Origin of the sequence: Allopseudospirillum japonicum (genome assembly GCF_900108915.1) — a bacterium.
Taxonomy (GTDB): domain Bacteria; phylum Pseudomonadota; class Gammaproteobacteria; order Pseudomonadales; family Halomonadaceae; genus Pseudospirillum; species Pseudospirillum japonicum.
This window is the reverse complement of sequence record NZ_FNYH01000001.1, coordinates 403,701-461,371: the sequence shown is the minus strand read 5'-3', so window position 1 is coordinate 461,371 and position 57,671 is coordinate 403,701. Positions and strand designations below refer to the sequence as shown.

49 protein-coding genes, 1 tRNA gene, 1 other RNA gene and 1 pseudogene (2 of these 52 cut by a window edge) are annotated in these 57,671 nt (G+C 45.5%); 34 read left to right on the top strand and 18 right to left on the bottom strand.

Translation table 11 applies throughout. The annotated features are described in order from the left end of the window. On the bottom strand, nt 1-444 hold the beginning of the coding sequence (gene pmbA, locus BMX05_RS02100; RefSeq protein ID WP_093308288.1) for a metalloprotease PmbA. 936 nt of this gene lie to the left of the window's left edge; only the first 444 of its 1,380 coding nucleotides appear in the window; its start codon is at nt 442-444; its stop codon lies off the left edge, out of view. Nucleotides 445-555: 111 nt separating this feature from the next. On the opposite strand from pmbA, the gene yjgA reads away from it, so the two are divergent. Then, the gene (yjgA, locus tag BMX05_RS02095) at nt 556-1,074 is read left to right on the top strand and encodes a ribosome biogenesis factor YjgA (protein WP_093308287.1); all 519 of its coding nucleotides are present in this window, start codon (nt 556-558) and stop codon (nt 1,072-1,074) included. Here yjgA and BMX05_RS12650 read toward each other — a convergent pair. Continuing rightward, on the bottom strand, nt 1,071-2,132 hold the full coding sequence (locus BMX05_RS12650) for an RNA-guided endonuclease InsQ/TnpB family protein (protein WP_093308286.1): 1,062 nt from the start codon (nt 2,130-2,132) through the stop codon (nt 1,071-1,073). The genes yjgA and BMX05_RS12650 overlap by 4 nt on opposite strands. A gap of 11 nt (nt 2,133-2,143) precedes the next feature. On the opposite strand from BMX05_RS12650, the pseudogene BMX05_RS12645 reads away from it, so the two are divergent. Then, a pseudogene (locus tag BMX05_RS12645) lies at nt 2,144-2,251 on the top strand (IS200/IS605 family transposase); the annotation flags it as partial. Nucleotides 2,252-2,336: 85 nt separating this feature from the next. Here BMX05_RS12645 and tldD read toward each other — a convergent pair. The 3 genes from tldD to BMX05_RS02075 form a co-directional block, all read right to left on the bottom strand. Beyond that, the gene (gene tldD, locus BMX05_RS02085) at nt 2,337-3,779 is read right to left on the bottom strand and encodes a metalloprotease TldD (RefSeq protein WP_093308285.1); all 1,443 of its coding nucleotides are present in this window, start codon (nt 3,777-3,779) and stop codon (nt 2,337-2,339) included. 82 nt (nt 3,780-3,861) lie between these two features. Continuing rightward, a complete protein-coding gene (locus BMX05_RS02080; protein WP_093308284.1) occupies nt 3,862-4,695 on the bottom strand; it encodes a sulfurtransferase in 834 nt (277 codons plus the stop codon). 49 nt (nt 4,696-4,744) lie between these two features. Then, nucleotides 4,745-5,122 carry a hypothetical protein gene (locus BMX05_RS02075; RefSeq protein ID WP_093308283.1) on the bottom strand — a complete coding sequence of 126 codons (378 nt, stop codon included), beginning with the start codon at nt 5,120-5,122 and terminating at the stop codon, nt 4,745-4,747. Between the two features lie 135 nt (nt 5,123-5,257). Here BMX05_RS02075 and mgtE point away from each other — a divergent pair, with 135 nt between their 5' ends. The 5 genes from mgtE (at nt 5,258) to BMX05_RS02050 (ending at nt 10,229) form a co-directional block, all read left to right on the top strand. Next, the gene (gene mgtE / locus BMX05_RS02070; protein WP_093308282.1) at nt 5,258-6,625 is read left to right on the top strand and encodes a magnesium transporter; all 1,368 of its coding nucleotides are present in this window, start codon (nt 5,258-5,260) and stop codon (nt 6,623-6,625) included. 144 nt (nt 6,626-6,769) lie between these two features. Then, complete coding sequence (locus tag BMX05_RS02065; protein WP_093308281.1) at nt 6,770-7,702, top strand: DHH family phosphoesterase; 933 nt, start codon at nt 6,770-6,772, stop codon at nt 7,700-7,702. A 33-nt stretch (nt 7,703-7,735) separates the two neighbouring features. Continuing rightward, complete coding sequence (gene mltF, locus BMX05_RS02060; RefSeq protein ID WP_093308280.1) at nt 7,736-9,217, top strand: membrane-bound lytic murein transglycosylase MltF; 1,482 nt, start codon at nt 7,736-7,738, stop codon at nt 9,215-9,217. A gap of 18 nt (nt 9,218-9,235) precedes the next feature. Continuing rightward, nucleotides 9,236-9,706: a DUF327 family protein gene (locus BMX05_RS02055; RefSeq protein WP_093308279.1), complete on the top strand. Its 471-nt coding sequence runs from the start codon at nt 9,236-9,238 to the stop codon at nt 9,704-9,706. A gap of 25 nt (nt 9,707-9,731) precedes the next feature. Beyond that, entirely contained in the window at nt 9,732-10,229 is a 498-nt protein-coding gene (locus tag BMX05_RS02050) for a GNAT family N-acetyltransferase (protein WP_093308278.1), read from the top strand. Here the strand turns inward: BMX05_RS02050 and BMX05_RS02045 are convergent. Genes BMX05_RS02045 through BMX05_RS02035 form a run of 3 tightly spaced genes read right to left on the bottom strand, consistent with a single transcriptional unit; the run spans nt 10,226 to nt 17,106 of the window. Then, a complete protein-coding gene (locus tag BMX05_RS02045) occupies nt 10,226-11,323 on the bottom strand; it encodes an HD domain-containing phosphohydrolase (RefSeq protein WP_093308277.1) in 1,098 nt (365 codons plus the stop codon). The two genes, BMX05_RS02050 and BMX05_RS02045, sit on opposite strands and share 4 nt — an antisense overlap. Before the next feature lie 52 nt (nt 11,324-11,375). Then, complete coding sequence (locus BMX05_RS02040; protein ID WP_093308276.1) at nt 11,376-13,919, bottom strand: ATP-binding protein; 2,544 nt, start codon at nt 13,917-13,919, stop codon at nt 11,376-11,378. 10 nt (nt 13,920-13,929) lie between these two features. Then, the gene (locus BMX05_RS02035) at nt 13,930-17,106 is read right to left on the bottom strand and encodes a PAS domain S-box protein (RefSeq protein ID WP_093308275.1); all 3,177 of its coding nucleotides are present in this window, start codon (nt 17,104-17,106) and stop codon (nt 13,930-13,932) included. Between the two features lie 181 nt (nt 17,107-17,287). Between BMX05_RS02035 and serB the strand changes: the two genes are divergently transcribed. Both serB and orn read left to right on the top strand, forming a co-directional pair. Then, nucleotides 17,288-18,544: a phosphoserine phosphatase SerB gene (serB, locus tag BMX05_RS02030; RefSeq protein ID WP_093308274.1), complete on the top strand. Its 1,257-nt coding sequence runs from the start codon at nt 17,288-17,290 to the stop codon at nt 18,542-18,544. Between the two features lie 17 nt (nt 18,545-18,561). Then, entirely contained in the window at nt 18,562-19,113 is a 552-nt protein-coding gene (gene orn, locus BMX05_RS02025) for an oligoribonuclease (RefSeq protein WP_093308273.1), read from the top strand. Here orn and queG read toward each other — a convergent pair. Further along, nucleotides 19,101-20,201, bottom strand: a complete 1,101-nt coding sequence (queG, locus tag BMX05_RS02020; RefSeq protein WP_093308272.1) for a tRNA epoxyqueuosine(34) reductase QueG — start codon at nt 20,199-20,201, stop codon at nt 19,101-19,103. The genes orn and queG overlap by 13 nt on opposite strands. A gap of 126 nt (nt 20,202-20,327) precedes the next feature. Between queG and BMX05_RS02015 the strand changes: the two genes are divergently transcribed. The 11 genes from BMX05_RS02015 to BMX05_RS01965 all read left to right on the top strand — a co-directional run bounded on the left by BMX05_RS02015 (nt 20,328) and on the right by BMX05_RS01965 (nt 33,842). Further along, on the top strand, nt 20,328-21,986 hold the full coding sequence (locus BMX05_RS02015; protein ID WP_177166744.1) for an NAD(P)H-hydrate dehydratase: 1,659 nt from the start codon (nt 20,328-20,330) through the stop codon (nt 21,984-21,986). Nucleotides 21,987-22,145: 159 nt separating this feature from the next. After that, nucleotides 22,146-22,700 (top strand): tRNA (adenosine(37)-N6)-threonylcarbamoyltransferase complex ATPase subunit type 1 TsaE, encoded by a 555-nt coding sequence (gene tsaE / locus BMX05_RS02010; protein WP_093308270.1) that lies wholly within the window; start codon nt 22,146-22,148, stop codon nt 22,698-22,700. A gap of 12 nt (nt 22,701-22,712) precedes the next feature. Next, entirely contained in the window at nt 22,713-24,134 is a 1,422-nt protein-coding gene (locus BMX05_RS02005) for an N-acetylmuramoyl-L-alanine amidase (protein WP_093308269.1), read from the top strand. A 17-nt stretch (nt 24,135-24,151) separates the two neighbouring features. Next, complete coding sequence (gene mutL / locus BMX05_RS02000; RefSeq protein ID WP_093308268.1) at nt 24,152-26,074, top strand: DNA mismatch repair endonuclease MutL; 1,923 nt, start codon at nt 24,152-24,154, stop codon at nt 26,072-26,074. Between the two features lie 47 nt (nt 26,075-26,121). Beyond that, nucleotides 26,122-27,066, top strand: a complete 945-nt coding sequence (gene miaA / locus BMX05_RS01995; protein ID WP_093308267.1) for a tRNA (adenosine(37)-N6)-dimethylallyltransferase MiaA — start codon at nt 26,122-26,124, stop codon at nt 27,064-27,066. Between the two features lie 180 nt (nt 27,067-27,246). Beyond that, nucleotides 27,247-27,492, top strand: coding sequence for an RNA chaperone Hfq (gene hfq / locus BMX05_RS01990; protein ID WP_093308266.1), 246 nt, complete (start codon nt 27,247-27,249; stop codon nt 27,490-27,492). Between the two features lie 92 nt (nt 27,493-27,584). After that, entirely contained in the window at nt 27,585-28,886 is a 1,302-nt protein-coding gene (hflX, locus tag BMX05_RS01985; RefSeq protein ID WP_093308265.1) for a ribosome rescue GTPase HflX, read from the top strand. Nucleotides 28,887-28,994: 108 nt separating this feature from the next. Beyond that, nucleotides 28,995-30,185 (top strand): FtsH protease activity modulator HflK, encoded by a 1,191-nt coding sequence (gene hflK, locus BMX05_RS01980; RefSeq protein ID WP_093308264.1) that lies wholly within the window; start codon nt 28,995-28,997, stop codon nt 30,183-30,185. A gap of 3 nt (nt 30,186-30,188) precedes the next feature. Beyond that, nucleotides 30,189-31,070 (top strand): protease modulator HflC, encoded by an 882-nt coding sequence (gene hflC, locus BMX05_RS01975; RefSeq protein ID WP_093308263.1) that lies wholly within the window; start codon nt 30,189-30,191, stop codon nt 31,068-31,070. Nucleotides 31,071-31,268: 198 nt separating this feature from the next. Beyond that, nucleotides 31,269-32,477 (top strand): ATP phosphoribosyltransferase regulatory subunit, encoded by a 1,209-nt coding sequence (locus tag BMX05_RS01970; RefSeq protein WP_093308262.1) that lies wholly within the window; start codon nt 31,269-31,271, stop codon nt 32,475-32,477. 72 nt (nt 32,478-32,549) lie between these two features. Then, on the top strand, nt 32,550-33,842 hold the full coding sequence (locus BMX05_RS01965) for an adenylosuccinate synthase (protein ID WP_093308261.1): 1,293 nt from the start codon (nt 32,550-32,552) through the stop codon (nt 33,840-33,842). 66 nt (nt 33,843-33,908) lie between these two features. Here BMX05_RS01965 and BMX05_RS01960 read toward each other — a convergent pair whose 3' ends face one another. Next, a complete protein-coding gene (locus tag BMX05_RS01960) occupies nt 33,909-34,265 on the bottom strand; it encodes a hypothetical protein (RefSeq protein WP_093308260.1) in 357 nt (118 codons plus the stop codon). 498 nt (nt 34,266-34,763) lie between these two features. On the opposite strand from BMX05_RS01960, the gene BMX05_RS01955 reads away from it, so the two are divergent. Next, nucleotides 34,764-36,398, top strand: coding sequence for a methyl-accepting chemotaxis protein (locus tag BMX05_RS01955; RefSeq protein ID WP_093308259.1), 1,635 nt, complete (start codon nt 34,764-34,766; stop codon nt 36,396-36,398). Between the two features lie 44 nt (nt 36,399-36,442). On the opposite strand, the gene parC is transcribed toward BMX05_RS01955, so the two are convergent. Continuing rightward, nucleotides 36,443-38,710, bottom strand: coding sequence for a DNA topoisomerase IV subunit A (parC, locus tag BMX05_RS01950; protein ID WP_093308258.1), 2,268 nt, complete (start codon nt 38,708-38,710; stop codon nt 36,443-36,445). Nucleotides 38,711-38,815: 105 nt separating this feature from the next. On the opposite strand from parC, the gene BMX05_RS01945 reads away from it, so the two are divergent. Continuing rightward, on the top strand, nt 38,816-39,289 hold the full coding sequence (locus tag BMX05_RS01945) for a nuclease-related domain-containing protein (RefSeq protein ID WP_093308257.1): 474 nt from the start codon (nt 38,816-38,818) through the stop codon (nt 39,287-39,289). Continuing rightward, nucleotides 39,276-39,599 (top strand): hypothetical protein, encoded by a 324-nt coding sequence (locus BMX05_RS01940; protein ID WP_093308256.1) that lies wholly within the window; start codon nt 39,276-39,278, stop codon nt 39,597-39,599. The genes BMX05_RS01945 and BMX05_RS01940 overlap by 14 nt, the downstream gene beginning before the upstream one ends. On the opposite strand, the gene parE is transcribed toward BMX05_RS01940, so the two are convergent. The 5 genes from parE to motA form a co-directional block, all read right to left on the bottom strand. Next, nucleotides 39,600-41,480: a DNA topoisomerase IV subunit B gene (gene parE, locus BMX05_RS01935; RefSeq protein ID WP_093308255.1), complete on the bottom strand. Its 1,881-nt coding sequence runs from the start codon at nt 41,478-41,480 to the stop codon at nt 39,600-39,602. 78 nt (nt 41,481-41,558) lie between these two features. Then, nucleotides 41,559-42,164 (bottom strand): YqiA/YcfP family alpha/beta fold hydrolase, encoded by a 606-nt coding sequence (locus BMX05_RS01930; RefSeq protein WP_093308254.1) that lies wholly within the window; start codon nt 42,162-42,164, stop codon nt 41,559-41,561. A 20-nt stretch (nt 42,165-42,184) separates the two neighbouring features. Next, nucleotides 42,185-43,816, bottom strand: a complete 1,632-nt coding sequence (gene pgi / locus BMX05_RS01925; protein WP_093308253.1) for a glucose-6-phosphate isomerase — start codon at nt 43,814-43,816, stop codon at nt 42,185-42,187. 7 nt (nt 43,817-43,823) lie between these two features. Then, nucleotides 43,824-44,900 (bottom strand): flagellar motor protein MotB, encoded by a 1,077-nt coding sequence (gene motB / locus BMX05_RS01920; protein WP_093308252.1) that lies wholly within the window; start codon nt 44,898-44,900, stop codon nt 43,824-43,826. A gap of 19 nt (nt 44,901-44,919) precedes the next feature. After that, nucleotides 44,920-45,771, bottom strand: a complete 852-nt coding sequence (gene motA, locus BMX05_RS01915; RefSeq protein WP_093308361.1) for a flagellar motor stator protein MotA — start codon at nt 45,769-45,771, stop codon at nt 44,920-44,922. A gap of 163 nt (nt 45,772-45,934) precedes the next feature. On the opposite strand from motA, the gene BMX05_RS01910 reads away from it, so the two are divergent. The 6 genes from BMX05_RS01910 to rnd all read left to right on the top strand — a co-directional run bounded on the left by BMX05_RS01910 (nt 45,935) and on the right by rnd (nt 50,269). Next, nucleotides 45,935-46,011: transfer RNA gene (locus BMX05_RS01910), tRNA-Met, on the top strand. Between the two features lie 145 nt (nt 46,012-46,156). Further along, nucleotides 46,157-46,253, top strand: an RNA gene (gene ffs / locus BMX05_RS01905) — signal recognition particle sRNA small type. Between the two features lie 121 nt (nt 46,254-46,374). Then, nucleotides 46,375-48,066, top strand: a complete 1,692-nt coding sequence (dnaX, locus tag BMX05_RS01900) for a DNA polymerase III subunit gamma/tau (protein WP_093308251.1) — start codon at nt 46,375-46,377, stop codon at nt 48,064-48,066. Between the two features lie 29 nt (nt 48,067-48,095). Beyond that, nucleotides 48,096-48,425, top strand: a complete 330-nt coding sequence (locus BMX05_RS01895) for a YbaB/EbfC family nucleoid-associated protein (protein ID WP_093308250.1) — start codon at nt 48,096-48,098, stop codon at nt 48,423-48,425. Between the two features lie 57 nt (nt 48,426-48,482). Continuing rightward, nucleotides 48,483-49,097 carry a recombination mediator RecR gene (recR, locus tag BMX05_RS01890; RefSeq protein WP_093308249.1) on the top strand — a complete coding sequence of 205 codons (615 nt, stop codon included), beginning with the start codon at nt 48,483-48,485 and terminating at the stop codon, nt 49,095-49,097. Then, nucleotides 49,094-50,269 carry a ribonuclease D gene (gene rnd, locus BMX05_RS01885; RefSeq protein ID WP_093308248.1) on the top strand — a complete coding sequence of 392 codons (1,176 nt, stop codon included), beginning with the start codon at nt 49,094-49,096 and terminating at the stop codon, nt 50,267-50,269. The genes recR and rnd overlap by 4 nt, the downstream gene beginning before the upstream one ends. Here the strand turns inward: rnd and BMX05_RS01880 are convergent. Beyond that, a complete protein-coding gene (locus BMX05_RS01880; protein WP_093308247.1) occupies nt 50,266-51,165 on the bottom strand; it encodes an NAD(P)-dependent oxidoreductase in 900 nt (299 codons plus the stop codon). The two genes, rnd and BMX05_RS01880, sit on opposite strands and share 4 nt — an antisense overlap. Nucleotides 51,166-51,264: 99 nt before the next feature. Further along, complete coding sequence (gene gltA, locus BMX05_RS01875; RefSeq protein WP_093308246.1) at nt 51,265-52,551, bottom strand: citrate synthase; 1,287 nt, start codon at nt 52,549-52,551, stop codon at nt 51,265-51,267. Nucleotides 52,552-52,946: 395 nt separating this feature from the next. Here gltA and sdhC point away from each other — a divergent pair, with 395 nt between their 5' ends. From sdhC to BMX05_RS01850, 5 genes are all read left to right on the top strand, one after another. Further along, on the top strand, nt 52,947-53,324 hold the full coding sequence (gene sdhC / locus BMX05_RS01870) for a succinate dehydrogenase, cytochrome b556 subunit (RefSeq protein ID WP_093308245.1): 378 nt from the start codon (nt 52,947-52,949) through the stop codon (nt 53,322-53,324). Beyond that, a complete protein-coding gene (sdhD, locus tag BMX05_RS01865; RefSeq protein ID WP_093308244.1) occupies nt 53,318-53,665 on the top strand; it encodes a succinate dehydrogenase, hydrophobic membrane anchor protein in 348 nt (115 codons plus the stop codon). Before sdhC ends, sdhD begins: the two co-directional genes overlap by 7 nt. 3 nt (nt 53,666-53,668) lie before the next feature. Next, complete coding sequence (gene sdhA, locus BMX05_RS01860) at nt 53,669-55,441, top strand: succinate dehydrogenase flavoprotein subunit (protein WP_093308243.1); 1,773 nt, start codon at nt 53,669-53,671, stop codon at nt 55,439-55,441. Between the two features lie 33 nt (nt 55,442-55,474). Beyond that, nucleotides 55,475-56,179 carry a succinate dehydrogenase iron-sulfur subunit gene (locus BMX05_RS01855; RefSeq protein WP_093308242.1) on the top strand — a complete coding sequence of 235 codons (705 nt, stop codon included), beginning with the start codon at nt 55,475-55,477 and terminating at the stop codon, nt 56,177-56,179. Between the two features lie 378 nt (nt 56,180-56,557). Then, a protein-coding gene (locus BMX05_RS01850) for a 2-oxoglutarate dehydrogenase E1 component (RefSeq protein WP_093308241.1) crosses the window boundary here: on the top strand, nt 56,558-57,671 show its 5' portion. Its footprint extends 1,733 nt past the window's final position; 1,114 of the gene's 2,847 nt are visible here — the first part of the coding sequence; its start codon is at nt 56,558-56,560; the stop codon falls past the right edge of the window.

The following is a 57,671-nucleotide window of genomic DNA, read 5'->3' as shown; positions in this document are numbered from 1 at the left end:
GGCATGTTGGCGGCCAGCTGCTTCGCAACGCTTTGCGTATTCAATCGCTTGGTCGGCAGAAAGGTCCCAAGGGTGATCCAGTTGTAAATCGACAAAATCGGTTGCCATCAAGTGCGCATCGGCTAAGCCTAAGTCTGGATCTTCCTCTGTATAACGTGCGATATGGCAGGCAGCATCCACGCTAGTTTTGATTGAATCTAGTGCAAGATCGCTACAAGAAGCTGAGCCTTGGCGTTGGCCAAAATAGACTTGAATACTGATGCCTTGATCACGGGCAAATTCTAAAGTCTCGACTTCTTCAAGACGTACGGAAACATTTTGTTCTTGGGTGATACCTAAGCTAATTTCGGCCGCATCTGCGCCTTGGGCTTTTGCATAGGCAAGTGCTTGTTGCGCACTTTCTTGGAGCATTTGTGGAGAAGCGATAGGCTGGGTTGCGGACATGATAAGCACTCCTAAGAGGTCAAGCGAAAAATAAAATCTAGCTAAGCTCAGTTAAGCAGGTGATAAGCTGTGGTAGCATAAGCCTTTGTGTTTGATTATTTGGGTTGTCTTATGTCTCACGATTTTGTTGATGAAGCTGAATTCTTCAGTAAATCCCAGCGCAAGCGTGAAATGCATGCGTTGCAGGAAATTGGCCAGCAAATGTTGGCGCTTAATTCACAGCAACAGGCGCAATTGCCTATTTCGGATGATATGCGTGCCGCCTTGATAGAGGCGCGTAGAATTCATTCGAATGAGGCCCAGCGTCGCCATTTGCAGTATATCGGTAAGCTCATGCGTGCTGAAGATGTTGAACAAATTCAACGCACTTTACAGGCTTTTGATCCTACAAGCCGTTTACACCAACAGCATTTTCATCAACTAGAACAATGGCGCGATCGTTTGTTGACTGATACAGAACAAGCTTTTGAACAGTGGCTTGCATTGCATCCACAGACTGACCGGCAAACACTGCGCCAACTGATTCGTAATGCACATAAGGAAGCCGACCAAGGTAAGCCACCTGCAAGTGCACGCAAGCTATTTCGTTATTTACGTGAACTCAGTCCTTTGACATCCTCCCCGCCCTAAAGGACGGGGATTCCCTCTGCAGGACGCTCATGCCCGAGCGCAAGCATGTTCTTGGCCGCGTTGATATCGCGGTCGTGCGTGACACCACACGCACGGCAAGTCCATTCTCTTATTCCAAGACCTGGGATACCTTGCGGCCTCTCATCGGGCAAAGCGCCACAATGCGAGCAGGTTTGGGTGGTGTACGATTCGTTAACCTCTTTAAAAACAATGCCTGCGTGATCGCATTTGTATTCCAGCATAGTTTTCAGCAGGGCCCAGCCTACATCCTGCACAGACTTGGCCATGGTGGTTTGGGTTAATGAGGAAGCTTTTACATTGCCCACGTATATTTCACCGGCACGATTCACCAGTTGGCGGCTGAACTTGTGCAAGGCGTCTTTGCGTCGGTTGGCAATCTTGGCGTGAATATTTTTGACCTGTTTTTTCTTTCCGGCCCGTTGCGCTGTAGCGAGTTTCGGCTCTAAATCACGATAGAAGTGGCATGCTTCCAGCTTGGTGCCATCGGAGCAGGTCGCAGTGGTTTTCAGGCCAAGGTCGATACCGATTTTGTCTTGACCTGCGGGTATCTCTGCCTCGACTTCAACCACCACATTGAAGTACCAACGGCCACGGGCATCTTCGTTAAACGAACCTGTTCGGAAGCTGTATTGCCCTAAACCGTAGCTATCCCAGACTTTAAAGTAGTGACCGTTATGGTACACCTGTCCATTCTTCCACTTCGCCATGCCGGTATTAATCGGAATCCAGCCCAGTGAACGACGCACACCGCCAGATTTGCGCCAGTTTAAGCGATTCTTCTTAAACTGCTTACGGCGGGCAGCGTATTCAGCACCCACTTTCTGAACCGTATGGCTGTGCAACCCTAATTCTTTATGCGCACCTTGGGTGTATTTCTGGATATCATAGGCGGACAGGAAGCCCCCCCGTTCCTTGATGGAACGGTGACTCAGTTCATTGATATAGTTCCAAACGAAATTAACCGACCGTGCCATCTGGTTCAGCAACGGGCAGTGCTTGTCTCGGACGCGAACTTTTAAGGTCTTGGTGTATTTCATGCCTTCAAGTATACATAAAGAATGTGCTATGGAGTTCAAGTGACTACGCCGGTAGCCTTGGGGGTGTGCCTATGTCAGTGATACGCCAATATATTGAACAACAAACCCAACCCCATTAAGGGAAGCTGACGCCTCCCTGCGCTACCCTTCGCTCAAAGTACGGGGCTTGTCGCGCATTTTGGTCATTTAAGATATTGAATACACCTAGTGGCCCTGAGTACCACCAACAATTAAATGATCTACTTTGATGCTAGGCTGGCCGACGCCTACAGGCACGCCTTGGCCTTCTTTACCACATACACCAATACCAGGATCAAGGGCTAAATCTTGGCCAACCATACTAATATTTTGCATAACTTCAGGACCATTGCCTGTCAGGGTGGCACCTTTGACAGGCTGGGTAATACGTCCATCTTCGATTAAGTAAGCCTCGCTGGCGGAGAAAACAAAACGCCCCGAAGTAATATCAACTTGGCCGCCGGCAAAGTTGGCGGCGTAAATCCCTTTTTTGATTGAAGCGATCATCTCATCACGGCTATGTTCACCAGGGAGCATGTAAGTATTGGTCATTCGTGGCATCGGCATGTGGGCGTAAGATTCGCGGCGGCCGTTGCCAGTAGGTTGCATTCCCATCAGGCGTGCATTCATTTTATCTTGCATGTAGCCGACCAATTTCCCAGAGTCAATTAACACTGTATGTTGGCTTGGAGTCCCTTCATCATCAATGGTGAGTGAGCCACGACGCTCTTTTAAGGTGCCATCATCGACTACAGTACATAAAGAGGAAGCGACTTGTTCACCAAGACGACCACTAAATGTGGAACTCCCTTTACGGTTAAAGTCACCTTCTAAGCCATGACCGACCGCTTCATGTAATAAGATGCCAGGCCAACCAGATCCTAAGACGACAGGCATTTCTCCTGCAGGTGTGGCGATGGCTTCTAAATTCACCAAAGCCGAACGTACCGCTTCTTGCGCGTATTCGGCGATTTGTTGATCGCTAAAATAAGCTAAGCTAAAGCGGCCGCCGCCGCCAGCTTGTCCACTTTCGCGACGGCCTTGATTTTCAACAACCACTGAAATACCGAAACGCACTAGAGGGCGAATATCTGTCGCCAAGGTACCATCGGAACCTACCACCAGCACTTCTTCATACTGGGTAGATAAGCTCGCAGAAACCTGAGTAACCCGTGTGTCTGCTGAACGAGCGCATTGGTCGGCATGCCGTAATAAAGCGACCTTTTCTACAGGCGATAAAGTGTCTAATGGATTAATCCCAGGGTATAAGGGGGTGTTCACTTGGGGAGTGCCTAAAGCCGCGCGCGTGTGCTGGCCTTGACGACTGATCGAGGCGGCAGCTTGAATAGCTTGCTCAATGGCCTGAATCTGAATCTGATCGGAATAAGCTAATCCTGTTTTCTCACCACTGACAGCACGCACGCCAACACCACGATCAAGGTTGAAACTTGCATTACGCACACAGGAGTTTTCCAACACCCAAGCTTCACTTTGATTTTGTTGAAAATAAAGATCGGCATATTCAACGCCTGGGGTCATCAAGCGGTCTAACCACTGCGTGAGTTGACTGGTTTGGATACCCGCCGGATCCAGTAAGGTCGCTTGTACGCATGAGGTATTTGCTTGCATAGGGTGCTCCTAGGATGATAAAGAGGCAAACACAGGGCATTCACGTAAAAGTTGTGAATGCCCCTGATGTGACAAGAGTAAATTAAGGGCATTCAATGGGTAAACGCGGATGATTGCCCCATTCTTTCCAAGAACCGTCATAAGCACGGATGTTAAAACCTAATAAATAACCGACTAGCCAAGTAAAACCGGATCTATGATGGGTTTGACAATGGGTAACAATTTCTTTGTCTGCCTGAATCCCCAAAGGGGCAAGTTCACATAAAATTTCAGCAAATCCACGGATTTGCAATGCCTGATCTTGATCCATTGCTCGAGTCCATTCATAGTTAACCGCGCCGGGAATATGGCCAGCACGTGCAGCATTAACTTTAAGTCCTTGATATTCTTCAGGGGAACGGGCATCCCAAATCACTAAATCAGGATCATTTAAACGTTGGCGTAACTCTTCTTGGGTCATAATAAGTTCGGGACGCAAAATTTGTGCTTGATAGTCAGAAATTTGCGGTTGGCGTGTTTGGGTTTCTGTGGGTAAATGAGCCGCTTTCCAAGCACAAGTACCGCCGTTGACGTAAGACCAGCGGGTGTGTCCAATGACTTCTAAAGTCCATAATAAACGGCCTGCCCAGCCACCCCCTTCATCATCGCACGCGATGACATGGGTGTCGCGTGTGAGTCCAAGTTGTGAGAAAAGTCTGGATAAGGCTTCCACACTGGGAAGTTTTTGCGGTGCGTCGCCTGTTCCTGCTAATAAAGCTTGTGGATCTAGATAAATCGCGTTGGGAATATGGCCTTGCGTATAAGATTCAGGGCGACAAGGGACATCAAGAATAAGTATTTGAGGATGATCTAAGTGCTCATAAAGTGTCTGTACAGAAATAAGATGCGGTAACATATTGGCTTCAGATGAATGCATAAGGTGCGTCCTCGATCAAATTAGGCAAGCTGCATTAAAGCATTTTAATTTAACATTGACGAATCATAGCGTTATTCACAATCCAGATCACAAGTCCGGTGAAAATACCGCCAATCACCAACATCATTAACCATTGTAGGATGGAAAAAGGGCCAGCGGGTTTTTGATACCAAGGACGTGCTTTAAAAGGGCGTTCTGGATGTAAGGCGTGGCGTGCTTCTCCTTGTTTGCTGGTTTCAAGGTCTAAGGCGGCTTCAATCAGGAGTTTGACATCAGGTGCCGCACGTTCCAATAAATACTCAGCGGCATCAAGCCAATTAGGATGACGTTTACCAGCTCTTAAAGTGCGCAGGGCAGAGGCAGAAGAGCTAAAGCTAGGCTTATAAGCCTTGGAAGAAGTTTTATCATTAGCAGTACGAGTAACCACGGGGCATATCCTTAGCAAAGCACTTGCGTTATAAACGCGCAATTAAATAGGCCAAAAGCTTGCTAGGCTAGCATACAGGATATTTATTTTAAGCGCCGAGCGTGTGCATATTCTGATTAATAAGCGAGGTCGGGGATGGCAAATCCACCTGATACTAAACAAATCACCCTCACAAAACTAGCACGTTTTAACCAAGCTTTTGAAAGCGGCGCTTGGACGCAAGTCAGGCGGATGTTGAATTCAGGCTTGCCGCCAGTTGATGTGGCCCACTTGTTGGAATCAACACCACCTAAAGAGCGTGAGTTGCTGTGGAGTTTGGTCGATGCGGAGCAACAAGGGGAAGTGCTCCAGTATTTAAGCTATGACGTGCAAACAGAATTTTTAACACGCATGGATGCGCAGGAACTGCTGGCAGCGACGGAAGGTCTGGATACAGACGATATTGCCGATATGTTGCAGCGCCTGCCAAATGCTGTGATTCATGAAGTCCTGCAATCGATGGATACGCAAGATAGGCACAGAGTGGAATCTGTGCTCTCGTATCCAGAAGATACCGCCGGCGGCTTGATGAATACAGATACTATCACCATACGTGCGGATATTACCTTGGATGTGGTCCTGCGTTATTTGCGCCGGCATGAGCGTATCCCAGATTCAACCGATGCCTTGTTGGTGGTCTCACGGCGCGATGAATTTATTGGGCGCTTACAATTAAATACACTGTTAGTGTCGGATCCAAATATTACTGTGCGCGAGGTGATGGAAACCGAATGTGTGGTGATTCCTGCAAGCCTACCAGAAAATGAAGTTGCCAATTTATTCCAAAAATTTGACTTGATTTCCGCACCCGTTGTCAGTGCAGAGGGGCGCTTACTTGGGCGTATCACGATTGACGACGTGGTTGATGTCATTCGTGAAAATGCGGACCATGCGGTGATGAGTATGGCCGGTTTGGAAGATGAAGAAGATACTTTCGCACCTGTAATGCGCACCACAAGGCGGCGCGCGGTCTGGCTTGGTGTCAATTTATTGACTGCTTTTTTAGCTTCAGCGGTAATTGGTTTGTTTGATGCGACCATTGAAAAGGTCGTCGCATTGGCAGTATTAATGCCTATTGTGGCGAGCATGGGAGGAATTGCAGGGAGTCAAGCACTCACCGTGGTGATTCGTGGGATGGCGTTAGGTCATGTTTCCAGTTCCAATGCGCAATGGCTGTTAAATCGCGAACTGATTGTAGGGGCTTTAAATGGCGTTTTATGGGCCTTTGTTGTGGCCTTAGTCGCTATGCTGTGGTTTGGTGATTGGGTGCTTGGTGTGGTGATAGGTGCGGCCATTATTATCAATCTGGTGGTTGCCGCCTTATCTGGTACTTTATTGCCTATGTTATTGAAAAAACTCAACATAGATCCAGCCCTTGCTGGCAGTGTGATTCTCACTACAGTGACAGATGTTGTCGGCTTTATGGCCTTTTTAGGGCTAGCAACCGTGTTTTATTTAAGCTAATACCTAGGTTTGGCTGGGGTAAGCAACACAGGCAAACATCCATTTTGGCATCAAAATATGCTATGTTTGCCGCAACTCATCTAGGGTGCTGCTCGGCATCCGGCCTGTTTTTTACCTTTGATTGATCTTAAGAGGGAAGCTTTCATGTCTGAGCCTTTATACCGCCTAGTTACACGTAGCGATTTTGATGGTCTTGTCTGCGCTGTTTTGCTAAAGCACCTCAACTTGATTAATGACATCTTGTTTGTGCACCCAAAAGATATGCAAGATGGCAAAATTGAAATTAGCAGCCGAGATATCACGACTAACTTGCCTTATGTGGCAGGTTGTCATTTAGCGTTTGATCACCATCTAAGTGAAACCTTGCGTAATGAAGAAGGTGTAAAAAATCACATTATTGATGCGGATGCGCCTTCAGCCGCACGTGTCGTATGGCAATACTATGGTGGTCACCAAGCCTTTCCTACAGCTTGGGATGAAATGATGGAAGCGGTCGATAAAGGGGATTCGGCCAACTTTAACCGTGAAGAAGTCCTGCATCCGACCGGTTGGGTTTTATTAAACTACCTAATGGATGCACGGACTGGTTTAGGTCGTTTCCGTGAATTCCGTATTTCTAACTATCAACTGATGATGGAGCTAATTGACTACTGTGCACACCATTCCATTGACGATATTTTGGCCTTGCCTGATGTCAAAGAAAGGGTAGAGCTTTATTTTGATCATGAAGAAAAAGCTAAAGCACAGTTACAAGCCTGTTCCAAAGTATATGGCAATCTTGTGGTCCTTGATTTACGAGATCAAAACACCATATGGGCTACTAACCGTTTTATGATTTATGCCTTATACCCACAATGCAATATCTCGATTCACCAAATGTGGGGCTTGCGTCAACAAAATACGGTTTTTGCCATTGGTAAATCGATTTTATCGCGTACCTCAAACACAAATGTGGGCGAACTTTGCTTAGGTTATGGTGGTGGTGGTCACTTTAACGCAGGGACATGCCAGGTAGACAATGACAAGGCAGATCAAGTGCTCGCTGAACTGATTGAACGTATTAACCAAGATGGTTAATCAATAAGTCATAAAGGTCATTAAAGAATTTGCATGGTATCTTGGATTCTCTGGTTAAAACGTTTGTTTAATCCACGCCATCCCTTAGGGTTTTTGATAGGAGCTATGGTGGGGCTGGCGGCTGTAGGAAGTTGTAGCCCACAGCTGCAAAAAAGCCAACTAGAACAAATCCAAGAAACAGGTGTATTGCGCGTGCTCATGCGTAATACATCTGTGACTTATTATGAAGGTCGCGATGGTCCGGCAGGCTTTGAATACGATCTGTTAAAAGCCTTTGCGCAGCAGCAAGGGCTTACTTTAGAAGTCATCACCAGCCCAAGTATTGAAGATATCGAAACCCGTTTGAGTAAAGGGCAAGCAGATTTAGCTGCTGCGGGAGTCGCCATTACGCCAAAACGTCTACATACTTTTGCACTAACACACCCTGTGATTAAAGTGCAGCCACAGGTTGTTTATCGACGTGGTGCTTCTGTTCCGAAAGATGTTGCTGATTTAGCTGGGCAAAATCTTGCAGTCGTTGCTGGAACAAAACACGCAGATTTATTAAGAAAATGGCAAGAAACTTATAAAAATCTTACATGGAAAGAAACCCGCGAGCTTGAAGCTAGCGACTTATTACAAAGAATCCAAGCCGGCGAACTAGATTATGCCATTATTAATATCCATGAATGGGTGGCCAATCGCTGGTTTTTCCCCCAAGTAGCGGCGGCTTTTACATTACAAGAGCCTATGTCCTTGGTCTGGATGAGCCTTCCCCATGCAGAAACGAGCCTCATTGATGCACTGAATACATTCTTGGCGCAACAGCGGCAAAATGGCCATTTAAATACCTTATATGAGCATTATTTTGGCCATGAACGCTATTTTGGTTATGTCGGCGCGCAATATTTTTTAAAACATGTGGAAGGGCGTTTGCCTGAATATCTTCATCTTTTCCAAGCGGCGGCACAAAAGTATGATTTTGATTGGTTGCTGTTGGCCGCGGTGGCTTATCAAGAATCGCACTGGCGTCCCGATGCAGTTTCACCCACCTTGGTGAAAGGACTCATGATGCTAACGCATGCAACAGCTCGGCAAATGGGGGTAGAAGATAGGCGTGATCCTAAACAAAGTATTTTTGGTGGTGCAGGTTATTTACGTCATTTAATTGAGCGCTTACCTGAACGTATTGCTGAACCAGACCGAACGTATATGGCACTGGCTGCTTATAATATAGGTTTGGGGCATTTGGAAGACGCGCGCATTCTCACCCAGTCCCAAGGTAAAAATCCAGATCTTTGGCAGGATGTTAGCGAGCACTTGCCTTTATTACAATACCGTCAGTGGTATTCACAAACGCGCTATGGTTACGCACGTGGTGGTGCACCTGTGATTTATGTGCGTAATATTCGTCGTTACCATGAGATTTTACAGTGGTATTATCGTACACAGGAAAATCTGTTGGATCAGCTACAGCAACGTAGTGTTGATATTCAGGCAGATCAAGCCTTTAGTATAGTGCCACCGATTTTATAAGCTCTGTGAGGATCTCAGGTGCAAATTAACGATAAACTCAAATCTTTACGTAATGAACGTAAAAGTGGACGTATAGGCCAGCGTCATGCAGAACATGCCGAAGATATAGAAGAAAGTGTTTCTTTTAGTGATCACCTGACGCAACAAGTCAATACACATCAGGCTGTGCCTTTGCGGGTTGAATTGGGGCGCATGCAAGAGGCTTTGAGTAAAGCGGGGGACGAGTTAGAACGTAACCCTACCTTGGGAAATCTAGAAGTATTTCGTGCCTTGCTGGCTTCGATTGTGAAAAAAGTCACCCAACAAGGCTTTGCGATTGATAATTTGGGACCAGGCTGGCAAGCGCAAGATAGACACCAAATTATCCGGACCTTGGATGAAGACGCAACGCACCTGCTGGATTTAGTCCTTCAAGAACAAAAAGATCGCGTTGCTATCACACGGCGCGTCGTGCAGATTAAAGGCTTGGTGGTAGATTTACTTTCTTAACTTGTCGTCAAAAGGAAAAACACGCTTGTTAATACGTTATGCACGCTATGATGATTTAGAATCCATTGTGGCTATTTACAACCAAAGTATTCCCGAAGGTTTGGCAACCGCAGATACTCAGCCTGTTAGTGTGGATGCACGTCGTGATTGGTTCCATCGTCACACTCCTGAGCGCCGCCCTCTGCTTGTCGCTCAAGAAGATTCTTATGCACCCTTAGCGGGCTGGATCAGTTTCGAAGATTTTTATGGGCGTCCTGCTTATGCCAAAACCACAGAGCTCAGTCTGTACATTGCATCCGAGGCAAGAGGCCAAGGCATAGGTCGCCAATTGTTAAAAGATGCCTTACAACGAGCCCCCTTATTAGGGGTGAGCAAACTAGTCGCTTATATTTTTAGTCACAACACACCAAGTTTAGGTCTTTTTACGAGCGAGGGTTTTAGGCTTTGGGGGCAGTTACCTCACGTTGCTCAGTTAGGTGAGCGTCAATGTGATCTGTCCATTTTAGGACGAGATGCCCCCTAGGAGACTAGGGTAATAAAAGCCTCGCCCGTATCTGCATATTGGGCGCGTATTTGTTGCATGCTTTCAAGATGATCAAGAAACAAAGCGACTAAATGAGGATCAAAATGGCGGCCTGCCTCATCTTTGAGAAGCTGCACGGCTTTTGCTTCAGGCCAGGCTTTTTTATAAGGACGCTCGGACATCAAAGCATCAAATACATCACAAATAGCACTGATTCTGCCCTCGAGTGGGATATCCTCGCCTGCGAGCTGATGTGGATAACCGGAGCCATCCCACTTTTCATGGTGTGTAATGGCAATGCGTGCAGCCATTTGTAGTAAGGGCGCTGGATGGTCTTTAAGAATATCATGACCAATTTGTGCATGTTGGCGCATGATCTTAAATTCATCTTCTGTCAGTCGTCCAGGTTTAAGCAAGATAGCATCAGGGATACCAATTTTACCCAAATCGTGTAACGGGCTAGCAAATAAAATCATTTCGCAAAAATCGTCATCACATTGTGCCAGCTTGGCTAGTTGCTGACACATTTTACTCATGCGAATGACATGCATCCCAGTTTCGTTGTCCCGATACTCACCGGCGCGTGCCAAGCGACGTACAATCTCCAATTGTGTCTCTTTAACCTCATGGGTTCGTTCAGTGACGAGACTTTCTAAATGCTGGCTATATAAGCGATTTTGGTTATAGTGTGCGCGTGCATTTAAATGATTACGGATGCGTAGTTCGACTTCCCAATGTGCGAAAGGCTTGGTGAGAAAATCACGTGCACCTGCAGACAAGGCCTGCTGGCGCGTTTGTTCGTCTGTTTGTGCTGTTAAGACAATCACAGGCGGCATGGCACCTGGATCTTGTTCATAATGAGCACTGAGCTGTTCTAGTACTTGAATGCCACTTAAATGCGGCATACGAATATCAAGTAAAATCAAATCGATAGAGGTTGTAGAGCGAATTAAAGGCATGACTTCGCGTGGATCGGATAAACTAGTAACAACATCATACCCAGCTTCGTAAAGTACATCTTCCAATAAAGCAAGGTTCGCGGGATTGTCATCCACAATGAGAATTGGCGCTTGGCTTAAATCGGGCGTAGGCATGAAAACATCCTGCAACAAGGAAGACAAAAGACCTTAGCTTAAAAAAGCTCTCTTAGGCTTGCAAGTCTTTCACTAAAATACTCGTTAAAGGGAGACACACTTGGATGCAAGTCCCCTGGTGCACTTCACTTTGCACTTGAATACGGCCCTGCATTGCACGGACCAAGCGCTGTGTAATACTTAAGCCAATGCCTGTCCCTTCAATTTGGGTATGTTCTTGACCTAAACGTTGAAAAGGCTCAAACATTTTATTGATCTGTGTTGGGGACATCCCTATTCCTGTATCTTGGACACGTATAATTAAATCTTGTGTATCAAGCTGTACCTGAATATGAACCTCACCATTAACTTGGTTATATTTGATGGCATTGGAAAGAAGGTTTAATAAGATTTGCTTCAACCTTACAGGATCTAAATAAAATAAGGGTATTTCTGACGCTGGAGTAAAATGTACCTTGACTTGGAAGCGAGCCTGTAACACCTGTGTTAATTCGATGACTTGAATAATGAGCTCAGATAAATGAACAGCCTCAGGTTTTAAGCTTAAGTGACCTGCTTCAATTTGAGCAAGATTAAGGACCTCATCAATAAGCGTTAGCAAATGTTGACCTGAATTTAAAATATATTCGACTTGTTTCAGTTGGCGTGAGCTTAAAGGTTCGCGTCGTGAGTCTTTTAAAAGTTGTGCAAAACCTAAAATAGCATTCATTGGTGTCCGCAATTCATGACTCATACTGGATAAAAACTCTGTTTTAGCACGGTTTGCTTGCTCAGCCGCATCACGCGCTACACGCAAAGATTCCGCATATCTTTGTTGGGCACTAATATCACGAATAAAAGCAAAAGAACCGTTAAACTCATCTGCATCATTAAGAATCGGAGTAGCGAGTACAGAGCAATAAATACAAGTATGGCCTACTTCAAGCTGTAATTGATAATGCCCATGCCCTTTATGTTGTACAGTCTCTAGCCATAAGTTAATTTCAGGTGGTATTTGATCGACATTTGGATATAGAGCTTGTGAGAGTTTAAGCCCTAACAAATATTTTTTCTCTTGATGAACAAGGTGGCAGAAGGCCGTATTGACCTCTTGAAGGATACCTTGTTTATCCAAGACAAGATACGCTTCGTCTGTATTCTCAAGAATATAAGCGAGCCCTTGAGCTGCTTGTTCTTTTGCTGCTTGCAAGGCAAACTCTAAAGAAATATCACGAATAATTAAGACGTATTCTATCCCTCTTTGCGTACGTAATTCAGTTAAGCTTAAATCAATAGGCAAATGCTGGTTTTCTGCAGTAATAGCATAAAGTTGACAGAATTCTATTTCAAATAGCTTGTTTTTGATAAAATCAAAGCTTACAGGGTGTTGTGAGCTGGTAATCAGCTGCTGAATATTAAGCTCTAGTAAAGTTTCCCGATAAGTGCTAAAGAGCTGGTATCCCATCGCATTACTGGATAAAATTTTGCCTTGCTGATTCGTAATAATAATAGCTTCTGAAATATTTAGAATAATAGAGCTAAGGTAATTTTTTTGTTCTTCTAACGCCAAAGTTCGCTCTTTTACTTGCTTTTCTAAGCTAGACTTAAATTGGTTAAGTGCTTTTTCTGTATGGCATCGCCTTTGATTTTCAATAATTAGTTTTTGGTTGACAGACTGGTAGTTTAAATTCAGTTTGTAAATTCGTGTCCATAAATAAAGGCCAAAAGCTAAGCAAATAAAAACCAAACTGATCCCTATGTAAGAGATTTTATTCATCCAAGTATGTGCTTCTGCTCGTGGGTGAAAATCAATAAATATTGCTTCGTTTTGAGTCTGCCCTAAAAGAATTTGATTATTCTGTATCGGTAAGTTTTTTAACTGTGCCTGATGTGGAAACCTTTTTACTTTGGCTTCTTGTAATAAAAAATTGCTTTTGATTAAAGGAAGGAAGTTCTGATCTAGCCTTTTAGCAAGGATTAATATCTTATCTTCATATATACCTGTAATTTCACTTTCAGAGTCAAATGCTAAATCAAGTGGTAAATCTGGTTGGAAAGTAAAACCAGCAGCAAGATAAAGTACTTGGTCGATTTCTACTAAACCAGCATAATATTTTTTATTGCTAATATAGAGGGGGTGTAAACTATGTTTTAATATTTGCTGTAACTCAGAACTATTTTGTAAAGCGCTTTGCCAACGTGTTTGTGTAGGTACATCTGACCAAAGATGATTCCAGATCAAATTTTCGCCCTGATAATAAAAATGCATCCATTGAGGCGACTTCTGCATCTGAGCAACAAGAACTAAATCCATAGCAAAATTTTTATGTAGATAGCTACCTATGTTAGCATCTGCCCAAGTTGGATCTGGTGTTATTAAAAGTTTTCTAATAGCTTCACTCCAGTAAGCTAAATCTTTCGCTTGGCGACCTAGTTGCTGCTTTTCATAGTTGTAAGCATTCCAGATCAGTGCTTGGGTGTAAAGGTGTTTATTAAGCGTCTGTTGCTTATCTGTGCTATAAATAAAAATTGCAGTTAGAGTAAGCAAGATGCCAATAAAGCTGACCAGCATCCATGCAGTATTTGGATGCCCAAGCATTCTAGATTTGCTAGTCATAAAAACCTATTTAGGTTAAAAGTTCATGGATGATGTTTTGTAAGCGTTGTAAATCGATAGGCTTAGTTAAGTAATCATGGAAGCCTAACTTTTGTGCTTTATGAATACTGGCTTCCATGACATCAGCACTTAAGGCAATTACAGGAATATGTCGGGTTTCTTCGTACATTTGTAAGGCACGAAATGCAGCAAATCCGTCCATCTCAGGTAGATTGAGATCCATCATAATTAACTTAGGTTGATGATGTTGTGCAAGTTGAATGCCTTCCTGTGCATGAGAAGCTGTTATTAATTGAATCTGCGGATATTCCTGTAATATTTCTTGCATTAAAGAAATATTTTGCGGATTATCTTCTATGTATAATAAGCTGACCTTATTTAATAAGGTGTTAGGGGTCAGTGTATTGGCTTGTGTTGTGTTTAATGCGGCCTCTTGAGGATTGCGTGCTTGTTGCTCTGCACAAGGTAAGTCAAACCAAAAATCAGCCCCTTGATTAGGCACGCTTGCTACACCAATTCGCCCACCCATAAGTTCTACTAGATGGCGCGTAATGCTTAAGCCGATTCCAGTCCCTTCAATGCCGCTGGTTTCTTTACCCAAGCGTTGAAAGGGTTGAAATAAAAGGGCTTGTTGCTCTTGAGTTAAACCTGGACCTGTATCTTTAACGTGAATACGCACCCAAGTTCCAGTGTCTTCAATAATATTATAATCAAGAAATACTTGGCCTTTTTCTTGGTTATATTTAATAGCGTTGGAAACCAAGTTGATTAAAATTTGCTTAATGCGTACATAATCCGCTTTAACAAAAATATTTTTATTGGCTTGAGGTTGTAGTGAAATTTTAATTTGACGTGCCTGTGCAAGAGGCTGAGTCAAGCTAAGAACTTCCTGTATATTTGCGTATAAGTCAATGTTTTCTAGTGATAAGCTTAAACGCCCTGTTTCTATCCGAGCTAAATCTAGAATTTCATTAATAAGCTCTAGTAAGTGTTTGCCTGCGCGAATAATTTGCTGTATTTGCTTACGTTGGCGTTCGCTCAAGGGTTCTCGGCGACTATTTTCCATTAATTGAGCAAAACCTAAAATTGCATTCATTGGCGTGCGCAATTCATGGCTCATACTTGATAAAAATTCACTCTTTGCTTGATTAGCCGATTCAGCAGCTTCTTGTGCAACTTTTAGTTCTGTAATATCTGTTTGTACACTGACCCAACCTAAATGATCAATCATACGATTGGCAACCTGAATCCAGCGTTTGCCTTCAATAGGATAAATAAAGCTGGACATAGGTTTTTTAGCCTCTGCTAAACGCCATTCAATCCAGTGTTCTTCCTGACCTAAGGCAGCAGTAAATTGGCCTTGCTGGACGCCAGTGCGGATAATATTTTCAAAAGAATTTCCTGTATACATAGCAGAAGCGGCGAAAGGGTAAATTTCTCGGTATCTTTGATTGCATAATACAAGAATATTATCTTGATTATATAATGCGAATCCATCGGGGATGTTTTCAATCGCGGTTTCTAGTTGCGTTTGTAGTGATTTGGCTTGCATTTGGGTGGTTTTAATTTGCGTAATATCTTGTACGACACCCACTAGAATGCCTATAGGATTTGCTTGCGTATCTTTTAGAGCATCTCCTCTTTGTAATATCCAGCGTGTTTGTGTTTGCCCTTGTTCATCTTGATAAGAAACACGATATTCAATATCCAGTGGTTCTCCCTCAAGACATAAAGCAAGTGCTTTTTGTACACTCGCATGATCTTTTGGATCAATAAGCTGAAAAATTTCGTCTGGCTGGGTAATGCATTCAGGCCATTGACCAACAACATTAAATAAGTTAAGCATTTGCTGGTTGCAGCATAAATAATTTTTTTCTAGATTCCATTCCCACACCCCAAGCTTAGCCAATGAATGTGTCAACTCAAGGCGTTGGTGGCTTTCTGCTAATTCTTGTTCTACTTTTTTGCGTCGACTAATATCATGGCCGACACCGACCAACCCAAGTAATTGGCCTTCAGAATCAATTAAAGGGGATTTGGTAAGTTGTAAGACATAATCTTGATCTGGCGTGCGCAAAGTCTTTTCATAGGTGAGGGTGCGGCGCTGTGTTAATACCTGCTGTTCTTTTTCTAAAGCATTCGTTAATATATAACTATGATGCCCTTCGGTAATGGATGTTCTTGTATTGGGATCCATACTGATTTGCATAATTTTTTGTGCTGCAGAATTAGCAAATAAGTAGTTGCCTTGGGTATCTTTAGCAAAAATAGGGTCGGAGGAAGATTCTAAAATGGTATTAAATAATACTTTTTGTTGCTCAAGTGCTTGCTTGATTTTATTAAACTCAGAAAGATCATGTAAAATACCGGTAAAAGTGCGTCGACCATCAGGAAAGATATTTTCTCCTACAGATAAACGTACTGGAAAAACACGACCATCTTTGTGGCAGGCTTCGACTTCTCGACCGATACCAATAATATGCCTTTTACTAGGATTTTTTAAATAACGCGCGAGATAAAAATCATGTTCATCAGCATATTTTTTTGGCATAAGCTCATTGATTTTAATACCAATAAGCTCTTGAATTGGATAGCCAAATAAATGTTCACAGGCAGGGTTAGCACCCAAAATATAGCCATGTTCGTCAAGCGTAATAATTGCATCAGCAGCACTCGTAAGTACGCTTTGTAATTGTGTCTGTGCATCTTCTAGTGTATGGACTTGTTCATGATGGCGTAACAGATCGAGTGCCCAAGCGGCCAAGTCCTGCAAATGGGCGAGATCATAAGTGTTAAAAGTACGAACTTGTGTATCTGCAATACACAAAGTTCCTAGGTTATGACCTTCCAAACATAAGGGGATGCCCGCATAAAAACGTAACCCTTGTTGAGTGACTAAATCCAGTTGTTGGAAGCGTGGATCTTGGGTTAAATCTTCTACAACAAGAGGCTGTTGCAGGCTGATGGTGTAACCGCAAATAGAATGTTCGCGTACGAAACTACACTGACCTAAGCCTAAGCTGGCTTTAGCCCACACTCGGTCGGCATCTACTAAGGTAAAAAAAGCAAAAGGGACTTGAAAACTATAAGCAGCAACGCGCACAACACGATTAAAGGCGTCTTCTTCTGGCGTATCAAGTAACGCAAGGGTACGTAAACGCGCAAGGCGTTGAGCTTCTACAGGCACTGAACACTCTCTTAACTAACAAGGTATAATAAAGGACAATCTCTAGGTGGTGTATTTTGGCAGGGAAATAGCCAAGCTTACAAGCAAGCTCAACCTGAGTAGATGTAAAATCGAGTGTTTGGCTTTGTCGTACCCGCTATCTCGCTTAAACCACGACCGTATTCAACCCTGAGGACCCTGTATGCAAGGTGAAAGTCACAACATTATTTTAATTAACATTTCTGGTGCGGATAAGCCGGGGCTAACAGCATCTATCACGCATATTTTGGCGCATTACAAAGTGGATATTTTAGACATAGGTCAAGCTGTGATTCATGATACCTTGTCTTTAGGGATTTTAGTGTATTTGCCTGAAAGTGCCCAATCAGCGCCTGTCTTGCGTGATGTGGTATTTCGTGCACATGAACTTGGCGTGAGTGTACGTTTTACCCCAGTGACTGAAACTAGTTACGCACACTGGGTGAGTGCGCAAGGTAAAAGCCGCTATATTGTGACCTTGTTAGCACGCCGCATTAGTGCAGAACATTTACAGCGTGTGACTTCCATTGTGGCAGCACGCGATTTAAATATTGATAGAATTCACCGTTTATCTGGACGTATTCCTTTAGATTGTGTACACGATCAAGGACGCTCTTGTGTGGAATTATCTGTACGTGGTGAGGTATTGGATGCAGAAGCCTTGCGACGCGAATTTTTAGCGGTTTCTGCTGAGTTGGATTTAGATATTGCGATTCAAGAAGATAACATTTATCGCCGCAATCGTCGTTTAGTGGTTTTTGATATGGATTCCACCCTGATTGAAGCAGAGGTGATTGATGAACTGGCTAAAGAAGCAGGCGTAGGTGCGCAAGTTGCAGAAATTACCGAGCGTGCGATGCGTGGTGAACTCGATTTTCAAGCGAGCTTCCGTGAACGCGTCGCTTTATTAAAAGGACTAGACGCCTGTGTACTTGAACACATTGCGGCACGTTTGCCAATTACAGAAGGTGCGGAAAAGCTGGTATCTACCTTAAAAGCACTGGGCTATACCACAGCAATTTTATCCGGTGGCTTCACTTATTTTGGACGTTACTTACAAGAACGCTTGGGTATTGATTACGTTTATGCCAATGAACTAGAAATCGAATCAGGCCAAGTTACAGGTCGAGTTGTCGGGACCATTGTCGATGGTGCACGTAAAGCGGAATTGCTGCAACAAATTGCCCAACAAGAAGGGATTGGCTTACAACAAACGATTGCCGTAGGGGATGGGGCAAACGATTTGCCCATGTTGGGTCTGGCAGGTTTGGGAATTGCCTTCCGTGCTAAGCCGATTGTGCAAGCCAATGCACAACACTCTTTATCAACTTTAGGGCTCGATAGTATTTTATATTTGATAGGTTTTAGTGATCGGGACCTGATTGAAAGTCAAACGAATATCGACTTAACCCAAGATTGATTAGTGTGGAGGCATACATGCAGCACGAGCATAATTTAATTTGGATTGATCTGGAAATGACAGGATTAGATCCAAAACAAGAGCGCATTATTGAAATCGCGACCTTAGTGACAGATAAAGACTTAAATATTCTGGCCGAAGGACCTGTGTTAGCGATTTCTCAGCCGCAAACTTTATTAGATGCGATGGATCCTTGGTGTACAAGGACTCACGGGGAATCCGGACTGAGCGCGCGTGTGCAAGCAAGTGAGGTGACAACTGCAGAAGCAGAAGCTCAAACACTGGCATTTTTGCGCCAATATTGCGCCCCAGGCCAATCGCCTATGTGTGGCAATAGTGTGCATCAAGATCGGCGTTTTCTAGTGAATGAAATGCCTCAGTTAGAGGCCTTTTTTCACTATCGTAATCTGGATGTGAGTACCTTAAAAGAATTGGCTAAACGCTGGAAACCAGAAATTTTGCCGCACTTTAAAAAACAAAATGTGCATCTTGCACTAGCGGATATTCGTGAATCTGTCGCTGAATTAGCCTTTTATCGCGAACACTTGCTACACGTTCATACAGCTTGAACTTCAATAAAAGTTGCTTGTTTGTTGGTTTGTTGTTGCAAAGCCCATGTGAAATGCTCAAGTAGCAAAGCATCTTCTTGGTGTTGATGGCACTGGTGCGCTAGTGCCTGATAAATTTCTAGGTGATAAGGTGCGTTACCTAGCGCAATCGCGAGATTGCGTTGCCATTGGCGATAGCCTGCACGCCGTATCGGTGAACCTTGTGTGCGTGTCAGAAATTCCTCTTGTGTCCATGCCAGTAAATCTAGCAAGTGCGCGCGATCTAGATGATGGCGTGGGCTAAAGTCCGTTTCTTGAGTGGGTTGGCTAAAGCGATTCCAAGGACAGACAAGTTGGCAATCATCACAGCCAAAAATACGATTACCGATTAAAGGCCGTAGTGCTAACGGAATACTGCCACTGTATTCAATGGTTAAATACGAGATACAACGCCTTGCATCCAGTACATAGGGGGCGACAAAGGCTTGTGTTGGGCATAATCTTTGGCAAGCATCACATTGGCCACAATGCTCGCGGGTATAAGGTGTATCGATTGGCAAAGGCAAACTGATAAATAATTCACCTAGAAAAAATAAGGAACCAGCGCGTGGATGAATGACCAGCGTATTTTTGCCAATCCAGCCTAAACCAGCTTGTTGTGCTAACGGGCGTTCTAAAACAGGGGCGCTATCAACAAAGGCACGAAAACCTAAATCAGCCGCTTTTTGTTGCAGGGCTTGCCCCAATTGAGTTAAACGCTTGCGGATTAACTTATGATAATCACGCCCGAGCGCGTATCGAGAGATATATGCGCGTTCACCTTGTTGTAATACCTTGAGGGTGTCAACTTGCGCAGGCAAATAATCCATACGTACACAAATAATTCGAGTGCTGCCTTCGACCAAACGCGCAGGCTCGGCACGCTTATCAATATTGCGCTCAAGATAGTCCATCTCCCCATGATAGCCAGCATCTAACCAAGCTTGATATTGGTGCAAGGTTTCTGCGGGAATGTGAGTGTCTGTAATACCACAGGCACTAAATCCAAGGTCACGCGCTGTGTGTTTGGCAAAATCGGCTAGAGTTGCAAGTTCGGCTTGTGTCGGCATAGGGAAACTTTGTCGAATAGGAAAGCAAATGATCTAGGCCACAAGATGCAACAAAACGTGGTAGGTTGCAAAAAACTTATCGCATAAGCTGCTTAAAAGATCCGTTCACCGAGAAGGATAATGAGTATGCAGCCCCTTTACATTCCATTGAGTCAACACAAGTTTACTTATGGCACACAACGCCTGTGGCCTTTAGTTTCCGCAGCAACGAGCCAAGCTCTGGATCGTGCACTGATAGCACAAGGATATACCAGCCCCTTACTTATGCAGTATGCGGCTGATGCCTTGTGGCAATATTTGCAGCGTCTTGCCTCAGTGCGCCAAGCACAAGCGCCTGCATTACTGGTTTTGACTGGTGCGGGACATAATGCGGGTGATGGCTATTTGTGTGCAGCTTTGGCTTATCAAGCCGGTTGGCCGGTGCAGATAATAAGTCTAGTTGCGCCAGAAAAGCTGCAAGGTGAACCCCAGAAATCGTATCAACAAGCCCAAGCGTTAGGGATTCCTATACACCTTTGGCCACAAGTGCTGAGCCTCGAATTACAGCAAGCACATGGTCAGGGCGATTTATATGTGCTGGATGCGTTACTAGGCACTGGGGCACAGGCGCCGATTCAAGCATCTTGGTGTGATGCCATTGCGTATATAAATCAGATGTCTGCGTATATTTTAGCAGTAGATGTCCCCTCCGGTTTAGACGCCAGCACCTCTGCCTTATTAGGTAACGAGTGTGTGCGTGCGCAAGCAACCCTGAGTTTGATTAGTGTAAAAGCCGGTTTGGTCACTGGACAAGCGCCGACCTATGTCGGTGAGCTGGCTTTAGCACCTTTGGTGCCTGCACATGCGTTGGCAACTGCCTACACGAGTTTGTCTTTTGCACAACAAGCCGATTTATTATTGGCAGCAGGTGTTTGGCAACAAGCACCAAAAGCACGTCTTGCCCACGCACATAAAGGGCACTATGGCCGCGTGTTAATAGTGGGTGGGGATCTTGGATATGGAGGTGCAATTTTGTTAGCCACCCAAGCGGCATTAAGAGCTGGAGCGGGCTGGGTGCGGGTGTTAACACGGGCAGAGCATATGGCACCCATTTTAACGCGTACTCCAGAAGCTATGGTCTTGAATGCGGATCCACAACGCCTAGCGCAAGAAATCGACCAAGCGGATGTGATCTTGTTAGGACCAGGTTTAGGACAAACTGCTTGGGGGCGTGCTTTATACCAAGCGGCTGTCCAGACTTGGCAACAAGATTCAACAAAAACTTGGGTGCTAGATGCAGACGCTTTGAATTTATACGCCCAAAGTCCACATCAGCCACTTTTACCAAAGACTTGTGTTTTAACACCGCATTTTGGGGAAGGTGCACGTCTACTTAATACTTCGGTGGCACAAATACAAGCTGATCCTTATCGGGCAGTACAAACAATAGCGACACAGACACAAGCTTTTGTTGTGCTTAAAGGTGCAGGAAGTTTGATCTATCATCCACAATTAGCAAGACCTTGGGTCTGCCCATGGGGCAATCCTGGTATGGCAAGTGCAGGGATGGGGGATACTTTGGCAGGATTGATTGCGGGTTTGCTTGCACCGCCAACAAAATGCACTTTATCCATCCAGGTACAAGGCCAAGCAATAGCTTATGCAGTGGCAATCCATGCGCTAGCGGCAGATCTGGCAGTGAAAACTTGGGGGGAAACTAGCATGTTAGCTCAGGATTTGATTCCTGAAATTGCCAAACTGATGCAAGTAAAAAGCCCAAGCCAGTGGGATGCACTTTGGCGCTAATCCTGTACAATCTGCGCACCTAAATTTTACGATACGGCGGCTTGGTTGCCGTTTGTGTAATCAACTCAAGCCACAATACGCTTGCAGGTGGCGCAATAGAGCCCCAGACAAACAGACGCCATACCATCATTTCGACCTCTGATAGCGAGAGACACTTCTATGGATGCTGCCACTTACTTAGCCACTTGGCTGCTAGATAATGAGCGTGCACAAGAAACTTTTGGTGCCGTTTTTGCCAGCGTTTTGCCAACACCTCAGGTGATTTATCTGCAAGGTGATTTAGGTGCAGGAAAAACCACTTTAAGTCGTGGCTTTTTGCGTGCACTTGGGCACCAAGGTACAGTCAAAAGCCCAACATATACCTTGGTAGAGCCTTATCTGTTGCCCTCAGGGGTTCAAGTGTATCATTTTGATTTATATCGCGTGCAGGATGCGGAAGAATTAGAATTTATTGGTATCCGCGATTATTTTCATCAAGAAGCGATTTGCCTTCTTGAATGGCCAGAGTGTGGCGCTGGAGTATTACCGACACCCGATTGGCAAATTGATTTATGTTGGTTAGCAACGGGCGGGCGCGAATTGTGTTTGCAGGCGATCTCGCCAAAGGCGCAGCAACAATGGTCACACGTTTGGCAAGCGCTACAAGAAGTGTTACCAGCCAAGGCGAGTGCGGAAAACTCAGTGAATCAGAAAGATAACACACATGATCAATAAAGGGTGGTGAGTATGCGAGCATGGGGGCGTATCAGCGCCTTATTAGGCTATAGCTTTGTTGGAACCCTTTTGTTGCTCAGTGGATGGCATGTCCAAGCCGCTACAATCGAAGGGGCACGTTTATGGCCTGCGCCCGATCATACGCGTTTGGTCTTCGATATGAGTGGCCCAATTAAATACACTTGGTTTGCGTTGAAAAATCCTGAGCGTATTGTGATTGATATTGAAACTTCGCGCCTCAAAGCTGAATTTAACCGCCTGCCTTTAGATAATACGCCCATTAAAAGAATTCGTAGTGCGACCAAATCAGATAGAACCCTGCGTTTAGTGTTGGATTTAAGCCAAAGCGTTGAGGTGAAAGACTTTACCTTAGCACCCAATCAACAATATGGGCACCGGCTTGTCATTGATTTGGTGTATGAGAAGCTCGCTGCCAATCCCTCAAATAAAAGTCCAAGCAAAAGTAGCACAAGTCCACCTGTACAAAATCAAACGCAGCCAAGCCCAGATACACAAAGCAAAGCGACCTTGATTCAAGCGCCAGATGGGGAGCGAAATATTATTATTGCGATTGATGCTGGGCACGGTGGCGATGATCCGGGGGCCAAAGGACCTGCAGGTACCCATGAAAAAGATGTGGTTCTCAAAATTGCCCGTTATTTACATGATCAGCTAGGGAAAGAGCGCGGTTTTGAGCCCTTTCTCGTGCGTACAGGGGATTATTATATTGGTTTGCGTAAGCGTACACAAATTGCCCGTAAAAAGCGTGCAGACCTATTTATTTCTGTGCATGCAGATGCGTTTCGCTCGCCACAGCCTCGAGGGTCTTCTGTCTATGCCTTATCCCAAAGGGGAGCAACCTCAGAAACTGCACGTTGGTTAGCCGCAAGTGAAAACCGCGCGGATTTAATCGGTGGGGTAGAAGGCTTATTGTCTTTGGATGATAAGGATGAAACCTTAGCCGGTGTTTTGTTGGATTTAACCATGACAGCCACCTTATCTGATAGTCTGAATGTGGGCAGTCAAGTGCTTAAGTCCATTGGACGTATTAATAAATTGCACAAATCGGATGTTGAGCAAGCGGGGTTTGTGGTGTTGAAATCACCGGATATCCCCTCCATCTTGGTAGAAACTGGCTTTATTTCTAATCCGCAAGAGGAAAGACGCTTACGTACAGCCAGCTATCAACGCAAAATGGCAGATTCTATTGGGACCGGTGTCAAAAAATATTTTTACTCTAATCCACCGCCCAATACCTTGTTAGCGACGGAAAAAAAACGTAATGCTTTTCGCACTTATGTGATTGTCCGTGGTGATACTTTGTCAGAAATTGCTCGCCGTCATCGTGTGGACATGGGCGAGTTAAGACGAGTCAACAAATTAAAAGACGACCAGATTCAAGTCGGTCAAGTCTTGCAAATTCCGACATCATAGACGTCATAAAGGTGCTTATGTCGATACAGGTTTTACCTATACGTCTTGCAAACCAAATTGCTGCGGGTGAGGTTGTAGAACGTCCTGCTGCTGTGATGAAAGAGCTTATGGAAAATGCTTTAGATGCAGGGGCATCTCAGCTGGATGTGGAGTTGGAACAAGGCGGTATTAAAAGCATTTTGGTGCGTGATGATGGTGCGGGTATTGCGCAAGCAGATTTACCTTTGGCCTTAGCACGGCATGCGACGAGTAAAATTAGCTCGATCACAGATTTGGAAACCGTGATGACCTTGGGGTTTCGTGGTGAAGCCCTCGCTAGTATTAGTTCTGTATCGCGTTTAGCCTTGCGTTCACGTCCACAAGCGCAAGAGCAAGGTTGGCAAGTGATTGCAGAAGGGCGAGATATGTTGCCTAAAATCACGCCGGTACCTCACCCACAAGGGACCAGTGTGCACGTGCAGGATTTGTTTTTTAATACGCCAGCGCGGCGCAAATTCCTGCGCACTCAAAGAACGGAATTCAATCATTGTGAAGAGATCTTTAAGCGTTTAGCTTTGAGCTATACTCATGTCGCCATGCGCTTGACCCATCAGAAAAAGCGCATTTATGCCTTGCCTAGAGTCAGTTGCGAAGCAGAACACCGCCAGCGTTTACAAAGGCTCTTAGGTGATGAATTTGTACACACGGCTTTAACGGTACAAGCACAAGCCAGTGGTGGCTTGGGGTTACAAGGGTGGATTTGTCATCCGACACAAGCACGCAATCAAGCAGATCAGCAATACCTGTTCGTGAATGGTCGTGCTGTGCGGGATAAAGTGCTAACCCATGCGATTCGTGAGGCTTACCAAGACGTTCTACACACAAGCAAATATCCAAGCTTTGTGCTGTATTTGCAGGTATCGCCTGCAGATGTTGATGTGAATGTGCATCCAACGAAGCACGAAGTCCGCTTTCATGATGCGCGTCGTGTTCATCTGTTTGTGTTGACTGGTTTACAAGATGTTTTAGCACAAGGGACTTGTGTGCCAGCTTCTGTGCAGATCAAAAAACAGACACCAGTGGATTCAGTAGATTCTTCAGTAGATGTAGATGAAGTACACAAGCAGCCGCTAGAGCTGTCAAGCACGCCACCGGTGAAATCACCTGCACCTCAGCGTATGTCTTCATCAGGGTATCAGGTGCAATTAAAAGCACAAGCTCCCAAGCCACAGCAAGTACAAGATTGGATGCAAACCTATCAAGCCTTGCATCCAAAGCCGCAAAACGAGCCGGCTAAAAAAGAAGCCGTGCAAGTGCCTTTATTACCCCAAGTTGTTGCAGAGGTGCAACAGCCGAATCTAAATCCAAGCTTACAAACACCACCTTTAGGCTATGCCTTAGGACAAGTTCATGGTGTTTATATTTTGGCGCAAAATGAGGCCGGCTTGGTGTTAGTTGATATGCATGCTGCACATGAGCGTATTCAGTATGAAGCTTTAAAACAAGCATGGGCAAAAGAAAGCTTGCAGGCGCAGCCTTTGTTAGTCCCAGAAACTGTGACACTTAACCCCATGCAAGCAGAGGCATTACAGATTCACGCGCAGGCATTGCAACGTTTAGGCTTAGGCGTTGCTTTAGTTTCTCCAACGCAAGCGGCGATTCGTGAGTTACCAGTGTTATTAAAAGGCGTGGATGCTAGTGCTTTAGTGGCGGCAGTTTTGAATGAGTTGGTGGAATATGGCAGCAGTTTTAGCCTACAAAAACATCAAAATGCCTTGCTGGCACGCATGGCGTGTCATACCGCAGTGCGTGCACACCGGCGCATGACTTTAGAAGAAATGAATGCCTTGCTACGCGCCATGGAAAATAATTTACGTACAGATCAATGTAATCATGGGCGTCCGACTTGGATTCAGCTCGATTTGCAACAGCTGGATGCACTTTTTATGCGTGGGCGTTAAACAAACGCGAGCGGTCTCAATGACTTTTAAGATGTAGGAATCAATGTATGAAACCAAGGCTACCTGTGATTGCATTAATGGGGCCAACGGCAGCAGGAAAAACAGATTGGGCCATTCAATTGCATCAAGAGTTTGCCTGTGACTTGATTAGTGTAGATTCTGCACTTGTATATTCTGGTATGGATATAGGTACAGCGAAACCGGATGCAGCCACTTTGGCAAAGGCACCGCATCAGCTCATTGATATTCGTGACCCAGCACAAGCTTACTCGGCTGCGGAATTTCGTGAAGATGCCTTGGTTGCGATTGCAAATAGCCATGCCCAAGGGCGTGTCCCTGTGCTTGTGGGCGGGACCATGCTGTATTTTAAGCGTTTATTAGAAGGTGGTGATAATCTGCCTAGTGCAAATGCTGAGATCCGCGCCGAGCTAGAAGCACAAGCTGCTGCACAAGGTTGGCCAGCTTTACATGCGCGTTTGGCACAAGTTGATCCTGTGTCAGCACAAAGAATCCATCCTAATGATCCACAACGCCTGCAAAGAGCGTTAGAGGTTTTTCTGATTACTGGACGTGCACTGAGCGCCTTGTGGGCAGAGCAAAAAACACCGGAACTGACATTTGAATTGCATAGTATCGCCTTAATACCGCAGGAGCGTGCGCATTTACATGAGCGTATTGCCCAGCGTTTTCGGTTAATGTTACAGCAGGGTTTGCTAGAAGAAGTTGAAGGTTTAAAAGCACGCGCTGATTTGCATTTAGGTTTGCCATCGATGCGTGCTGTGGGTTATCGCCAAGTATGGCAATATTTGGATGGTGCTTTTGATTATGCAAGCTTGCAGGAAAAAGGCATTGTGGCGACACGGCAATTGGCGAAACGTCAGCTCACTTGGTTGCGTTCTTGGCCAGATTTACAGATTTTTCATCCTGAGCAAGTGCAGCAAAAAAGCGCATTTTTACAGCATGTACAAGCTTGTTTACGTGAGATTAATTAAACAGGCAAAGTTGGCACTAGGTAGGTATAATGCCTAAGTGCGCTTTTCGCGCCTGCGCAATCAGCTTGCGTTCTGATGTTATTTTATTGAATGTCAGCCAGCACTTATTCAAGTTTTGCATGACTAAAGCTTGAATCACTTAACAACAAATGAGAACTTTCCACTTAAAGGAGAGCGGTAATGTCAAAAGGGCAATCATTACAAGACCCTTACCTCAATATTTTACGTAAGGAGCGCATTCCAGTTTCCATCTTTCTTGTGAATGGAATTAAGTTGCAAGGTCAAATCGAATCATTCGACCAATTTGTGATTTTATTGCGTAATACAGTGAGCCAAATGGTGTACAAGCACGCGATTTCTACTGTCGTGCCTTCACGTAATGTGCGTCTTCCTGCACCGGAAGGCACACAAGATGCTGAAGAATAATTGATCTTAGTGAGAGCCTAGGCAAGTTTTGCCTAGGTTTTTTGTGCGTCTAGCAATAAAGCGTATACAGCGCTAAAAAGGAGAGACCAGGCTTGTTCTTTGAACGTCATGCTGGCGGCGAACGTGCCGTATTAGTCCATCTTGATTTACATGATGAAGATGAACGTGAAGATCCAAGTGAATTTTTGGAACTCGTACGTTCCTCTGGAGGCGACCCTGTTCTTTTGGTTCAAGGGTCAAGGCACCAACCGAGTCCACGGACATTTGTTGGGCAAGGTAAAGTGGAGGAAATCCGCGCAGCTGTGGTAGAACACGAGGCAGAATTAGTCTTGTTCAATCATACTTTATCGCCTTCACAAGAGCGTAATTTAGAAAGAGAACTGAAATGTCGGGTGCTTGATCGTACCGGTTTGATCTTGGATATTTTTGCGCAGCGTGCACGAACTCACGAAGGTAAGTTACAAGTTGAACTCGCCCAGTTAGAATATATGAGTACCCGTTTGGTGCGGGGCTGGACGCACTTAGAGCGTCAAAAAGGCGGTATTGGTTTGCGTGGTCCGGGGGAAACCCAGCTAGAAACGGATAGACGTTTATTACGTGCGCGTATCAAAAGCATTCATAAACGTTTGCAAAAAGTCCGTTTGCAGCGTCAACAAAACCGGCGCGCGCGCGCGCGTGCAGAAATTCCTGCCGTTTCCCTTGTAGGTTACACTAACGCAGGAAAATCTACTTTATTCAATCAGTTAACTCAAGCTGATGTGTATGCAGCAGATCAGCTATTTGCGACTTTAGATCCAACGTTGCGACGGATTCAGGTTGAAGATGTAGGCCCTGTGGTATTGGCAGATACGGTTGGTTTTATCCGTCATCTGCCGCATAAACTAGTGGAAGCTTTTCAGGCAACTTTGCAAGAAGCAAGTGAAGCGAGCTTGTTATTGCACGTTGTCGATGCCAGTGCTTGTGAGCGTGAAGATAATATTTTTCAAGTTGAACAGGTGCTTGCAGAAATTGGCGCGCATGAACGCCCGAGCCTGATGATTTTTAATAAGATTGATTTAATGGGCGCGCAAGCACGTATCGAGCGTAATGCGCAAGGGGAGGCTATCAGCGTTTGGGCTTCTGCGCGTACGGGTGAAGGGCTTGCCTTGGTTCTACAGGCAATTAGCGAACGTTTGGCTTTGGATATCTTGCATGAAACCTTGCATCTGAGCCCACAGCAAGGCAAGTTAAGGGCGCTTTTGTATCAACAAGATGCTGTACTGGCAGAAGACTATGATGAACAAGGTAATCTTGCTTTAGAGATCCGTCTCCCACGGCGTGATTTTTTGCAAATGCTCAGTCGCCTAGGTGAATCAGCAAGTCAGTATATTCAAATGCCAGAAACTCAGTTTTAATACGCAAGCTTGATAGAACTTATCTTGACGGATAAAAGCCTAACATTCGTATTCCTAAAAAGGTAACTCTTCCTTAACTCACACCTATAACATTGAGGTAAGCGATATATGGCGTGGAATGAGCCAGGCGGTAATGGCAACAACCACGATCCTTGGAGTGGCGGTGGTCGTGGCGGACGTAACGATCAGGGGCCACCGGATCTGGATGAAGCCCTAAAGAAATTTCAAGACAAGCTCAACCGTATGCTAGGACGCCGTGGTGCGCCTCAAGGCCAAGGTGGCGGGCATGGCTTGCTGTTGGTTGTCTTGGTCGTGCTGGCCGGCTTGTGGATTGCCGGTGGTGTGTATTTGGTTGATCAAACTGAGCGTGGTGTGGTACTGCGTTTAGGACGTTATCATGAAACTGTCGGGCCGGGCTTACACTGGAATCCGCCGCTGATTGATACTGTGACTAAAGTCAATGTCACGCAAATTCGCTCTATCAGCCAAAAAGCAACGATGTTGACGCTGGATGAAAACATCGTACAAGTCAGCTTGTCTGTCCAATATCAGGTACAAAATCCCAAAGATTATCTATTAAACGTGCGTTCTCCTGAACAAAGTCTGGAAAATGCGACAGATTCCGCGTTGCGTCATGAAGTCGGTAGCTCCAACATGAATGCTATTTTGACTGAAGGACGGGAAATGCTCGCGCAAAATGTTAGCAGCCGTTTGCAAAGCTATTTAGATAATTACGGTGTCGGTCTTGAGTTAAGAGCGGTCAACGTAGAAAGTACAGCGGCACCTGATGAAGTCCAAGCTGCTTTTGATGATGTTATCAAAGCACGAGAAGACAAACAGCGTTCCATTAACCAAGCCTCTGCTTATCAAAACAGCATCTTGCCGGAAGCTAAAGGTCAAGCTCAAAGGGTACTGGAAGAAGCTGAAGGGTATCGTCAATCTGTAATCGCCAGTGCTAATGGTGAGGCACATCGCTTTAGTGCTTTGCTTGATGAGTACCAGAAAGCTCCTGAAGTCACTCGTGAACGTTTGTATCTGCAGAGTATTCAAGAGGTTTTAGGCAATACTAGTAAGGTGATGGTGGATGTTGAAGGCGGCAATAATATGCTGTATTTGCCTCTAGATAAGTTAATGCAAAATACAGGTGTAGACGCTAGGCAACGTTCAGGTGTGAATGCACCTATGAGCACTATAAATGCATCCACTTTAAGCGATGTAGAAATGGATGAACTGGCCGAGCGTGTGATTCAGCGCTTGCGTATACGCCAAGACGATGGCATCCGTCGGGAGGGGCGTTAATTTATGAATAGTCGATCTATTGTGGGTTTAACCCTGATTGCCTTGGTGGCTTGGATTGGTAGTAGCAGTTTATATATTGTCAATGCCACTGAGCGCGCGATTAAGCTACAGTTTGGGCAAATCGTTGAATCCAATATCGAACCTGGGTTGCACTATCGTGTGCCCGTATATCAAACCATTCGTAAGTTTGATACTCGAGTCCTGACGTTAGATTCACGTCCGCAGCGCTACCTAACAAAAGAGAAAAAAGCGGTTATCGTAGATTCTTTTGTTAAGTGGAAAATCGTTGACGTAACTCGTTACTATGAGGCTACTTCAGGTGACGAGTTGACCGCAGCACGCTTAATTGCTCCACGGGTTGATGAGAGCTTGCGTAATGAGTTTGGTCGTCGTGATTTAAGTGAAATCATCAGTGAAAAACGTGATGAATTGATGACCAAAGCGATTACCGAATTGAGCAAGGTGACACAATCTGAACTAGGGATTACCTTGTTAGATATTCGGGTGAAGCGTATCGATTTACCTACAGAAGTCTCTAGTGCTGTCTATGAACGGATGAAATCTGAGCGCCAACGTGAAGCACGCGAATATCGTGCACAAGGTAAGGAAGAATCAGAAAAAATCCGTGCAGCAGCTGACCGTGAACGTCAAGTCTTGTTAGCACAAGCCTATGAAGAAGCTGAACAAATCAAAGGTCAAGGGGACGCCCAAGCAGCGGCAGTTTATGCGCAAGCTTTCCAACGTGATCCTGAGTTTTTCCGTTTTCATCGTAGCTTACAAGCTTATCGAGAGTCCTTTAACAACAAGGGCGATGTCTTGGTGCTAGAACCTGATTCGGACTTCTTTAAGTATCTGAAAGAAGCACAAGGAACTAGGGTGGAATAAATCCTGTAAGTCCCTACACATGTGCGCAGATCGTGATAAACTATAGCGAAAGCACACAGAAGACCGGGTTAATGGCCCGGTTTTTTTATGCCGCTATCTGCAAGGCTAGGGACGTCACAATCCTGTGTTAAGGTGATATTTGGGAAGGCCAAAGCTGCCTTGGATGCTATTTGAATATGTAAAGAAACAGGACTTACCATGACGATTGCTGACCGCTGGTTACTCCCTGATGGAATGGAAGAGCTCTTACCACCGCGCGCGTATACGCTGGAAGCTTTGCGCCGTAAGTTACTTGATTTGTTAGCTGCTTGGGGTTACGACCTTGTCATCCCACCTTCTGCTGAGTACTTAGAGTCTTTGTTGACAGGTGTTGGTAAGGATTTAGATTTGCAAACTTTTAAAGTCACAGATCAAAGCAGTGGCCGCTTGATGGGGGTGAGTGCTGATGTGACGCCTCAGGTCGCGCGTATAGATGCGCATTCGTTATCTTGTGAAGGCGAAGGTATTGCACGTTTATGTTACTGCCATCCTGTTTTGCGTACACGAGCGGATAACCCGCTAAGCTCGCGCAGCCCGATCCAACTGGGTGCTGAGCTATTTGGACATGCAGGTTTACCAAGTGATTTAGAAATTTTAAGCTTGATGTTGGCGACTTTAGAAGCGGCTGAGCTCGATCAAATTCATTTGGATCTAGGGCATGTCAATATTTATCGTACCTTAATCAATCAAGCGCAAATCGATGAACAAGAAGCGGAAGCGATTTTTGCGGCCTTACAAGACAAACGTTTTGCTGATTTAGACACCTTGTTGCAAGCCTATGTAGAGTGTGCACAAGTACGTGCTCATTTGACAGCTTTAGCGCATCTGCATGGCGATATGCGTGTGCTTGAACAAGCAAAACGCGATTTGCAAGGGGCGCCTGAAAGTGTACAGGCGGCTTTGGTTCAACTAGAGCAAATTGCGCACTGGATTCAAGCAAGCTATCCGCAAGTGACTTTATACTTTGATTTAGCCGAGTTGCGCGGTTTTAACTATCATACAGGCATTATGTTTGCTGCTTATGTGCCTCAATGGGGACAAGCGATTGCGAAAGGCGGGCGTTATGATGAGACAGGCAAGGTCTTCGGACGTGCGCGTCCAGCAACGGGCTTTAGTGTTGATTTAAAATTGTTAGTTGCCTTGCAAGAATTGCAACATCCACAAACACATCAGCGCAAACATCTTGGGGTTTTAGCACCAGTGCAAGCCTATACAGATGCACAACTCATGCATAAAATCCGTGCACTGCGTGCGCAAGGGGAGCGTGTTTGGGTTGATTTGGCTGGAGAAGGTACTAAGGCGCATCCTGCTTGTGACCGTCAATGGGTACAAAATGCGCAAGGTGAGTGGGTCATTAGCCCTTTGTAATCAACAGAGCATTTTTGAGCAGATAAACCTGTGGGGTTTATCTAAGTTATATCTTTAATTGAGAGTAGGCGAATGGGTAAGAACGTCGTAATTCTTGGCACCCAGTGGGGTGATGAAGGCAAAGGCAAAGTAGTTGACCTGCTTACCGAGTCTGCGCAAGCTGTGGTGCGTTTCCAAGGCGGCCATAATGCAGGGCATACCTTGGTGGTCAATGGCCAAAAAACTGCTTTACACCTAATTCCTTCAGGGATTTTGCGTGATCAAGTGACTTGTGTGATCGGTAATGGGGTTGTGTTGGCACCTGATGCCTTGCTGAAAGAAATCCGTATGCTAGAAGAGCGCGGCGTTGCCGTACGTGAGCGCCTAAAGCTATCAGCCTCTTGCCCTTTGATTTTGCCTTATCACGTTCATTTAGATCAAGCACGTGAGAAAGCACGTGGCCAAGCTAAAATTGGTACCACAGGTCGTGGTATTGGTCCTGCTTATGAAGATAAAGTTGCACGTCGCGGTGTACGTTTAGGCGATATCCTTCATCGTGAGCGTTTTGCTGCTAAGTTGGGTGAAGTTCTAGACTACCATAACTTTGTTTTGCAGCATTACTACAAAGAAGAGCCGCTCGACTTCCAGCAAATTCTTGATGAATGTATGCAGATGGCAGAAGAGTTGCGCCCTATGGTGACAGATACGACGCATCTTTTGCATAGGCTGCGTAAGCAAGATGCCCATATTATGTTTGAGGGAGCGCAAGGTTCTTTGCTCGATATCGATCATGGCACCTATCCTTTTGTAACTAGCTCAAACACGACCGCCGGTGGTACAGCAACCGGTTCAGGTTTTGGTCCTTTGTATCTGGATTATGTGCTGGGCATTACTAAAGCCTATACCACGCGTGTGGGTTCTGGTCCTTTTCCTACCGAACTTTTCGATGATAATGGGCGCCACCTTGCAGAAAAAGGCCATGAGTTTGGCACTACCACAGGGCGTGCGCGTCGTTGTGGTTGGTTCGATGCAGTCGCTTTGCGTTACGCCATCCAAGTCAATTCAGTCTCTGGCTTATGTTTGACCAAGCTTGATGTACTTGATGGTTTGGATGTCATTAAAGTCTGTGTGGCTTACAAGGATAAAGCAGGTAATTTGTTAGAAACGCCTGTCGATGCGGAAGGTTTTGCAGCGGTGGAGCCTGTATATGAAGAAATTCCGGGCTGGAAAGAGTCTACAGTTGGTGCAAAATCTTTAGATGCTTTGCCAGAAGCAGCGCGTCAATACATCCAGTTTATTGAGCAACAAGTGGGTGCGCCTATTGATATTATTTCTACCGGGCCGGACCGTGTAGAAACTATTGTATTGCGTGATCCTTTTGCATAATGCAAGCAAGCGATTAATGTGTAGAAGCCCCTGTTCTTGAAGGGGCTTTTTTTATATATGTGCTTTTTAATGTAAAGCAGCAGAGGCCGGCAAGCGCATCGATTGAGCGGCAGCTAGACGAGCTTGGCGTCTTTCTTGCATCATTTGTTGGGTGACATATTCAGCACGACTTGATCCATTGACTGGCTTGTTGTGCTCGTTACACCAAGAAAGTAGGTCTTCAACATCTACGGGGACTTTCTCGATTAAAATGCCGCGTGTGGCAAAAACTTCAATCATTTCTTCCGTAGTTTGCTTCCACTGCTGATAAGTATCTTCTAAACGTGCCTTATCTTCTGCAATTTCCAATAAACGCTGCCATTGGGACTCTTTAAACCAACAAATACCCGCGCGGCGTTCGAACTCCTGTTTTGTTGAATCCATGGTGTCACCTCATAAAAATTCCGTGTCGCTAAAGTAAGATTTGCAGGGTGCGAACGAATGCGATCTTGCCTTAGAACACAAGTTGCTACACTCTGCACTCAAAGTCTAAAGGATGAGTTAGAGTATAAGTTTTTCGATTAGTGTACAATTTTTGCATGCTTTACCCTAACACGACCTAGAATGCGTACACACTTTAGGCGACCTCAGGTCGTTATTGAAAAAGTGGGGTAATACTTAGTGACAATCAGTCTATGCTTGTACACATTCAGTCTATCACACCCTTGTATAAAATCAGGGATAATATGATAAAGCCATCAGCATGCAGAGAGTTTATGAAAGCCTTGCGAATAAGCAGTGACATGCTGACGACAAAGAGAATTTATCTATCAATCCAGTGAGGTGCGCATACTATCCATTTAAGGTACTTATGTAACCTTTAATGATAAATTGTAACACTTTGTTGGTATAATAAACAATAACCGCATTAGGAACAAGGCAATGGCAGCAAGTTTGGGAGACTTACCTGTTAAGTGGCGCATGAATTTAATGATTGTGTTGGCACTTTGTGCTTTATGCGCTTTGGCATTAAAAAGCATCGTGGATATTCGTGATGAAATGTATGCAGGGCGCCAGTTGCAGTTGGTGACTTTGGTGGATGCTGCAACTGATATATTAGACTTTTTTCATCAACAGCAGCAAGCACAAAAGCTCACACAAGAAGAAGCGCAACAGCAAGCACGCTTGGCCTTGGAGAACATTATTTATGACCAAAATGAATATGTTTGGGCAATAGATTATCAAGCCGTAACCCAAATACATGGCGGCAATCCTAGTATCAAAGGTCGTAGCCTAATGGATTTTAAAGATCCAAATGGCAAATATGTGTTTAAAGAAATTGTTAGTTTGGCCAGTGGCGGTAAAGATAACTACTTTGTCCGTTATGCTTGGCCAAGAGCAGGACAAACCACACCAGAAGAAAAAGAATCTTTTGTACAAGTTTTTCAGCCTTGGAAATGGATTGTTGGTTCTGGGGTATACATTGAAGATATTAAGCATCATGTACAGCAAGAAATGCTCAAAATGTCTGGGATTGTTGGGGCGATCACTTTGGTATTATTAGCAACTTCTTGGTGGATCTCGCGCTCAATTTTGCAGCCTTTAGAAAAAATTACTACAGTGATGCAAGCGGTGGGGGAGGGTGATTTACGTCAACGTGTTGATTTGGCTTCTAAAGATGAATTAGGGCGTGTATCTGTGTGCATTAATCGTACTTTGGAGCATTTTCAATCCTTGATTCATCAACTGGCAACTTCAAGCCAACAAGTTCGTTCTGCAGCAGAGCAACTCGCTGCAACCGCAGAGCAGACAAGCCAAGGTTTACGTCAGCAAACCGAAGAAACCGAGCAGTTAGCAACGGCGATGAACCAGATGGCAAGCACGATTCAGGCGGTGGCACAAAGTGCTTCGGAAGCTTCTTTAGCGACTTGTGCAGTGGATCAGGAAGCAGATGAAGGCAATCAAGAAGTAGAAGAAACCGTACATAAAATTCTTGGTTTAGCTAATGAATTAGAAGATGCGATGAATGTCGTGCGCCAGCTCGAAAGTGAAACAGAGCAAATTGTTAGTGTGCTTGAGGTCATTCAAGGGATTTCTGAGCAGACAAACTTACTAGCTTTAAACGCAGCAATTGAGGCCGCGCGTGCTGGTGAATCCGGACGAGGCTTTGCTGTCGTTGCCGATGAGGTGCGCCAGTTAGCACAGCGTACTCAGGCATCTACCGGAGAAATCCGTACCATGACGGAGCGTTTAAGTACGAGCGTACAGCAGGCGGTTGAGGTAATGCAGTTAAGCCGTGAACATGCAGATGACAGTGTGAAGACGGCACAACGTGCAGGCGAAGAAATTAAACGTATCGTGAACCACGTTGATCGTATTCGAGACATGAGTGCTATGGTCGCTTCTGCAACTGAGCAGCAAAGTAGTGTGGCTGAAGAAATTAACCGTAACCTTACCAATATCACACAAGTGGTGGATGATACTTCTATGGGAGCGGATCAAGTAGCAGCAAGTAGCGAGCAATTGTCTGCACTTGCGGTGAGCTTGCAAGAGCAAATTAGCCGTTTTCGCACCTAGGGTGATAAGTGGTAGCTAGGGCAATTGATGCCCTAGCGAACCGGTTAGAGAATTTCTAGGTGAGTAACTTTCTGTAAGCCACGTGGTAATAAGTGGCCTCGATGCCCTCGATTACCTTGATAAGTAGCCAAATCCTCATCTTGCAAACTAAGATGACGTTTGCCAGCATGTAACCGCAAGCCTGCTTGGGCAGGTAAAGCCAAAGCATAAAGAAGGCAGTCATCGGTTTGTGCACCCAGATCAAGTAATTTTTGTCCTTTCCCCTTGCTCATTGAAGTCAGTTGCTGTGCAGGAAAAACCAGCAAATACCCTTGTTGACTAATCAAGGCGACGCGTATGTTTGCAAGATCCGCCTCGTGCTCTGCAAGCAAGATAGGGGCTAGCGCATGCGCACCTTCTGGAACTTTTAAACACGCTTTACCATTACGCTGTTTCGTCGTCATTTCGCTTAAGGTACAGCAAAAACCATAACCTGCACTGGACATCAAAGCCCACTGACTGTGCACTGGGCCTAGAGCAAGGCCACAAATTGCTCCTTCTAATTTTAAGCGGTTGCTGATAGGTTCACCTTGGCTGCGTGCAGAAGGCAAAGTATGAGCAGCCAAGCTGTAAGTACGACCTTGCGTATCAACCAATACGACTTGCTGATCATTTTTACCATAAGCTGCATAAGCAAACCCATCGCCTGCCTTGTAACTCAGGTTTTTAGCATCAATATCATGGCTTTTAGCAGCACGAATCCAACCTTGTGCAGATAAAATGACAGTAATAGGATCAGCACCAATGAGTTCAACTTCCGTAAGGGCTTTAGCCTGCTGGCGCTCGACTAAAGGAGTACGACGCGCATCAGCAAATGTCTGTTGCCAGTGGCGAAGTCCTTGAGCAATAACCTTATCTAAGGCCTGCGAGCTTGCGAGCTGATCTTCTAATTGTTGTGCTTCTTGGGAAAGTTGTTGTTGCTCCTGCTGTAATTTTTGCACTTCTAAGCGCGCAAGCTGGCGTAGTTTGAGTTCTAAAACTGCTTTTGCTTGGGCTTCAGACAGAGGTAAGTGAGCTTGTAAAGCATCTAAGGGATGATTTTCTTCACATAAAAGCGCTAAAACTTGGTTGAGATGATCAAAAGCAATTTGTAAACCTTGTAAAATATGCAGGCGTTTTTGTATCTGAGAGAGTTTATGCTGTAGGCGCTTGCGCACTTGTTGGCGACGAAATTCTAGCCATTCGCTTAAATATTGACGTAGGTTTTTAACCTGCGGACGGCCATTGAGGCCGATCATATTTAAATTAACTCGATAGTTTTTTTCTAAGTCTGTAGTCGCAAATAAATGCGCCATAAACGTTTGTACATCTGTACGCGTAGATTTCATGATGAGCACTAAGCGCGTGGGGTGTTGATGATCAGACTCATCACGTAAATCAACCAGCATAGGCAACTTTTTTGCCTGCATTTGTGTGGCAATTTGCTCAAGGATGCGCGCGCCTGAAACCTGATACGGTAAGGCTTCAATAATAATTTCGTTCCCATCTTGACGCCAACAAGCTCGCAGCTTCAGACTACCACGTCCAGTTTCGTAGATGCGTAACATATCTTCCTTTGAAGTGATAAGCTCTGCACCTGTAGGATAATCTGGAGCCGGAAGGTATTGGCACAGCTCAGCTATAGAAGCCTGAGGATGTGCAAGTAAATGCAAACAGGCTTGTACCACTTCTTGGAGGTTGTGCGGTGGAATATCGGTTGCCATACCAACGGCAATGCCTGTACTACCATTAAGCAAGAGGCTGGGCAAACAGGCAGGGAGTACTTTCGGTTCTTTTAACGTACCATCAAAATTTGCTTGCCAGTCCACAGCACCTTGGTATAGCTCGCTAAGAAAAATCTCGCTCAATGGGGTTAAACGTGCTTCTGTATAACGCATGGCAGCAAAAGATTTGGGATCATCTGCGCTTCCCCAGTTACCTTGGCCATCAATTAAGGGGTAACGCCAAGAAAAAGGCTGTGCCATCAATACCATAGCTTCATAACACGCGGCGTCTCCATGAGGGTGGTATTTGCCTAATACATCCCCCACAGTGCGCGCAGATTTTTTGTGCTTGGCTTGCGCAGAAAGACGTAACTCACTCATCGCGTAAACAATGCGTCTTTGAACAGGTTTTAAACCGTCGCCCAAATGTGGTAGCGCGCGATCTAAAATAACGTACATGGAATAGTCCAAATAGGCATTTTCCGTGTAGGTACGTACAGATAAAGATTCATTTTGAGTCGCTAATACAGATGAGGCGACAGGATTTTCAGTAGAGAAAATTTCACTCATCAAAATCTCGCATATTTTAGGTTGGCATGTATAAGCCTGGTGTAAGCCAGACGATAATCCTTCTATAATCCTACCTGTTTAGGGTGAATTAAATGGGGCTTGACTATGATTTTAAAAGATTATAACCATCGTCCAGATGCAGATCCTCGTTCAGAGGATAACTGTGCTGAAGTGGCGAGCAGGTTGCGCAATGCCTTTCGCACGAATGAAGACGTTTTGGTGCTTAATGATGTACCTATTGCGATAGAACATCGCACCGTCAATGTAGATCAGGTCGTGCTGCACTCCTATGGTATTACTTTGATCAATAGCCGTACCCTATATGGCAAAATTGAAGTGAACTATCGCCACGAATGGAGTCGGGCGCTTAAAGGTCGCGATTTACCGATGGAAAATCCCATCGAGTTGTTTAAATACGTGAGTCGACATTTACGCAATAAACTTGTGAAGCACACGGCTCAAGTTTTAAGTAAGGCCAATGGTATTCAAAAAACCTTTGATGTTTTGCCGATTGATGTCGTTTTTGTTCAAGCGCCTAAGTCGAATATTCAAGGTTCAGTCGAATATGATTTTTGTTGAACAGCTCACGCAAATGATCACGCGGAGTTTTAGTTCTTATAAAAAGCGTGAGTTTCAAACCTTTGGTGGAATTGATGTGTTTAAATTCTTGCCATCGGATATGTATGCTACCGCAGATCTGCTGTTAGGCAACGAAATTGATCGTGCAAAATATCCAACATTAAACAACCCTGCGGTACTGAAGAAAAATACGCAAGTGGGTAAACCTGTGATTGTGCGCGTGCATAGTCGACGGCCGATTCGTATTATTAAGGCGAAAGATATTCGCCCTAGTCGTAAAAAAGTTGATGCGGATACTTCTTCCGGCTGATTAAACTTGTCCTTGTTGGGATAACCAATGGCGTCGATCCAAAGAGCGTTTGCGTGCCAGCAGCATATCAAGGAAACGCTCGGTTTCTTGTGTATTATCTAACGTGAGCTGTAATAATCGCCGTGTATCTGGGGCCATAGTGGTTTCACGAAGTTGCATGGGATTCATTTCCCCCAATCCTTTAAAGCGTGTCACTTGTGCAGAAGTTTTGGGGTGAGTTTTGCTCAGGTGAGCGAGTAAAGCTTCTAGCTCGTTCTCGTCAAGGGCGTAGTGGACTTCTTTGCCTACATCAACACGGTACAAGGGAGGTAAAGCAACAAATAAGTGTCCCTGTTGCACAAGCGCCGGAAAGTGGCGTACAAATAAAGCACATAATAAAGTAGCAATGTGCATCCCATCTGAGTCTGCATCGGCAAGAATACAGACCTTGTGATAACGTAAGCCACTCAGATCCGAATTTGCAGGATCTATGCCTAAAGCAACAGCAATATCATGGACTTCTTGGGAAGCAAGCACTTGGTGTGCATCAACTTCCCAAGTATTGAGGATTTTACCACGCAAAGGCAAAATCGCTTGATATTCACGGTCGCGTGCTTGTTTCGCAGAGCCACCTGCCGAATCTCCTTCCACCAAAAAAAGTTCCCCTAACCTTGGATCTTGGCTGGTGCAATCGGCTAATTTACCGGGTAAGGCGGGGCCTGCGCTGACACGTTTACGCAGCACTTTTTTGCTGGCACGTGTACGTTGTTGCGCACGCTGAATCATCCATTCTGCAAGGGTGAGTGCAATTTCTGGGTGTTGATTAAGCCAGAGGCTAAAGGCATCTTTAATCACTCCAGTGACAAAAGCTGCACATTGGCGTGAAGCAAGCCGCTCTTTTGTTTGTCCAGCAAATTGCGGTTCTGGCCATTTCACTGACAGGATATAAGTACAGGTATCCCAAACATCTTCAGGCGCTAGTTTGAGGCCGCGAGGAAGCAAATTTTTCAAATCGCAAAATTCGCGCATGGCCTCCAGCAAGCCGGTACGTAAACCATTAACATGTGTTCCACCTTGTGCTGTAGGTATTAGGTTGACGTAGCTTTCATTCAGTCCCTCACCACCTTCAACTAGCCAAGTCAGCGCCCAATCAAGTTGTTCGTTCTCCGTGGCAAATTGGCCGCTAAACACAGGATCAGGACAATAGCTAGACGCGCTGTACAAGCTTTGTTTGAGATAATCAATCAAGCCTTGCTGATAACACCAATGAACTTCTTCACCTGTGGTCTCATCGTGAAAGCTGACTTGTAAACCAGAGCATAAAACTGCTTTGGCTTTGAGAACATGTTGCAAGCGTGCAACGGAGAAGTTGGCGTAATCAAAATATTGCGGATCTGGCCAAAAGCGCACCAAGGTACCGCGTGTCCGTGCGCCGATTTGAGCAATTTGCGTCAGTTCTTGGGTTTTCTCGCCATGAGCAAAGGCAATCTGATAATGCCCACCGTCACGTTTGATTTCTACTTGTAAGCGTGCGGACAACGCATTGACTACAGAGACCCCCACGCCATGCAAGCCTCCGGAAAACTGATAGTGCTGGTTAGAGAACTTACCGCCGGCATGCAGACGCGTCAAAATTAGTTCTACCCCTGAAACGCCATGCTCGGGGTGGATATCTATCGGCATACCTCGGCCATTATCTTGCACACTTAAGGAGTGATCTTGGTGTAACGTCACACGAATTTGGGTCGCAAATCCGGCCAAAGCTTCATCAACACTATTATCAATGACTTCTTGCGCAAGGTGATTCGGGCGGCTGGTATCTGTATACATCCCAGGGCGTTTGCGTACCGGATCTAGACCACTGAGCACCTGTATAGACTGGGCATTGTAAGAGGTATTCATAGATAAAAAGACTTTAAAGATAAAACAGTTGGCAAAAGGAAAGCCAATGTAACTTAAATCCGTGTGGATGTGCAGCTTTTAATGAGGATGGCAAGTTTTAGTAAAGTACTCGGGGATTAAAAAAGCCAGCAAAGATGGGATGTAAGCGTCGAAATCCTGAAAGCCATGATCCCCGCCTTGGATGAGATGGCAAGCAGCAGGAGAAAAGTAATCGAGTGCTTGGCGATAGTCTAAAACTTCATCGCCTGTTTGTAGGAACACACGGAGTTGTGCACGTATTTTAGGAGAGCAAGTAGGGAGCTCTAAATCAGCAATCTGCTCAAGGTGTGCTTGTGTTAGTTGGTAAGTTTCTTGTGTATATAAATTTTGTTGTGGCCCTAAATAGGCGGGTAACAAACGGGTTGGCCAGACAGCGGGATTAATCAAAACTGCTTTATGTGCGTATCCTTTGGCAAGGAGCCAGTGGCTATAAAATCCACCTAGAGAACTGCCCACAAGCAACACAGGGCCAGCACTTGCACAACAGGTATCAACCAGAGTTTGGCAAGCGGTTTGTGGCCAATGAGATAATTGGGGAACTTGATAGTCCAGCTTAGGGGCATGACATGCGAGATAGGATGCTAAAGCCTGCGCTTTATAGGATGCAGGCGAGCTGTTAAATCCATGAACATAAACAAGGCGCATACGCAGAGTCTCGGCAAGTTTTATAGGGCATGACAATAGGCAAGCAACCCTTGAGTAGAGGGATCAAAAGTCTCGGCTTCTTTTGCAATTAAGGCTGCTTGGGTACTATGTGCAATATGCTTGCCTAACTCAACGCCCCATTGATCAAAAGGATTGATACCCCAGATGCAGGCTTGTACAAAGACCTTGTGTTCATACAAAGCGATTAAAGCCCCTAACTGGAAAGGGGTAAGGGATTCAAACATTAAAGTGGTTGAGGGTTGCTCGCCTCGATAGCGTCGGTAGGCTTCAGGGCGGGGTTCTGGTGCTGCTGCATCGCCGAGCATCAGTAAGCGTGATTGGGCAAAGCAATTGGCCAAAGTCATTTGATGTTGATTTTGGAGATGGAGGCGTGCTTGTGTCTCGGGAATATTTTGATAACGCTGAGCCGTAGCAATAAAATCACAAGCGACTCTTTGAGTTCCTTGGTGCAATAGCTGATAAAAAGCATGTTGTGCATTGGGGCCAACTCCTCCCCAAAGGATAGGACAGGTCGCATAATCAAGCGTTTGCCCTTGCGTATTGACAGATTTACCGTTGGATTCCATTTCTAGTTGAGCAAGATAATCTGGGAAGTGTGCTAAACGTCCGTCATAAGGCAAAATAGCTAGGGTATGTATGCCAAGAAAATTAATATTCCAAATCCCAACAAGCGCCATTAAAACTGCCAAATTATCCTGCCAAGGTGCTTGCTGAAAGGCGAGATCTAGTTGGTGAGCGCCAGCCAGCAAGGCTTTAAAATGTGCCATGCCAAGGCTTAAAGCAATCGGCAAACCGATGCAAGACCATAAAGAATAGCGGCCACCGACCCAATCCCACAAAGTTAACTGGTGTTCTTTCGCGATACCCCAAGCTTGCATACGCTCTGGATGTGCGGAAACGCCGATAAAGTGCTGACGTTTTAAGCTAGGATGTGCACCCAAAGAACCTTCTAACCAGTGCAACGCTGTGTTGGCATTCGATAAGGTATCCAAAGTGGTAAAAGATTTGGACGAAATAATAAACAAGGTCGTTTTTGGGTTGAGTTTGCTCAATGCTGTCGCTAACTGAGAACCATCCATCGTTGATGCAAAATGAATATTAAGGTGCTGTGCCGCTTGCGGACGCCATTCATGCAAGGCATGTGTCGCCATCAGTGGGCCTAATTCAGAACCACCGACCCCTAAGTTGACAATATCTGTAATAGGATAGCCGCTGACACCACGCCATTGGCGCGCATGAAGCTTAGCAACCAAAGCAGCCATTTTATCAAGGCTGGCATGAATAGGTGTCACTATCTCCTGCCCATCTAACTGTAAACGTGCATGGGCAGGTAAGCGCAAAGCACTATGGAGCGCGGGGCGCTCTTCGGTTGCATTGACCCGAGCGCCAGAAAATTTAGCAGCAATTTTGGCGTCGAGTTGGCATTCTTGCGCTAGTTGGTATAAAAGCTGCAGGGTGTCTTGAGTGAGATGTTGTTTACTAAGATCTAACAAGAAGCCGTTGGCTTGGCGGCTAAAATCTTGAAAACGCCGTGGGTCTTGGTTCAGTTCACGCAGAGAAACCCGTTTTAATTGGCTGGCATGTTGTTGCAATGCTTGCCAGCTTGTGCGTTCTGTTAGCAACTTACTCATAGCTATGCTAATCAACCTCAGCAGGTGGCTGGTATCTTTGGTTGTCTTGGTTACGCAAAATATCCTGTAAACGTGCATCTGGATTTTGCGTACCCTCAACACTTTCTGCTGCAGGCGGGGGTAAAGGCCGGTTTTGTAACCCAGTCCCTGGTTGGCTCTCCAAGCCGAGGCGTTGACGCTCAATTTGTTGTCTGCGTGCCTCTTCAAGACGTTGGCGTGCTTCTTCGCTTAACCTATCTCCAGTTTGTGCTTCCAAAGCCTGTTCTGCTTGACGATTTAAAATCACAATCTCAATGCGTCGGTTAATCGGATTTTGTGGGTCGTCACGCAGAAATAAAGCTGAATCAGATAAGCCAACGACTTGTGCGACACGCCCATCGGGTAAACCACCTTCCATCAGCATACGACGCGCCGCATTTGCACGATTTGCAGAAAGTTCCCAGTTGCTAAAGTAATCTCTATCTGCGTAAGGCGTGGAATCTGTATGCCCGTGAATACTGAGCTTATTATTGACTCGGCTTAAAGTTGGTGTGAGCTGCAATAAAATTTCTGCGAAATAATACTTTAGACGGTCTGAGCCAGCATCAAACATAGGGCGCTGCTGGTTATCGACAATCTGGATATGTAAACCATCTGGGGCAATATCAATAATGAGTTGATCTTTGAATTTATTAAGCACTTCATTGCTTTCTACTGTAGAGAGCAAACTCGCTTTTAGTTCTTCTAAGGTTTCACGTTCAGGTGCACTGCCTAAAGGCTCGGTATCAGCGGTTTGTAATGTCTGGGCTGCTTCAATCTGTTCACTTGCATCAGACGGATTAAAATTATTTAAAATCGTTGGGCTACCACCAAGGTCCACAGCACTTAAACGCCCGACCTTGTCCATATAACCCATAGGGTCAGAAAAGAATTGTTCTAACTCTATTTTTTGTGCCTCTGTGGTGTTGGCAAGCAACCACATCAGCAAGAAAAACGCCATCATAGCAATAGCGAAGTCAGCCATAGCAATTTTCCAAGAGCCACCGTGATGGCCCCCAGAAACTTTCTTAACGCGCTTGATGATAATATTTTGCTTGCCTTCCATGTGAACTCTCTAGCTAGCCTTAACGCGAACGAACATGCTCTTCTAGCTCAACAAAGCTAGGACGCACATTGGATAACAGCATTTTACGTCCAAATTCAACGGATAACTGAGGCGGTACGCCATTCATATTGGCTAATAAACACGCCTTAATGCACTCAAAGGCTTTGGCTTCTTCAAAAGCCTCGTGCTTCATCGCGTGTGACAAAGGCCCGACAAAACCGTAAGAGGCCAAAATACCAAGGAAGGTACCCACTAAAGCGGCTGCAATATGGTGGCCAAGCACCTCAGGAGGTGCGGCAATATCCTGCATGGTAATGGTGATGCCTAACACGGCCGCTACGATACCAAAACCTGGCAGTGCATCTGCAACACTGCCTACCGCATGGGCGGGCTCTTCTAATTCGTGGAGGCGGGTTTCAATTTCGGCATCCATCAAAGCTTCTAGTTCATGCGGTTGCATATTACCTGAACTAATTAAGCGCATGTAATCACAAATAAATTCGACTAAGGTTTCGTGCTTAACGACTGCTGGATAAGCACTAAAAATGGGGCTTTCTTGTGGTTCTTCAATGTCGGCTTCAATTGCAATAATGCCTTCCTTACGGGCTTTATTGAAAAGGTCATACATCATCGCCAGCAAATCCATAAACAGTGCCTTATTAAAGTGGGAACCTGCAAGCAGGCCTGGCACTTTTTTAAAGGTTTCTATAATGACATGTTTAGGATTGGCCGTAAGAAAACCACCAAAGGCCGCACCGCCAATAATGATGATTTCATAAGGCTGCCAAAGCATAATCAAGTTACCATGTGAGAGCACATAGCCCCCAGCCACACTGCCTAATACGACGAGCGCACCTATAAGAAGTAGCATGCCAGTACCTTTATGACGAATAACAGGGAGTCTTCCTTGCAAAACTGGTAAGACTATACAGGTATTTCTAGGGTGCAATAAAGTATCTTGCAGCATTGATGACACATCTTCAAGCAGACGCTTGACACTGTAAACAAGATACGTATAATGCACCCCACATTCAGGCTATGTAGCTCAGTTGGTTAGAGCACATCACTCATAATGATGGGGTCGCAGGTTCAAATCCCGCCATAGCCACCAGAATATCCGGTAAAAGCCTTGTATCAAGGCTTTTGCTTTTTTTACCCTAGAATCAAAAGTTCTAGGTGTTCGAGAGCCAACAAACTTATCTTGGTTTGTTGTAGTTAGTGAGATCCTCGGGTCAAGCTAACTTTAATGGTGGCCCCGTCGGTCCCCTCGCAATGATACCCTGTGAACCTGGTCAGGTCCGGAAGGAAGCAGCCACAGCAGGTGACTCATGTGCCGAGGTGTGGCTGGCGGGGCCATCGCCATTTCGGCATTCAGCATGTGTAATCTATCCCACCTATTTGTCTTTTCTAGGCTTAAATTTCGGCTTTTGTTAACATGGCTGTGGCATATTTAATCTTAGGAGAGCCGCAATCTATGACTTATCAAGTACTCGCACGCAAATGGCGGCCCCGTACATTCCATGAGCTTATCGGCCAAGATGCTGTGCGTCAGGCCTTAGTGAATGCGCTAGATTCTGGGCGTTTACATCATGCGTACTTGTTCACTGGCACACGCGGGGTAGGCAAAACCAGTATTGCGCGTATTTTAGCTAAGTGTCTCAATTGCGAGCAGGGCGTCAGTTCCGTACCTTGCGGTCTGTGTACTAGTTGTCAAGAGATTGATTCTGGCCGTTTTGTAGACTTAATTGAAGTAGATGCTGCGTCACGTACAAAAGTTGAAGATACGCGCGAGTTGCTTGATAACGTGCAATATGCGCCAACACGCGGCCGTTATAAGGTGTACTTGATTGACGAAGTACATATGCTATCGACGCATAGCTTTAATGCTTTGTTGAAAACCTTAGAAGAGCCGCCGCCGCACGTTAAATTCTTGTTGGCAACCACAGATCCACAAAAATTACCGGTGACGATTTTGTCACGTTGTCTGCAATTTAGCCTACGCAATATGACGCCTGCTGCGATTGTGACGCATCTTTCGCGTATTTTGGCGCAGGAAGGGCTTGCTTATGAAGACGCTGCCTTATGGGCCTTAGCGCAAGCAGCGCAAGGCTCTATGCGTGATGCCTTAAGTCTGACAGATCAAGCGATAGCTTTTACGCAAGGCCAATTAGAAGCAAAGCAAGTACGCAGCCTGCTAGGGACTTTAGATCACCAGCACTTATGGCAACTATTGCAAGCTTTAGTGGCGCAAGATGCTGCTAGCTTGTTAGCTGTTGTGGAAGAAATTGCACAATATGCACCCGATTATGATCAAGTATTGCAGGCATTAAGTGCTTTGCTACATCGTATTGCTTTAGCACAAGCCGCGCCCCAAAGCCTTGCGGAAGATTATGGAGATGCACAGCAAGTACGTGAAATGGCCTTGCATTTGCCAGCAGAAGATGTGCATTTATTTTATCAAATAGCGATCCAAAGTCGTCCTGATCTGGCATTGGCACCTGATCCTCAATCAGGCTTAGAAATGACTTTGCTGCGTATGCTGGCATTTCGTCCTCAAGGAATTCCGTATCCACCAGAGCAAGCGCTAGAAGCGCAAGAGAACATTGCCAATGATGTACCTGTACAGAAGATAGAGGTAAAAAAAAACCTTGAACCCCCTGTAGGAGCGGCAGCAATCATACCGGAAACTCAAGTTGTGATTGCAGATATGCCAGCACCCAAGAAGTCAGCCGAGGCAATATCTCCAGCCGGTACCAAAGTGACTCATATGGGGGAAGCTTTTAATCAACAATGGTGCCAAGAGTTTGCGCAAGCGCCTTTTGATGGTCTGGTACGTAATTTGGCTGCAGAGTTAATTATCCATCGGCAAGCAGAAGGTGTGGCGAATCTTTATGTTCCAGCCCATTTGATTCAGTTAGTCTCAGAAGAACGCAAGCAAGTGATTGCGCATTGGTTACAGCAAAAATATGCATTGATTGAATGTGTATGGCTTACGGAATCGCCGCCGCAAAACTGGCTCACGCCTGCCGCCTATGCGTATCAGCAAGCGCAGACTTTGCGACAAGAACTTTTGGTGAATTTACAAGAAGACCCGCAGATTCACGCTTTACAAGAGGCTTTTAGTGCCCAATTGGATCCACAAAGGTTAGAATATAAGCCTTTATAATTCATCTCAATTTTAAGGAGTCATCGCCTATGTTTGGTAAAGGTGGTATGGGCAACTTGATGAAGCAAGCCCAGCAAATGCAAGAAAAAATGCAGAAAATGCAAGAAGAAATTGCTTTGGCAGAAGTCACTGGCGAATCTGGCGCTGGTATGGTCAAAGTGGTGATGACAGGCCGTCATGATGTACGTAAAGTAGAAATTGATCCTAGCTTATTGGAAGAAGATAAGGAAATGCTGGAAGATCTACTGGCCGCTGCGGTGAATGATGCCGTACGTAAAGTAGAGACCCAAAGCAAAGAACGTATGGAAGAGCTGACCAACGGGATGGGTTTGCCTCCCGGTTTTAAAATGCCTTTCTAAAACTTACTTTGACATCAGCAGGTTAGGTCACTAGCCTGCCTAAGGTTAATAGAAAATATGCGTTTTTCTCCTCTAATTGACCAATTAATGCAAGCCTTGCGTTGTTTACCAGGGGTAGGGCCGAAAAGCGCACAACGTATGGCATTACATTTGCTAGAACGTGATCCCCAAGGGGCGCAACATCTTATCGATTCCTTGCAGCAAGCTTTAGATAAAGTTGATCATTGCCAACAATGCCGCACACTCAGTGAGACCCCGCTTTGTCCCATATGTGCAGATCCTCGCCGTGATGCCAGCCTTTTGTGTGTAGTGGAAACGCCTGCGGATTTATGGGCCTTAGAGCAAACACAAGGTTATCAGGGGTATTATTTTGTGCTTTTAGGGCGCTTATCGCCTTTGGAAGGTATAGGTCCTGATGATCTAGGGTTAGCCTTTTTGCTGCAACGCTTGCAACAAGCATCGATCCAAGAGCTGATTTTAGCCACTAATCCCACATTAGAAGGGGACACTACAGCTCAGTACATCGCCTTGCGGGCGCGCAATTTAAAGCGCCCGCCTTTAAAAATTACACGCTTAGCTCATGGGGTACCTTTAGGCGGGGAACTAGAATACCTCGATGGTGGTACGCTCGTACGAGCTTTTAGCGGTCGCCAAGTGTATACAGATACATGAGTTTATTTCCTAAAATATCAGCAACGCCCATCGCTTGGGTGGCTCAAGATACGCAGCTTGCGCACTTGTGTACCCAAATATCAACGTCTACCACGGCTTTAGATACAGAGTTTGTTCGTGTCGATACTTTTTATCCGCAACCTGGTTTAATCCAGATGGCAGATGCAAGGGGGCAAATCTATCTATTAGATCCGTTAGTGCTAAAGCAACTTGATCCTCTGCGTACTTTGATGCGCGATAAAAACCAGTTAAAACTGATCCATTCATGTTCTGAAGACTTAGAAGTGTTTTATCAATGGTTGGGCGTGTGGCCGCAAGGTTTACTGGATACACAAATTGCAGCGGCTTTTGCTGGCTTGGGTCAAGGGATTGGTTATCAACGTCTGGTCAGTCAAATTTTGGATATTCATCTTGATAAGGGAGAAACGCGCTCAGATTGGCGTCAGCGCCCTTTAACGGCTTCTCAGTGTGATTATGCTGCGCAAGATGTGCTGTATTTGCATCAAGTATGGGAATATTTGCGTCAACGGCTAGAAGCGCGTGGTTATCTAGCATGGTGTTTACAAGACTGTCAGCACTTAGTACAAGAAGCACAAGAAGGCACCAGCCCGCAAGAAGCTTATTTAAAAGTAAAACAAGCATGGAAGCTACAAGGGGTTCACCTATATGCCTTAAGCCTGCTGTGTGCATGGCGGGAACAGCATGCGCGTGAAGTCAATTTACCGCGTAACCGTTTGGGCTCAGATGCTTTCTTGTGGGAAGTGGCTGCACACCTACCACAGCAAAGAAGTGCGCTGACCCGATTAGAGAATACCCAAGCGGTACCTTTACGACGATACGCAGAAACTTGGCTTGAACTGGTTGCGCAAGCGCGTCAAGCACCTGCTGAAGTATGGCCTTTGGATCTTCCTATACCGACCAGTGCGCATTATAAAAGCCAATTACAAGCACTCAAAAAGGCACTCAAAGCTTTAGCGCACCGGCTAGATTTGCCAACGGAAATACTCGTACGCAAACGCCATTTAATGGACTATTTACATGCGAGTTTGCGTCAACAGGCTTACACCTTACCTATCAGTTGGACTGGTTGGCGGCGTCAGCATTTGCTTCCTGCATTAGAACACGCGTTACAACAAGAGGGAATACGGCCGCCGCCTGTGCAAGAAAGTTAAGATTTTTGGGGTGTTTGCAAGTGTTGTAAACGTTTTAATAAGCTGGAAGTATCCCAGCGTCCACCGCCAATATTTTGTACTTCGGCATAAAACTGATCGACAAGCGCAGTGACAGGAAGAGCAATATCTAATTGACGTGCGGCTTGTAAGCAAATATTTAAGTCTTTACGCATCCAATCCACGGCAAAACCGTGTTCGTATTCGCTGGCAATCATGGTGGCGTGACGGTTTTGCATTTGCCAAGAGCCCGCGGCACCTTGAGAGATGACTTGCATCACTTTATGTGCATCTAAACCGGCATGTTGTGCGAAGTGCAAGCCTTCGGCAAGCCCTTGGACTAGGCCGGCAATGCAAATTTGATTAACCATTTTGGTGAGTTGGCCACTGCCTGCCGGTCCCATCAAGGTGACAGCGCGTGCATAAGTTTGCATCACACTTTGTACGCGTTCAAAGGCACTAGTTTCTGCACCACACATAATGGTTAATACGCCATTTTGTGCCCCTTGCTGACCACCAGAAACAGGGGCATCAATAAAATCTAAACCTTGTTCACTGCATGCCACAGCTAACTCTTGTGCAAGTTGGGCAGATACAGTGGAATGATCAATCAAAACGCCACCAGCACCTAGGGTGCTCAGTACACCTTCCGTGCCTAAAGTGACTTGGCGCACATCTTCATCATTGCCTACGCAGATAAAAACTAAATCTGCGTCTTGTGCCGCTTCGGCTGGGGTGTTGGCATAAGTGCCTTGGTATTCTTCAACCCAGGCAGCAGCTTTGCTAGTGGTACGATTGTACACGCATACACCATACCCAGCTCGAGCAAGGTGACCTGCCATGGGGTACCCCATCACGCCTAGGCCAATAAAGGCAATTTTAGCGGTTTTATTTTGCATATTAAATGCTCCTAAAAGATTTAAAATTCGGTGATAATCGAAAAAAAAGGAAGCCCCGTAGGGCTCCCTTAAGATGGCTAATCAGTCAGGATTAAACCCTTATTTTTTAGGGTAATCACGCGTTTCATGGCCTTGATATAATTGACGTGGACGGCCAATTTTATACTCACCACTAATCATTTCATTCCAGTGAGAGATCCAGCCAATGGTACGACTCATCGCGAAAATCACGGTGAACATATTGGTTGGAATCCCAATAGCTTTGAGGATAATACCTGAGTAGAAGTCAACATTTGGATACAATTTGCGCTCAATGAAGTATTCATCTTCAAGTGCAATTTCTTCCAAACGTTTAGCAATATGTAACTGAGGATCGTCAGAACGATTAAGTTCTTTTAATACTTCGTCACAAGTTTTTTTCATTACTTTAGCGCGTGGATCAAAGTTACGATAAACGCGGTGGCCAAAGCCCATGAGTTTGAAAGGATCATCCTTGTCTTTAGCACGTTGAATAAAGCGTTGGATGTTTTCCTCGGAATCATCACCGATTTCATCGAGCATATTCAATACGGCTTCGTTTGCACCACCGTGGGAAGGTCCCCAAAGTGCAGCAATACCTGCGGCGATACAAGCGAAGGGGTTAGCGCCCGTGGAACCAGCAAGACGTACGGTTGAGGTCGAGGCATTTTGCTCGTGATCCGCATGCAACATAAAAATGCGGTCCATAGCTTTTGCCAAGACAGGATTAGGTTTGTAGTCTTCGCAAGGGGTAGCAAACATCATATACAGGAAGTTTTCTGCATAAGACATATCATTGCGAGGATACATAAAGGGTTGACCAACTGAGTATTTATAGCTCATTGCTGCCATAGTTGGCATTTTAGCAATTAAACGATACGCAGAGACTTCACGGTCGTGTGGATCATTGATATCTAAAGAATCATGGTAAAACGCAGACAAAGCACCAACTACGCCGCACAAAATTGCCATAGGGTGTGCATCGCGGCGGAAGCCTTTGTAAAACTGAGTTAGTTGCTCATGTACCATGGTATGACGGCGAATTGTGCTTTCAAAGCGTTCACTTTCTGCCGCGTCAGGTAACTCACCGTTGAGTAGCAAATAACACAACTCAAGATAATCTGAATTTTCAGCGAGCTGCTCGATAGGGTAGCCCCGGTGCAAAAGGACACCTTTACCCCCATCGATATAAGTGATTTTGGAATCACAAGATGCAGTGGACACAAAACCTGGGTCATAAGTGAATAACCCATGTGCCATTAATCCGCGCACGTCGATAACGTCAGGACCTGTGGTTCCAGAGTAGATCGGGAGCTCGACCTGCTGATCAAGTCCGGGTACCGTTAGCAGCGCTTTCTTGTCAGCCATTCTGGCCTCCTTCTTATTAATGAGTTCATACTTGCCATGCCCAAATTTACGGACCGACCAAATATAGAAGGATAAGCGCGATTGTCAATTATCCAAAAAGTGTACAGTAATTAGACGAAGCCTTGTTAAAATTAGCAAGCTGAAGAAGGTTTGATTTCTTATACAAGCCGATTCGCACGCGGCTAAGGCGAAAATAGGGTACATGTATGGGGCCTAGGTTTTATTGTAATCATACGTCCAAATCCCTATAATCCGGAGCCGCATGGAATAAGGCGGGAGTGGCAGTCTCAGATCCAGCTTAAGATCTTTTATCTAAGTGGTTTTGTACTGCGCTTCCTGTAACCACCGCTTGACCTATTTTCGCAATAGGCAGGCCAAGAGAGTGTGTAAGAGCCGTGAATAGCAAAAGACCTGTAAACCTCGATCTGCAAACGATCAAGCTCCCTCTCCCAGCGGTTGCCTCTATCTTACACCGCATCACGGGTGTAATTTTGTTCCTCGGTCTAATCTTCATGTTTTGGGCGCTGGATGTATCACTCTCCTCCCAGGAAGGTTTCGAGGCAGTTAAAGGCACACTGCAAGAGAGCTTTTTTGCCAAGCTAGTACTTTGGGGCATGTTATCTGCACTTGCTTACCATCTTGTAGCTGGTGTTAAGCACTTAATTATGGACTTGGATATTGGTGTGACGCTTGAAGGTGGTATGCGCGGTGCGCAACTAACTTTAGCAATCTCAGCAATCCTAGTCGTCTTGGCGGGAGTATGGGTATGGTAACTAACATTACAAACTTTGGTCGTAGTGGCTTGTCCGACTGGTTGATGCAACGTGCAAGCGCCGTCGTTTTAGCCCTGTACACCCTGTATATGGTCGGATTTTTCCTGACGACCTCGCATTTAGACTATGCAACTTGGAGTGGATTATTCCAAGGAACAGGCATGCGTATTTTTAGCCTGTTAGCGTTGATTTCTCTTGCTGCACACGCTTGGATTGGTCTTTGGACTGTGTCTACCGACTACATCAAGCCGACAGGTATTCGCCTTGGCTTCCAAGTTGTCGTTATTTTAGCCATGTTTGCCTACCTGGTGTGGGGCGTTCAAGTATTGTGGGGAGCATAACCGATGGCCAACCTTCGTACCCTGAGTTTTGATGCAGTCATCATTGGTGGTGGCGGTGCTGGTATGCGTGCTGCGCTTCAGCTCGCACAATCTGGTAAGCGTACCGCGGTAATCACTAAGGTCTTTCCAACGCGTTCGCATACAGTGTCAGCTCAAGGTGGGATCACTTGTGCGATCGCAAGTGCTGACCCAAATGATGATTGGCGCTGGCATATGTACGATACCGTCAAAGGATCGGACTATATCGGTGATCAAGACGCCATCGAGTATATGTGTTCTGAGGGCCCTAAAGCAGTATTTGAGCTTGAGCACATGGGCTTACCTTTCTCGCGCTTTGACAATGGCCGTATTTATCAGCGTCCTTTCGGTGGTCAATCGAAAGACTTTGGTAAAGGTGGTCAAGCCGCGCGTACTTGTGCTGCTGCTGACCGTACAGGTCATGCTTTATTGCATACCCTGTATCAAAATAACCTGAAAAATAACACCACCTTCCTCAATGAGTGGTATGCCGCTGATTTGGTAAAAAACCAAACTGGCGACGTAGTTGGTGTGATCGCGATTTGTATCGAAACAGGTGAAACTGTTTACGTGAAATCTTTAGCGACTGTGCTAGCTACAGGTGGTGCGGGACGTATCTATGCTTCTACAACCAACGCCTTGATCAACACAGGTGATGGTATTGGTATGGCGTTGCGTGCAGGGATTCCTGTACAAGATATCGAAATGTGGCAGTTCCACCCAACGGGTATCGCAGGCGCGGGCGTGTTGGTGACCGAAGGCTGTCGTGGTGAGGGTGGCTATCTGGTCAATAAAGATGGCGAACGCTTTATGGAGCGCTATGCACCAAACGCAAAAGACCTTGCAGGTCGTGATGTAGTGGCGCGCTCTATGGTGATGGAGATCCTTGAAGGCCGTGGTTGTGGCGAGAAAGGTGATCATGTGTACTTGAAGCTAGATCATCTAGGTGAAGAAGTACTGCATAAGCGTCTGCCTGGGATTTGCGAACTGTCAAAAACTTTCGCACATGCTGATCCGGTCAAAGCACCTGTACCTGTAGTACCAACTTGTCACTATATGATGGGTGGTGTGGCCACGAATATTCATGGTCAGGCGATTACACAAGATGACAAGGGCCAAGATAAGATTGTTAATGGTCTGTATGCTGTAGGTGAAGTTGCTTGCGTATCTGTACACGGTGCTAACCGTCTGGGCGGTAACTCCTTGTTAGATTTAGTCGTCTTTGGTCGTGCAGCAGGTCTTTACATTGAGAAGGCTTTGTCTGAAGGCATCGAGTATCAAGAAGCTAGCCAAGATGACGTTGATGCAGCTATGGCACGCTTGAACCGTTGGAACGAATCCAGCACAGGTGAGTCTGTACCTGAGTTACGCGCAGAACTACAAGAAACCATGCAAAACTATTTCGGTGTATTCCGTGATGGTAAATACATGGTGGAAGGCATCCAAAAACTGGAAGAACTGCGTGAGCGTATTGGTAACGCGCAACTGCACGATAAGAGCCAAGCGTTTAACACAGCACGTATCGAAGCGCTAGAGTTGGATAACCTGCTAGAAGTTGCTGAAGCAACTGCCATTGCAGCCAATGAGCGTAAAGAAAGCCGTGGCGCACATAGCCGTTATGATTATCCAGATCGTGACGATGAAAACTGGCTCAAACACTCCCTGTACTTCCCGACTGATAAGCGTGTAGGTCAGCGTGACGTTAATTTCTCGCCTAAGACTGTACCTACATTCGAGCCGAAAGTACGTACTTACTAACCTGTACCGTACCTGTTTAAGGGAGAAGTAAAGATGCTTCAGGTTAACGTATATCGCTACAATCCAGAAACCGACTCTGCACCTTACATGCAAGAGTTCCAAGTTGACACCAAAGGTCGCGACCTGATGGTGCTGGATGTACTTCATCTGATTAAAGAACAAGATAATGCTTTTGCGTATCGTCGTTCTTGCCGTGAAGGTGTTTGCGGCTCGGATGGTATGAACATGAATGGCAAAAATGGTTTGGCCTGTGTGACTGCTTTGTCTGAAGTAGTTGAAGATGGCAAACTCATTGTACGCCCTTTGCCAGGCTTGCCTGTGATTCGTGATTTAGTGGTTGATATGTCGCTCTTCTACAAGCAGTATGAGCGTATTCAGCCTTACTTGCTCAACGATACACCCGCACCTGCAATTGAACGCCTGCAATCGCCTGAAGAGCGTGATAAGCTTGATGGCTTGTACGAGTGTATCTTGTGTGCTTGTTGTTCAACGTCTTGTCCGTCTTTCTGGTGGAATCCAGACAAGTTTGTTGGTCCTTCTGGTCTTTTGCAAGCTTATCGCTTCTTGGCAGATAGCCGTGATACTGCAACGCGTGAGCGTCTTGCACAACTTGATGATCCATTTAGCGTTTTCCGCTGCCGTGGTATCATGAACTGTGTGAATGCGTGTCCTAAAGGCTTGAACCCAACCCGCGCGATCGGGCATATTCGTGATATGCTATTGCACAATGCAACCTAGGCCTTGTCATGATTCTAGGTTAGGATCTGTCAGTTGCTAGGTAACAAGTAGCGCTTTTCGATAAAACAACGACCTTTGTAGAAGGCACTTTTTTATTTGAATAAGTGTATAATTGTAGCATGAGTGAAGCCGGTGCCTTTGCCCGGCTTCATTCGAATTTGAGTTATTAGTCAGGGGAATACGGGGCGTACCCGTCTATCTGCAGTGATTAAAGGTCAATGTGGGTTCTGGTGTTACCTGCTAACAAGAAACCTAACAGCGTCTATGCCATGAGCTTACTTAGGTGCTTTACAATACTCTTAGGAGTATTTTTTGTGCTTAAATAACGACCTATCAGTCACAAGCGGATCAGCTCCCCTTCATGCAGGGTGAATAAGAATGCAAGAAGGCACAATGGAGTTAATGTGGAGTACTTCCCATGTTTATGGGGGGAACGCCCATTATGTTGAAGAACTATACGAACAATACTTAACTGACCCCAATGCTGTTCCTGAAGCATGGCGCGATTATTTTAATACTTTGCCCCGCCCTGAAGGTGCGCCTGCTCAAGATACACCACTGGCCCCCATCCGAGACCATTTTGAATTACTTGCTAAAACACGTCGCCCTTTGGGAGGAGCCGTTGCCGGTGTCACCTCAGAGCAAGATAAAAAGCAAGTGCGTGTCCTTCAGTTAATTAATGCTTACCGTTTCCGTGGTCACCAAAAAGCTGCCTTGGACCCGTTAGGCTTAATGCAACGTGAATCAATACCTGATTTGGACTTAGCCTATCACCAGCTCTCAAGTGCCGATTTGGATACTGAATTCCAAACCGGCTCTTTGTTTATTGGGAAAGAGCGTGCCACTTTAGGCGAAATTCTTAGCGCCCTTGAAAAAACTTACTGCAGCACTGTTGGTGCTGAGTTTATGCATATTGTTGATACAGAAGAAAAACGTTGGTTGCAACAGCGTTTTGAATCTGTACGTTCTAAACCTGAATACAGCGAAGATAAACGCAAGCATTTATTAGAGCGTTTAACGGCTGCAGAAGGCTTAGAGAATTATCTAGCAAGTCGCTATCCTGGAACCAAACGTTTTGGTTTAGAAGGTGGTGAATCCTATATTCCTATGATGGATGAAATCATCCAGCGTTCAGGCTCATATGGGGTAAAAGAAGTTGTCATCGGGATGGCGCACCGAGGACGTTTAAATACGCTCGTAAACATTTTGGGTAAAAGCCCTGCTGAGCTATTCGACGAGTTCGATGGTAAAAAAATGTTTGCCGATGGCTCAGGTGATGTTAAATACCACCAAGGCTTTAGCTCCAATGTGATGACATCTGGAGGAGAAGTACACCTTGCGATGGCTTTCAACCCGTCGCATCTAGAGATTGTCTCTCCTGTAGTAGAAGGTTCTGTACGTGCGCGTCAGGATCGTCGTAATGATGAGAAAGGTGAAAGTGTTTTGCCTATCTCTATTCACGGGGATTCGGCGTTCGCAGGTCAGGGTGTGG

What these genes read in the sequence shown, in the direction of transcription:
- yjgA (WP_093308287.1), top strand. Translation starts at nt 556, where the DNA reads ATGTCTCACGATTTTGTTGATGAAGCTGAATTCTTCAGTAAATCCCAG.
- BMX05_RS12650 (WP_093308286.1), bottom strand. Translation starts at nt 2,132, where the DNA reads ATGAAATACACCAAGACCTTAAAAGTTCGCGTCCGAGACAAGCACTGC.
- tldD (WP_093308285.1), bottom strand. Translation starts at nt 3,779, where the DNA reads ATGCAAGCAAATACCTCATGCGTACAAGCGACCTTACTGGATCCGGCG.
- BMX05_RS02080 (WP_093308284.1), bottom strand. Translation starts at nt 4,695, where the DNA reads ATGCATTCATCTGAAGCCAATATGTTACCGCATCTTATTTCTGTACAG.
- mgtE (WP_093308282.1), top strand. Translation starts at nt 5,258, where the DNA reads ATGGCAAATCCACCTGATACTAAACAAATCACCCTCACAAAACTAGCA.
- BMX05_RS02065 (WP_093308281.1), top strand. Translation starts at nt 6,770, where the DNA reads ATGTCTGAGCCTTTATACCGCCTAGTTACACGTAGCGATTTTGATGGT.
- mltF (WP_093308280.1), top strand. Translation starts at nt 7,736, where the DNA reads ATGGTATCTTGGATTCTCTGGTTAAAACGTTTGTTTAATCCACGCCAT.
- BMX05_RS02045 (WP_093308277.1), bottom strand. Translation starts at nt 11,323, where the DNA reads ATGCCTACGCCCGATTTAAGCCAAGCGCCAATTCTCATTGTGGATGAC.
- BMX05_RS02040 (WP_093308276.1), bottom strand. Translation starts at nt 13,919, where the DNA reads ATGACTAGCAAATCTAGAATGCTTGGGCATCCAAATACTGCATGGATG.
- serB (WP_093308274.1), top strand. Translation starts at nt 17,288, where the DNA reads ATGCAAGGTGAAAGTCACAACATTATTTTAATTAACATTTCTGGTGCG.
- orn (WP_093308273.1), top strand. Translation starts at nt 18,562, where the DNA reads ATGCAGCACGAGCATAATTTAATTTGGATTGATCTGGAAATGACAGGA.
- queG (WP_093308272.1), bottom strand. Translation starts at nt 20,201, where the DNA reads ATGCCGACACAAGCCGAACTTGCAACTCTAGCCGATTTTGCCAAACAC.
- BMX05_RS02015 (WP_177166744.1), top strand. Translation starts at nt 20,328, where the DNA reads ATGCAGCCCCTTTACATTCCATTGAGTCAACACAAGTTTACTTATGGC.
- tsaE (WP_093308270.1), top strand. Translation starts at nt 22,146, where the DNA reads ATGGATGCTGCCACTTACTTAGCCACTTGGCTGCTAGATAATGAGCGT.
- BMX05_RS02005 (WP_093308269.1), top strand. Translation starts at nt 22,713, where the DNA reads ATGCGAGCATGGGGGCGTATCAGCGCCTTATTAGGCTATAGCTTTGTT.
- mutL (WP_093308268.1), top strand. Translation starts at nt 24,152, where the DNA reads ATGTCGATACAGGTTTTACCTATACGTCTTGCAAACCAAATTGCTGCG.
- miaA (WP_093308267.1), top strand. Translation starts at nt 26,122, where the DNA reads ATGAAACCAAGGCTACCTGTGATTGCATTAATGGGGCCAACGGCAGCA.
- hfq (WP_093308266.1), top strand. Translation starts at nt 27,247, where the DNA reads ATGTCAAAAGGGCAATCATTACAAGACCCTTACCTCAATATTTTACGT.
- hflK (WP_093308264.1), top strand. Translation starts at nt 28,995, where the DNA reads ATGGCGTGGAATGAGCCAGGCGGTAATGGCAACAACCACGATCCTTGG.
- hflC (WP_093308263.1), top strand. Translation starts at nt 30,189, where the DNA reads ATGAATAGTCGATCTATTGTGGGTTTAACCCTGATTGCCTTGGTGGCT.
- BMX05_RS01970 (WP_093308262.1), top strand. Translation starts at nt 31,269, where the DNA reads ATGACGATTGCTGACCGCTGGTTACTCCCTGATGGAATGGAAGAGCTC.
- BMX05_RS01965 (WP_093308261.1), top strand. Translation starts at nt 32,550, where the DNA reads ATGGGTAAGAACGTCGTAATTCTTGGCACCCAGTGGGGTGATGAAGGC.
- BMX05_RS01960 (WP_093308260.1), bottom strand. Translation starts at nt 34,265, where the DNA reads ATGGATTCAACAAAACAGGAGTTCGAACGCCGCGCGGGTATTTGTTGG.
- BMX05_RS01955 (WP_093308259.1), top strand. Translation starts at nt 34,764, where the DNA reads ATGGCAGCAAGTTTGGGAGACTTACCTGTTAAGTGGCGCATGAATTTA.
- parC (WP_093308258.1), bottom strand. Translation starts at nt 38,710, where the DNA reads ATGAGTGAAATTTTCTCTACTGAAAATCCTGTCGCCTCATCTGTATTA.
- BMX05_RS01945 (WP_093308257.1), top strand. Translation starts at nt 38,816, where the DNA reads ATGATTTTAAAAGATTATAACCATCGTCCAGATGCAGATCCTCGTTCA.
- BMX05_RS01940 (WP_093308256.1), top strand. Translation starts at nt 39,276, where the DNA reads ATGATTTTTGTTGAACAGCTCACGCAAATGATCACGCGGAGTTTTAGT.
- parE (WP_093308255.1), bottom strand. Translation starts at nt 41,480, where the DNA reads ATGAATACCTCTTACAATGCCCAGTCTATACAGGTGCTCAGTGGTCTA.
- BMX05_RS01930 (WP_093308254.1), bottom strand. Translation starts at nt 42,164, where the DNA reads ATGCGCCTTGTTTATGTTCATGGATTTAACAGCTCGCCTGCATCCTAT.
- pgi (WP_093308253.1), bottom strand. Translation starts at nt 43,816, where the DNA reads ATGAGTAAGTTGCTAACAGAACGCACAAGCTGGCAAGCATTGCAACAA.
- motB (WP_093308252.1), bottom strand. Translation starts at nt 44,900, where the DNA reads ATGGAAGGCAAGCAAAATATTATCATCAAGCGCGTTAAGAAAGTTTCT.
- motA (WP_093308361.1), bottom strand. Translation starts at nt 45,771, where the DNA reads ATGCTACTTCTTATAGGTGCGCTCGTCGTATTAGGCAGTGTGGCTGGG.
- dnaX (WP_093308251.1), top strand. Translation starts at nt 46,375, where the DNA reads ATGACTTATCAAGTACTCGCACGCAAATGGCGGCCCCGTACATTCCAT.
- BMX05_RS01895 (WP_093308250.1), top strand. Translation starts at nt 48,096, where the DNA reads ATGTTTGGTAAAGGTGGTATGGGCAACTTGATGAAGCAAGCCCAGCAA.
- recR (WP_093308249.1), top strand. Translation starts at nt 48,483, where the DNA reads ATGCGTTTTTCTCCTCTAATTGACCAATTAATGCAAGCCTTGCGTTGT.
- rnd (WP_093308248.1), top strand. Translation starts at nt 49,094, where the DNA reads ATGAGTTTATTTCCTAAAATATCAGCAACGCCCATCGCTTGGGTGGCT.
- BMX05_RS01880 (WP_093308247.1), bottom strand. Translation starts at nt 51,165, where the DNA reads ATGCAAAATAAAACCGCTAAAATTGCCTTTATTGGCCTAGGCGTGATG.
- gltA (WP_093308246.1), bottom strand. Translation starts at nt 52,551, where the DNA reads ATGGCTGACAAGAAAGCGCTGCTAACGGTACCCGGACTTGATCAGCAG.
- sdhD (WP_093308244.1), top strand. Translation starts at nt 53,318, where the DNA reads ATGGTAACTAACATTACAAACTTTGGTCGTAGTGGCTTGTCCGACTGG.
- sdhA (WP_093308243.1), top strand. Translation starts at nt 53,669, where the DNA reads ATGGCCAACCTTCGTACCCTGAGTTTTGATGCAGTCATCATTGGTGGT.
- BMX05_RS01855 (WP_093308242.1), top strand. Translation starts at nt 55,475, where the DNA reads ATGCTTCAGGTTAACGTATATCGCTACAATCCAGAAACCGACTCTGCA.